The organism is Bartonella sp. AU18XJBT (assembly GCF_028618595.1).
Lineage (GTDB): Bacteria > Pseudomonadota > Alphaproteobacteria > Rhizobiales > Rhizobiaceae > Bartonella.
This window is the reverse complement of the sequence record NZ_JAQITE010000008.1, coordinates 1-57671: the sequence shown is the minus strand read 5'-3', so window position 1 is coordinate 57671 and position 57671 is coordinate 1. Positions and strand designations below refer to the sequence as shown.

The 57671-nt window shown below is 38.4% G+C and carries 46 protein-coding genes, 1 tRNA gene and 3 pseudogenes (1 of these 50 running past the window's edge); 15 read left to right on the top strand and 35 right to left on the bottom strand.

Annotation, left to right across the window (positions count from 1 at the left end):
- The 3 genes from rplS to rimM form a co-directional block, all read right to left on the bottom strand.
- A protein-coding gene (gene rplS / locus PVV60_RS04015) for a 50S ribosomal protein L19 (protein WP_273723289.1) crosses the window boundary here: on the bottom strand, positions 1 to 365 show its 5' portion. It extends 76 nt beyond the left edge of the window; 365 of the gene's 441 nt are visible here — the first part of the coding sequence; its start codon is at positions 363 to 365; its stop codon lies off the left edge, out of view.
- Positions 366 to 574: 209 nt separating this feature from the next.
- The gene (gene trmD, locus PVV60_RS04010) at positions 575 to 1273 is read right to left on the bottom strand and encodes a tRNA (guanosine(37)-N1)-methyltransferase TrmD (protein ID WP_273723287.1); all 699 of its coding nucleotides are present in this window, start codon (positions 1271 to 1273) and stop codon (positions 575 to 577) included.
- A 282-nt stretch (positions 1274 to 1555) separates the two neighbouring features.
- Positions 1556 to 2119, bottom strand: coding sequence for a ribosome maturation factor RimM (rimM, locus tag PVV60_RS04005; protein WP_273723285.1), 564 nt, complete (start codon positions 2117 to 2119; stop codon positions 1556 to 1558).
- Between the two features lie 132 nt (positions 2120 to 2251).
- Here rimM and PVV60_RS04000 point away from each other — a divergent pair, with 132 nt between their 5' ends.
- Together PVV60_RS04000 and PVV60_RS03995 are read left to right on the top strand one after the other, a co-directional pair.
- On the top strand, positions 2252 to 3073 hold the full coding sequence (locus tag PVV60_RS04000; protein WP_273723284.1) for a SapC family protein: 822 nt from the start codon (positions 2252 to 2254) through the stop codon (positions 3071 to 3073).
- 3 nt (positions 3074 to 3076) lie between these two features.
- Entirely contained in the window at positions 3077 to 4045 is a 969-nt protein-coding gene (locus tag PVV60_RS03995) for a tyrosine recombinase XerC (protein WP_273723282.1), read from the top strand.
- A gap of 18 nt (positions 4046 to 4063) precedes the next feature.
- On the opposite strand, the gene PVV60_RS03990 is transcribed toward PVV60_RS03995, so the two are convergent.
- On the bottom strand, positions 4064 to 4336 hold the full coding sequence (locus tag PVV60_RS03990) for a BolA family transcriptional regulator (RefSeq protein ID WP_273723281.1): 273 nt from the start codon (positions 4334 to 4336) through the stop codon (positions 4064 to 4066).
- 125 nt (positions 4337 to 4461) lie between these two features.
- Here PVV60_RS03990 and PVV60_RS03985 point away from each other — a divergent pair, with 125 nt between their 5' ends.
- The 3 genes from PVV60_RS03985 (at position 4462) to cobT (ending at position 8173) form a co-directional block, all read left to right on the top strand.
- Positions 4462 to 5082 (top strand): J domain-containing protein, encoded by a 621-nt coding sequence (locus PVV60_RS03985; RefSeq protein ID WP_273723279.1) that lies wholly within the window; start codon positions 4462 to 4464, stop codon positions 5080 to 5082.
- A 200-nt stretch (positions 5083 to 5282) separates the two neighbouring features.
- A complete protein-coding gene (cobS, locus tag PVV60_RS03980; protein WP_273723277.1) occupies positions 5283 to 6263 on the top strand; it encodes a cobaltochelatase subunit CobS in 981 nt (326 codons plus the stop codon).
- A gap of 14 nt (positions 6264 to 6277) precedes the next feature.
- Positions 6278 to 8173 (top strand): cobaltochelatase subunit CobT, encoded by a 1896-nt coding sequence (gene cobT, locus PVV60_RS03975; RefSeq protein WP_273723275.1) that lies wholly within the window; start codon positions 6278 to 6280, stop codon positions 8171 to 8173.
- Positions 8174 to 8253: 80 nt separating this feature from the next.
- Here cobT and PVV60_RS03970 read toward each other — a convergent pair whose 3' ends face one another.
- The 4 genes from PVV60_RS03970 to rpmB all read right to left on the bottom strand — a co-directional run bounded on the left by PVV60_RS03970 (position 8254) and on the right by rpmB (position 11648).
- Positions 8254 to 9120 (bottom strand): HaeIII family restriction endonuclease, encoded by an 867-nt coding sequence (locus PVV60_RS03970; protein ID WP_273723274.1) that lies wholly within the window; start codon positions 9118 to 9120, stop codon positions 8254 to 8256.
- An 8-nt stretch (positions 9121 to 9128) separates the two neighbouring features.
- Complete coding sequence (locus tag PVV60_RS03965; protein WP_273723273.1) at positions 9129 to 9980, bottom strand: DNA adenine methylase; 852 nt, start codon at positions 9978 to 9980, stop codon at positions 9129 to 9131.
- Positions 9981 to 10528: 548 nt separating this feature from the next.
- Complete coding sequence (locus tag PVV60_RS03960) at positions 10529 to 11212, bottom strand: VUT family protein (RefSeq protein WP_273723271.1); 684 nt, start codon at positions 11210 to 11212, stop codon at positions 10529 to 10531.
- Between the two features lie 118 nt (positions 11213 to 11330).
- Positions 11331 to 11648 (bottom strand): 50S ribosomal protein L28, encoded by a 318-nt coding sequence (gene rpmB / locus PVV60_RS03955; RefSeq protein ID WP_273723269.1) that lies wholly within the window; start codon positions 11646 to 11648, stop codon positions 11331 to 11333.
- Positions 11649 to 11945: 297 nt separating this feature from the next.
- Here rpmB and PVV60_RS03950 point away from each other — a divergent pair, with 297 nt between their 5' ends.
- The 3 genes from PVV60_RS03950 (at position 11946) to PVV60_RS03940 (ending at position 15550) form a co-directional block, all read left to right on the top strand.
- Complete coding sequence (locus PVV60_RS03950) at positions 11946 to 12728, top strand: SURF1 family protein (protein ID WP_273723268.1); 783 nt, start codon at positions 11946 to 11948, stop codon at positions 12726 to 12728.
- A gap of 700 nt (positions 12729 to 13428) precedes the next feature.
- On the top strand, positions 13429 to 15048 hold the full coding sequence (gene purH / locus PVV60_RS03945; RefSeq protein WP_273723266.1) for a bifunctional phosphoribosylaminoimidazolecarboxamide formyltransferase/IMP cyclohydrolase: 1620 nt from the start codon (positions 13429 to 13431) through the stop codon (positions 15046 to 15048).
- 349 nt (positions 15049 to 15397) lie between these two features.
- Entirely contained in the window at positions 15398 to 15550 is a 153-nt protein-coding gene (locus PVV60_RS03940) for a DUF1127 domain-containing protein (RefSeq protein WP_273723265.1), read from the top strand.
- A gap of 942 nt (positions 15551 to 16492) precedes the next feature.
- On the opposite strand, the gene PVV60_RS03935 is transcribed toward PVV60_RS03940, so the two are convergent.
- The 3 genes from PVV60_RS03935 to htpX all read right to left on the bottom strand — a co-directional run bounded on the left by PVV60_RS03935 (position 16493) and on the right by htpX (position 20743).
- Complete coding sequence (locus tag PVV60_RS03935; protein ID WP_273723263.1) at positions 16493 to 18220, bottom strand: heparinase II/III family protein; 1728 nt, start codon at positions 18218 to 18220, stop codon at positions 16493 to 16495.
- A 64-nt stretch (positions 18221 to 18284) separates the two neighbouring features.
- Complete coding sequence (locus PVV60_RS03930; RefSeq protein WP_273723262.1) at positions 18285 to 19649, bottom strand: RsmB/NOP family class I SAM-dependent RNA methyltransferase; 1365 nt, start codon at positions 19647 to 19649, stop codon at positions 18285 to 18287.
- Between the two features lie 47 nt (positions 19650 to 19696).
- The gene (htpX, locus tag PVV60_RS03925) at positions 19697 to 20743 is read right to left on the bottom strand and encodes a zinc metalloprotease HtpX (protein ID WP_273723260.1); all 1047 of its coding nucleotides are present in this window, start codon (positions 20741 to 20743) and stop codon (positions 19697 to 19699) included.
- A gap of 83 nt (positions 20744 to 20826) precedes the next feature.
- Here htpX and PVV60_RS03920 point away from each other — a divergent pair, with 83 nt between their 5' ends.
- Positions 20827 to 21042, top strand: a complete 216-nt coding sequence (locus tag PVV60_RS03920; protein WP_273723258.1) for a DUF1674 domain-containing protein — start codon at positions 20827 to 20829, stop codon at positions 21040 to 21042.
- Between the two features lie 136 nt (positions 21043 to 21178).
- Here PVV60_RS03920 and rpsP read toward each other — a convergent pair whose 3' ends face one another.
- The 4 genes and pseudogenes from rpsP to PVV60_RS03900 all read right to left on the bottom strand — a co-directional run bounded on the left by rpsP (position 21179) and on the right by PVV60_RS03900 (position 24375).
- Positions 21179 to 21550, bottom strand: a complete 372-nt coding sequence (gene rpsP, locus PVV60_RS03915) for a 30S ribosomal protein S16 (RefSeq protein ID WP_273723257.1) — start codon at positions 21548 to 21550, stop codon at positions 21179 to 21181.
- Positions 21551 to 21566: 16 nt separating this feature from the next.
- Positions 21567 to 21895: pseudogene (locus PVV60_RS03910) on the bottom strand (chorismate mutase).
- A gap of 24 nt (positions 21896 to 21919) precedes the next feature.
- On the bottom strand, positions 21920 to 23488 hold the full coding sequence (gene ffh, locus PVV60_RS03905; RefSeq protein ID WP_273723310.1) for a signal recognition particle protein: 1569 nt from the start codon (positions 23486 to 23488) through the stop codon (positions 21920 to 21922).
- 230 nt (positions 23489 to 23718) lie between these two features.
- Positions 23719 to 24375 (bottom strand): carbonic anhydrase, encoded by a 657-nt coding sequence (locus tag PVV60_RS03900; protein WP_273723255.1) that lies wholly within the window; start codon positions 24373 to 24375, stop codon positions 23719 to 23721.
- A gap of 273 nt (positions 24376 to 24648) precedes the next feature.
- Between PVV60_RS03900 and PVV60_RS03895 the strand changes: the two genes are divergently transcribed.
- On the top strand, positions 24649 to 29352 hold the full coding sequence (locus PVV60_RS03895; protein ID WP_273723254.1) for an NAD-glutamate dehydrogenase: 4704 nt from the start codon (positions 24649 to 24651) through the stop codon (positions 29350 to 29352).
- A 202-nt stretch (positions 29353 to 29554) separates the two neighbouring features.
- Here the strand turns inward: PVV60_RS03895 and PVV60_RS03890 are convergent.
- The 5 genes and pseudogenes from PVV60_RS03890 to PVV60_RS03870 all read right to left on the bottom strand — a co-directional run.
- Positions 29555 to 29774 (bottom strand): annotated as a pseudogene (locus PVV60_RS03890) (hypothetical protein); the annotation flags it as partial.
- Positions 29775 to 30745: 971 nt separating this feature from the next.
- Entirely contained in the window at positions 30746 to 31801 is a 1056-nt protein-coding gene (locus tag PVV60_RS03885; RefSeq protein WP_273723308.1) for a DUF2125 domain-containing protein, read from the bottom strand.
- A 725-nt stretch (positions 31802 to 32526) separates the two neighbouring features.
- Positions 32527 to 33273, bottom strand: coding sequence for a glutamine amidotransferase (locus tag PVV60_RS03880; protein WP_273723253.1), 747 nt, complete (start codon positions 33271 to 33273; stop codon positions 32527 to 32529).
- A gap of 75 nt (positions 33274 to 33348) precedes the next feature.
- Positions 33349 to 34902: a heme biosynthesis protein HemY gene (locus PVV60_RS03875; protein WP_273723252.1), complete on the bottom strand. Its 1554-nt coding sequence runs from the start codon at positions 34900 to 34902 to the stop codon at positions 33349 to 33351.
- Positions 34903 to 34913: 11 nt separating this feature from the next.
- Positions 34914 to 36098, bottom strand: coding sequence for a COG4223 family protein (locus tag PVV60_RS03870; RefSeq protein ID WP_273723251.1), 1185 nt, complete (start codon positions 36096 to 36098; stop codon positions 34914 to 34916).
- Between the two features lie 384 nt (positions 36099 to 36482).
- Here PVV60_RS03870 and tsaD point away from each other — a divergent pair, with 384 nt between their 5' ends.
- The 3 genes from tsaD to PVV60_RS03855 all read left to right on the top strand — a co-directional run bounded on the left by tsaD (position 36483) and on the right by PVV60_RS03855 (position 40076).
- Positions 36483 to 37577 carry a tRNA (adenosine(37)-N6)-threonylcarbamoyltransferase complex transferase subunit TsaD gene (gene tsaD, locus PVV60_RS03865; RefSeq protein WP_273723249.1) on the top strand — a complete coding sequence of 365 codons (1095 nt, stop codon included), beginning with the start codon at positions 36483 to 36485 and terminating at the stop codon, positions 37575 to 37577.
- 592 nt (positions 37578 to 38169) lie between these two features.
- Positions 38170 to 38604, top strand: coding sequence for an EVE domain-containing protein (locus PVV60_RS03860; protein WP_273723248.1), 435 nt, complete (start codon positions 38170 to 38172; stop codon positions 38602 to 38604).
- 791 nt (positions 38605 to 39395) lie between these two features.
- Positions 39396 to 40076: a response regulator transcription factor gene (locus PVV60_RS03855; protein ID WP_273723247.1), complete on the top strand. Its 681-nt coding sequence runs from the start codon at positions 39396 to 39398 to the stop codon at positions 40074 to 40076.
- A gap of 488 nt (positions 40077 to 40564) precedes the next feature.
- Here PVV60_RS03855 and PVV60_RS03850 read toward each other — a convergent pair whose 3' ends face one another.
- The 6 genes from PVV60_RS03850 to argH all read right to left on the bottom strand — a co-directional run bounded on the left by PVV60_RS03850 (position 40565) and on the right by argH (position 47446).
- The gene (locus PVV60_RS03850; RefSeq protein ID WP_273723245.1) at positions 40565 to 40696 is read right to left on the bottom strand and encodes a DUF4102 domain-containing protein; all 132 of its coding nucleotides are present in this window, start codon (positions 40694 to 40696) and stop codon (positions 40565 to 40567) included.
- A 280-nt stretch (positions 40697 to 40976) separates the two neighbouring features.
- Positions 40977 to 41717, bottom strand: a complete 741-nt coding sequence (locus PVV60_RS03845; RefSeq protein WP_273723244.1) for a class I SAM-dependent methyltransferase — start codon at positions 41715 to 41717, stop codon at positions 40977 to 40979.
- Between the two features lie 252 nt (positions 41718 to 41969).
- Positions 41970 to 44399 (bottom strand): TIGR02302 family protein, encoded by a 2430-nt coding sequence (locus PVV60_RS03840; RefSeq protein ID WP_273723243.1) that lies wholly within the window; start codon positions 44397 to 44399, stop codon positions 41970 to 41972.
- A 126-nt stretch (positions 44400 to 44525) separates the two neighbouring features.
- Positions 44526 to 45806, bottom strand: a complete 1281-nt coding sequence (gene lysA / locus PVV60_RS03835; RefSeq protein WP_273723241.1) for a diaminopimelate decarboxylase — start codon at positions 45804 to 45806, stop codon at positions 44526 to 44528.
- Between the two features lie 8 nt (positions 45807 to 45814).
- Positions 45815 to 45994, bottom strand: a complete 180-nt coding sequence (locus PVV60_RS03830; protein ID WP_273723239.1) for an LPS translocon maturation chaperone LptM — start codon at positions 45992 to 45994, stop codon at positions 45815 to 45817.
- A gap of 51 nt (positions 45995 to 46045) precedes the next feature.
- Entirely contained in the window at positions 46046 to 47446 is a 1401-nt protein-coding gene (gene argH / locus PVV60_RS03825; protein WP_273723238.1) for an argininosuccinate lyase, read from the bottom strand.
- 32 nt (positions 47447 to 47478) lie between these two features.
- Between argH and PVV60_RS03820 the strand changes: the two genes are divergently transcribed.
- Entirely contained in the window at positions 47479 to 48174 is a 696-nt protein-coding gene (locus PVV60_RS03820; protein ID WP_273723237.1) for a TlpA disulfide reductase family protein, read from the top strand.
- Positions 48175 to 48176: 2 nt separating this feature from the next.
- Here the strand turns inward: PVV60_RS03820 and PVV60_RS03815 are convergent, their stop codons facing one another.
- The 7 genes from PVV60_RS03815 to PVV60_RS03785 form a co-directional block, all read right to left on the bottom strand.
- Positions 48177 to 48653, bottom strand: a complete 477-nt coding sequence (locus PVV60_RS03815) for a YaiI/YqxD family protein (protein ID WP_273723306.1) — start codon at positions 48651 to 48653, stop codon at positions 48177 to 48179.
- Positions 48654 to 48684: 31 nt separating this feature from the next.
- Positions 48685 to 49539 carry a YihY/virulence factor BrkB family protein gene (locus tag PVV60_RS03810; protein ID WP_273723236.1) on the bottom strand — a complete coding sequence of 285 codons (855 nt, stop codon included), beginning with the start codon at positions 49537 to 49539 and terminating at the stop codon, positions 48685 to 48687.
- A 410-nt stretch (positions 49540 to 49949) separates the two neighbouring features.
- The gene (locus PVV60_RS03805) at positions 49950 to 50879 is read right to left on the bottom strand and encodes a prephenate/arogenate dehydrogenase family protein (RefSeq protein ID WP_273723234.1); all 930 of its coding nucleotides are present in this window, start codon (positions 50877 to 50879) and stop codon (positions 49950 to 49952) included.
- Positions 50880 to 52764: 1885 nt separating this feature from the next.
- Positions 52765 to 53805, bottom strand: coding sequence for a DNA polymerase III subunit delta (holA, locus tag PVV60_RS03800; RefSeq protein ID WP_273723233.1), 1041 nt, complete (start codon positions 53803 to 53805; stop codon positions 52765 to 52767).
- Between the two features lie 4 nt (positions 53806 to 53809).
- Positions 53810 to 54604: an ABC transporter ATP-binding protein gene (locus tag PVV60_RS03795; RefSeq protein ID WP_273723231.1), complete on the bottom strand. Its 795-nt coding sequence runs from the start codon at positions 54602 to 54604 to the stop codon at positions 53810 to 53812.
- Positions 54597 to 55493, bottom strand: coding sequence for an ABC transporter permease (locus PVV60_RS03790; RefSeq protein ID WP_273723229.1), 897 nt, complete (start codon positions 55491 to 55493; stop codon positions 54597 to 54599). Before PVV60_RS03790 ends, PVV60_RS03795 begins: the two co-directional genes overlap by 8 nt.
- 62 nt (positions 55494 to 55555) lie before the next feature.
- Positions 55556 to 56533 carry an ABC transporter substrate-binding protein gene (locus PVV60_RS03785; protein WP_273723227.1) on the bottom strand — a complete coding sequence of 326 codons (978 nt, stop codon included), beginning with the start codon at positions 56531 to 56533 and terminating at the stop codon, positions 55556 to 55558.
- Positions 56534 to 56718: 185 nt separating this feature from the next.
- Here PVV60_RS03785 and PVV60_RS03780 point away from each other — a divergent pair.
- Positions 56719 to 56793 (top strand) — tRNA-Gly (locus PVV60_RS03780).
- A gap of 464 nt (positions 56794 to 57257) precedes the next feature.
- Here the strand turns inward: PVV60_RS03780 and PVV60_RS03775 are convergent.
- Together PVV60_RS03775 and PVV60_RS03770 are read right to left on the bottom strand one after the other, a co-directional pair.
- Positions 57258 to 57485, bottom strand: coding sequence for a hypothetical protein (locus PVV60_RS03775; protein WP_273723226.1), 228 nt, complete (start codon positions 57483 to 57485; stop codon positions 57258 to 57260).
- Positions 57486 to 57513: 28 nt separating this feature from the next.
- Positions 57514 to 57671 (bottom strand): annotated as a pseudogene (locus PVV60_RS03770) (late control protein); the annotation flags it as partial.

Sequence of the window (57671 nt, the reverse complement as noted above, 5' to 3'; positions counted from 1 at the left end):
TTCCGATAATCTCTCTTTTCAGCGATACGCGCAGCTTTACCTCTCAAACCACGAAGATAATAGAGTTTTGCACGACGCACTTTACCACGGCGCACCAGCTCAACACCTTCAATTAACGGAGAATAAACAGGAAATACCCGTTCCACCCCTTCACCATAAGAAATCTTGCGTACTGTAAAGGTCTCATTCAACCCACCGCCTGAACGCGCAATACAAACACCTTCATAAGCCTGAACACGCGTCCGCGTACCTTCCGTCACACGCACCATGACACGGACTGTATCTCCTGGCTGAAAGGCTGGAAATTGGCGCTTTTCTTCAATTTTTGCACATTGTTCAGCTTCAAGTTGTGCGATAATATTCATTTCTTTTATCCTTCATGTTCTTTATCGAACAGTCAGAGCGCTCAACTCTTACCAAAAAAGCCTTTATTAAGAATAAGGAGCTCTTTAGGCTATGCCTTACACAGGAGCGAATACACCATTCCTTCATTTTAATTCTGGAACTACAGAAAACCTTTTATAAAAAACTCTCTAAAAAGAGAGCCATGCAATACACCACCTTATCATATGAATCAAGTTTTCTGATGATTTTTATCATAACGCGCATAAAGATCAGGGCGACGTTGACGTGTTAACAATTCGGCTTGACTTTGACGCCAATCTGCGATCGCTTTGTGATGACCTGAGAGCAACACAGGCGGAATACCCCGCCCTTCGAAAAGAGAAGGACGTGTATATTGCGGATGTTCCAGCAAGCCATTTTCAAAACTTTCACTCTTCGCAGAAGCTGCATTTCCCATCACTCCAGGCAGAAGACGTATAACAGCATCCAAGATAACCAATGCGGCTGTTTCACCCCCTGAAAGAATATAATCACCAATAGAGACTTCTTCTAATTCTCGTGCTTCTATGACTCGCTCATCAACCCCTTCAAAACGTCCACAAACTAACGTTACACCCGTATCACGCGCCAAGCTATGCGCATAAGCTTGGTCAAAAGGGCGCCCACGTGGACTCATCAACAATCTTGGCGAATCCTGTGGACAACAATCAAGAGCAGCCGCCAATACATCCGCCCGCATCACCATACCAGCCCCCCCACCAGCAGGTGTATCATCAACGCTATGATGTTTATCCAAAGCAAAATCCCTAATTTGTACCGTCTCCAGTGACCAAATTCCGCGCTCTAAAGCTTGCCCTGCTAAAGAATACCCTAAAAGACCAGGAAACATTTCAGGATAAAGGGTTAAAACGCGCGCCTGAAACTTCATTTTATTTCTCATCCTTAATTTTCTTAAACAGACTCTTAATAGTAAAAAGAGCACAAACAAAATATTTAACGCTATAGCGTTAAATTAAATCTCCTTGATATGCGCCATATTCAATATAATCCTTCTAAATACTTGCACTAAAAAAGACTCTAAAAATTCAGGACTGTCTCGAGATAAAGTGCTTAAAATATCTGCTCAAAAGTGCATTTTTAATATTTCCACACTTTCCACTTTTTCCACTTTTTATTGACGAAATTCGTCTGTTATTTTTCATCTTTATTTTTAGATTCCAGCTATTTCCTTTTTATCATTGTCTCCCCCATCACTTAAACCAGCTGCCATGGGATCAACAACAAGAAAACCAGAATCCATACAAATTTCTGGTACCGCCGCTTTACTAAAGGGAATAAGAACTTTTTTACCCGTATTCAAACGTATTTCAAGCAAATCACCAGCCCCGAAATTAAAGAAACCACACACTTCACCTAAGATTTTTTCCCCACAATCTTGAACACTCAAGCCTATTAAATCAACTTGATAAAACTCATCCTCCATCAAATCATCAATTAATTGATCACGCGTCACATAAAGGCGAATACCTTTTAAAGACTCAGCCGCATTACGATTTTCTACCCCTTTAAAATGTACAATCGCCTTATTTTTTTGTATGCGAAGAGTTACAATTTCATAAGAACGCCCCATATCATCATAAAGAGTGCTGTAAGACTTGAAACGCTGTGGCTCAGCACTTAGAATTTTAACAAAAACATCTCCTTTTATACCATGAGGCATACCAATAATGGCAAGATAGACTTTATTTTTAAGCTTTTCTTTATTATACTTCATGAAAAAGATATTATCTCTCAAAAATGAACCCTTCAATCTTATAGTTTTCTATTCAATCTTGTTGCCATATGAGACAATCTTCTAAAAGACCTTTCTTGGTAACAAAAACAAATTAATAAAGGAGAAAGTCTTATGGCAAATATTATGCTATTTTACAAAGATATCACGCCAATCAACAAAGTTTCCCATAAAAATCTAAAATTTGCTCCTCCGAGTGATATGTCTTTTGCCAAAGATACTCACTGGGTTCCTTTAGCAAGTACTGAATATTTTCAAGCAGCACTAGACTATCCTATTTTATTTATGTGCGCCGAAGATGAACAAAAAAAACGGCACTACACATCCGCGGCTCTTGTCGGTCTTTCTAATGACGAAAATGACTATATCGCTTCTGATAAAAGTTGGAAAACCAATACTTATGTCCCTGCTTTTGTCCGTCGCTATCCTTTTGTTCTAGCACAAATTAGTAATGAAAAAGAACTTTCTGTTTGCTTTGATCAACAGTCAGGTATGTTTAATGAAGTTGCAGGAACAGAACTTTTTAATTCCGACGGCTCTATTTCTCCTTTTATGGAAGAACGTATTCGTTTTCTTGAAAGTTTTAAAATCGCTATGGAGAAAACCTCTGAGTTTATTGATGCTCTTGTGGAAATGGATCTTCTAAGTCAAAAATCCATCAATGTGAAAAACGATAAAGGTCTCTCAGCGCAGTTGGAACATTTTTGGGTTGTTGATGAAGAAAAATTGAATAAATTATCAGCAAGCCAACTTGCTAAACTTCATAAAAATGGCTTTTTAGGATTAATTTTTGCGCATTTGATGTCAACGCACAATCTTTTAAAAATACTCTCTCTCAAAGGTGAAAAGCAGATTATCAATCGTGAAGAGGAACCCCAAAACAAGAATGGTCATTCTAACGATGAAAAATCTAAAAAGAAAGAAACCCTCAACTAGATAATGCCTATCAAAAACGACAAGAGAAAAGATAAAAATATTCCTCTCATTCCAGCAGACCATGCAATTTTAAACGCAAGGAAAAGTTGGTTAGAGTGTCTCATTCAAACACGTCGTATGTCGGCACAAACAGTGCAAGCCTATGAACGTGATACACGGCAATTTTTGTCTTTTCTCTGTCAACACTTAAGCCATATACCAACCTTTACAGATCTTGCTCATTTACGCATCAGTGACTTGCGTGCTTATCTTGCTTATCGGCGTACAAACAATGTAAGTGCTCGCTCTTTAAGCCGCGGAGTGGCAGGCATACGTTCTTTTTTCAAGTACCTATCACGCGAAGGTATCGTCAATGTTCCCGCGGCTCAACTTATCCGAAGCCCCAAACACTCAAAATCGCTCCCAAAACCTTTAGCGATCAAATCAGCACTTCACATAGTCAAACAAGAAAACCAGCTAGAAAATGAACCTTGGATTAGCGCTCGTAATGCGGCTGTCCTCATGCTTCTCTATGGCTGTGGAATGCGAATATCAGAAGCCTTAAGCCTCACACCAGAACAATTTTCTGATCCTGAAAAAACAAGTTTATTTATCACAGGAAAAGGTGGCAAAACACGCCTTGTTCCTCTCATCAAAATTGTTTACGAAGCTGTACAAAATTATCTCAAATGTTGCCCATATCCTTTAAGAGATAACCAACCCATGTTTCGCGGAGCGCGAGGCGGTCCTCTACAACCCGCCATTATTCAGAAAACTGTACGCAACTTACGAGCAAGCCTTGGTTTACCAGAAACTGCAACGCCTCACACACTGCGCCATTCTTTTGCCACCCATCTTTTATCACGGGGGGGAGATTTGCGCACGATTCAAGAACTTCTTGGGCACGCTAGTCTTTCCACCACACAAATCTATACCCATGTCGATACAGACCATTTGTTAAAAATTTATCAAAAGTCCCATCCCCGTTCCTAAAAACGTCTCATCAAAAAATCAGAGTGTTTCAACCTCAAGTGCCAAAGCATGGACACAAGTAGCTAACTCTTCTTGCAAAACTTTATAAATCGCTCGATGTATTTCTACGCGTGTCATATTGGAAAAAGAAGAAGATAAAATTTTCACTCGAAAATGTGTTTCTCCTTTACCATCAAAAGCATGTTCATTATGACGATGCCCCTCATGAAGATGACTTTCGTTAATCACTTCAAGCTTTTGCGGATGAAAAGCATCCTGAAGCTTTCTCTTTATTATTGTTTCTATAAACATTTTTCATTCCTCAAACAAAATGAACGTGCAAAAGTACCCCTTTTTCATAATAAAATTAAGTGTGAAAATAAATTTTTTAAAAGTCAATTCTTGTAAAATTAATCAATTTTGCATAAACCAAGGATATGACAATAACATCTAAATTATTCGATTCAATTCGCATAAGCTCAAATAAAAAACAAAAAGCTGAGCCAGAAGCGCAACAGTGCCAGTGGGAAGGTTGTGAAAAAACTGGATCCCATAAAGCACCCGCAGGTCGAAATCACGAAGGACAGTATTTATATTTTTGTATTGAACACGTACGCGCCTATAATAAAAATTTTAATTACTTCTCTGGTCTTAGCAATAAAGATATTGCAAAATTTCAAAAGGATGCTCTCACAGGACATCGTCCGACATGGCCTACAGATCTGAGCAATGGTACATCGAGAAAAACAGCCGCTAATTATGCAAAGATTCGCTCTGGAACAGCTGCCTATCAAAATCGCATGCGCGATCCCTTCACGCTTTTCACTGAGCGGCATTCAAGCAATAATTTCTCACGAAAATTAAAGCCCTTAGAAGCAAAAGCTTTTGATACACTGGGACTACAGGCAAACGCTTCAGCAGAAGACATCAAAATGAAATATAAAGAGTTGGTAAAAAAGCACCATCCTGATTCCAATGGTGGTAATCGTGCTTCAGAAGAGCGCTTTCGTGATGTTTTACATGCTTATAATTTGCTAAAAAAGTCTGGTTTGTGCTAAAAATGCGCGCTTGTATGAGCCTATTTTCATTTAGACCATCATTATTTGCGCAAGATACTATTTTTTTTGCAAAACATTATAGAATACGTAAAAATCTTCCTTCAATATCTAAGGCTCTCATTATAGAGCATTGCATAAATGCTCTAACTCTTGTATCGTTTCTAATGAATAAATAGCGTCCTCTCCCTTCCAGAAACACAATGACAAATCTTACCGTTGAAAATTTGCCCGATATTACACTTTCTGCTCGCAATCTATTTCATATTGAAACAGATCTGAAAGTCCCTGCTTTTAGCAAAAAAAGTTCCCATGTGCCTGATATTGATCCCAATTATCTTTTTGATCAGCAAACAACTTTAGCGATTCTCGCAGGTTTTACCTTTAACCGTCGTGTAATGATTTCTGGCTATCACGGTACAGGAAAATCAACGCATATTGAACAAGTTGCTGCACGCCTCAACTGGCCTTGTGTCCGCATTAATCTCGATAGTCATGTAAGTCGTATCGATCTTGTAGGAAAAGACGCTATCGTTTTAAAAGATGGCTTACAAATCACTGAATTTAAAGAAGGCATTTTGCCATGGGCTTATCAAAATAATATTGCTCTTGTTTTCGACGAATATGACGCTGGGCGTCCCGATGTTATGTTTGTCATCCAACGCGTTCTTGAAACCTCTGGAAAACTAAGCTTACTTGATCAAAGCCGTGTCATCTCTCCACATCCAGCCTTTCGTCTTTTTGCAACAGCAAACACCATTGGTCTTGGTGATACAACCGGTCTCTATCATGGTACCCAACAGATCAATCAAGCTCAAATGGACCGCTGGTCTATTGTTGCGATACTCAATTATTTGCCCCATGATAAAGAGGTTAATATCATTTGTTCAAAGGTCAAATCTTTTCAAACAGCTGAGGGAAAAAAGACAATTTCACAAATGGTTCATGTTGCTGATATGGTACGACAATCTTTTATCAATGGAGATCTTTCAACTGTCATGAGTCCACGTACCGTCATTACTTGGGCAGAAAATACAACAATTTTTCAAGATGTCGGCTTTGCCTTCCGATTAACCTTTCTCAATAAATGTGATGAACTCGAACGTGCCACTGTTGCAGAATTTTATCAACGCGCCTTTGGACAAGAACTTCCCGAATCACTCGTTCATGGTGTTTCGCCTTAAGGAATCTGTCACTCATGGCTACCAACATTGGCGACAACAAAAATCTGGCAAAGGACTCTTCCAACAACACTCTTAATGCTGAAGCTTTTAAAAAAGCACTTTCCATCTGTATGCGTGCAATTGCAGGCACAAACAACCTTGAAGTTTCCTTTAGTCATAATCGACCATCTTTAAGCGAAAGTTGTGCGCGTTTACCAGACTTACCTCAATACGCAACGAATAAAGACATCACCATTACCCGCGGATTAGGTGATTCCATGGCTCTACGCAAAGCATGGCATGATAACCGTATTCACATGCAATTTGCTCCACTAGAATCAGAAGCACGTGCTGTCTTTGATGCCCTCGAACAAACACGTGTTGAAGCAATTGGCACTTTAGCCATGGAGGGGCTTGCAAAAAATCTTGATATCATGCTCGCCGATAAATATAAAAGAGCCCATTATCATAAAATTAGCAACCAAAGTGAAGCCCCCATCCAAGAAGCGATTGCACTTTTATTGCGTGAAAAAATAACAAAGCGCACAGCTCCAAAAGAAGTAGGTCCTGTCTTAGAATTGTGGCGTCAAGAACTCGAACAAAAAGCAGCAGCAGAACTCAATGAACTCTCACATCATATTTACAACCAACAAGCTTTTGCACAGATTGTTCGCCAAATGCTTGCTACACTCAAAATGACAGTGCAACAAGCTAAAGCTTCTAACAGTGAAAACAATAAAAAATTAAAAAACGAATGTGAACCTCAAGACCAAGCAAAAGAAGAGGGTAAAAATAAAAAATACGCTCAAAGTGAAGAACAAACCAGCACTGAACAAGAAAGTGATGTGCAAGACGACGGCAAAACACAAGCGACACAATCAAACAACAATGATCAAGCTGACGGCGAACAAAAAAATGAACCTTGGCAAGAAAAGCCGAGCAGAGCCAAACGCCTTTTTTCCGATTCGGAACAAATGGAAAGACTTGGTAATTATAAAATCTTCACCCGTCAATTTGATGAAATTTTGGAAGCAACAGATTTTTGTTCTGAAAACGAGTTAGATCACTTACGCCGTTATCTTGATAAGCAAATCAATCATCTTCAAAACATCGTTGGCCGTTTAGCAAACCGTCTCCAGCGCCGCTTGATGGCGCAACAAAATCGCAACTGGAACTTTGACCTTGAAGAAGGATATCTTGATACAGCACGGCTTCCACGTCTAATTATTGACCCCATGCAACCCCTTTCTTTTAAAATGGAAAGCAACACCCAATTTCGAGACACGGTTGTTTCACTTCTCATTGATAATTCTGGCTCAATGCGCGGACGCCCCATTAGCGTTGCCGCAAGTTGTGCTGATATTTTGGCACAAACTCTTGAACGTTGTGGTGTCAAAGTTGAAATTTTAGGTTTTACCACTAAAACTTGGAAAGGAGGAAAATCGCGCGAACAATGGCTTACCCAAAACAAACTCCATAATCCTGGACGCCTCAATGATTTATGCCATATCATCTATAAAAGTGCTGATACCCCATGGCGTCGTGCACGACGCAATTTAGGCTTGATGATGCAAGAAGGATTATTAAAAGAAAATATCGACGGAGAAGCTTTAATTTGGGCTCATCAACGTCTTTTATCGCGGCGTGAACAACGTCGCATCCTCATGGTCATTTCTGATGGTGCTCCTGTTGATGATTCGACACTATCGGTCAACTCCAGCAATTATCTAGAAAAACACTTACGCGCAGTGATTCAAAAAATCCAAACACACTCCCCCATCGAACTCATTGCCATTGGAATTGGTCATGACGTCACACGTTATTATCAACGTGCTGTAACAATTATGAATGCTGAAGAACTCGCCAACGCCATAACAAAACAATTAGAAATACTTTTTAGTGATAAAAAGCCTCATATTCATAAGAAATAAATCTGCCTTGAAACAGCCAACAGCTCCATTTTAAAAAATTATCTCTATCATTAAACCATCGGAATTTGATGACTAACAACCTAAGAAGATAATCCCACAAATTGAATATCGAACTTTAAAGAAGATTCTACTTTACTGGATGCATTATGAATTCTAAAAGAAATGCTCCAACCATCTTCAAAAATTATAACGAGTTTGTTTTTACTTTCTGGTTTTAGTGCAACTGATAAAATTTTGCTTGGAATTTTCCATTTACGACCATATCCCAGAGTGCCATTCAAATTAAAAGACTGAATAATTACCCGTTTTTGTTTAGATCTTGTATCTATCATAATTTTATAAAAATCATAAGAACCTATAACATACTGAAACAATAGCTTCACAAATTTATCTTGATAATCTAAACAAAGCCTTTGAAGTTCTTTAGAAAAAGCTTCTAGTATTGGAAGATAAACTCTGCTGTCTTTATCCTCTATATCTCTAAAAAACATCTTCTTATCTCTAAGCTCTGCTAAATAATCAAAAATAGGTCTAACTTCATTAAAATAAACGCTGCTACACGGATAGCCTGTCCATTCTTTACCAAAATCTATTTTACTGGAAAGGCGAGGATGTTTGATAGCGCTATGATTATGTTTTGCAGAAATACCAATAGGATTTTCAGGAACTTTTAAAATAATATCACGGACATCTCCTTTGATCCCAACAGAATCTTCCTGAAGAACAATAGTTTTCGTGTTTCTAATATTTTTATCATGTAACTGTAAGAAAACAGCTGCTTCAATAGAAGCAAGATTTAAAAGCCTTTTTTCAGTATCATTAAATAAATTATAAAAAGACTCCGCTATTTGAAAGGACGAATTAAACTCTATAGAAGCCTTTGTTGCTTTTTTAAACCCCATAGCCAAAGCATATTCAAAGGCTTTTCCATTTTCTACCTGATTCATGCAATTTCCTAAAGATCCTTACTCAAAATTACGAGTTCATTTGATTTTTTATTGTTTCCCATACCGTAAGTCCATTCAGGATTAAGTATTGTATGTCCTTTATAAAGTTCTCTAACCTCCACACAATCATTATAAGATAAAACCCATCTGTGATGCTTTCTCAAAAGTTCAGCAAGAGCTTGATGATCAAAGGAATTATGTTTATCGCCTTTTTGACCGTAAAGTTTTTGATTAATAAGATATGGAGGATCACAATAAAGAAAATCGTTAAAGTGTTTAGGAATACTTTCTGTAAAATCTCTGTGTTCCACTGTAAAATTTTCAATCTTAAAATCTTTAAGCCGTTCAATAGAACGATAATTGAATCGGGGGTGTCCTGGAGACATACCGCCAGAAAGTGTTGTTCCGGAAAAAGAAGAGCGATTAAGAACAAAAAAAACGGCAGCAATCTCTAATTGATTTTTAATATTCCCAAAAGTTTTTTGGAGATTATAAAACATTACGGGAGTCATATCTTCATATTCTCTCACTTTTTCTGCAAGAGCTGAAGCATCTTTCAAAAGCATCTGCCAAAAAATAACAAGCGGCTTAAAAGCATCATAAGCATAAACCCTTGTTCCTCTTTTTGCTAAGGTTAATTCAATTGAACCACCTCCTACAAAAGGAGAACATAAAGTTTTCTGTTTCCTTATATAGTTATTAATAATCATAGGAACAGCGCGACTTTTCCCTCCCGGATAACGAAGAGGTGATTTGACAATGGGTAACTCCCTAGTCTCTCTCTGTTTTTTCAAGGAAGTTAAGACCAAATTATCAAATAAAGCCTTTGTATGATCTCTTTTATTTATCATTTTGTTCATATTGTCAGCTCCAAGTATCGCATTTTCTAACCTACAATTATCTAAAATAAATACTCGAAGCGTTTGCCAAATTCTACAGAGATCGCATTATAACAAATGATAAATTCATTAACATATCTGCACAAACATTTGTTCCTAAAATAATTATAAATACCAGTATTAAAACCGTCAAAAAGGACTTGATACCATTGGTATTTATTTTTCTATTTATATACTACCCAAATGTATATCGAAATGTTTTTTACTTTATAAGAACCAAGTTTCTTATAGCTCCAATAATCCTAAGGAAGAAATCACAATTCTTAACAAGACATTTTGGGTCCTTTATAAGAGCTTTATTATCTGTTTTTAATACTGATAAGATGCCTTTATCTCATACTGAATCAGTCAAAACCGCTTCCCTACACATTATAAGTATAGATGATGTATGGATAAACACCACTTGAGAAAAGAATCAAAATACTTCTTATAAATCCGCTCAAATTCTGCCCTTAGAAGACATAACACACAACCTTCTTTTCTTTAGCAAAACAAAAGAACAAAGATCATTATTTGTTACAAACAAAAGAAGAATCATCCTTTGAATGACTTTGATAAAGAGGAAGTTTTACAATATTAAGAATTGTTCCATAAGGAATCAACATAAACAGGCTCATAATAATTTTTACCGAAAAATCACCAAAAGCAAGCGAGAGCCAAACTGGCATGCCTACCCCTCCCAAAACAGTACTCTCCACCAGTGAACTATCAGCATAGCCTGTTATCTTATCAAGAAAAGCAAAAGAGCTAGAAAAAGCAAGAGCAAAAAACAGCACTGTATCCAAAGCCGAACCAACCAACGCTGCTGCTAAAGGTGCTTTCCACCATGTTTTACGTCGTAAAGGAGTAAAAACAACAATATCAAGGAGTTGCCCAAATAAAAATGCAAAACTAGAAGCAAGTGCAAGCCGTGGTGTTGCCAATATCCAAGAAACAAAGACCCCTGCAAAAAAACCAGCATAAACCACACGCCGCGCAGCAGATGGACCATAAAAACGATTGGTCAAATCATTGATCAGAAAAGCAAATGGATAGGTAAAAGCCCCATAAGTCAACAGCTCATTTAAATCAAACCAATAGACAGGATATTGAACAAAAATATTAGAAGCAGTGACAGCAAGGCACATTGCTAAAATAGAAAAAACAATATACCTCTTCTTTTGCTGTTCTCGTAAAGGACTGCTTGGGGGCATTTTTTCAACCTAGAATACGGAACCAATAAAATAAAACGATCAACCTGAAAAAACTTAACTTTCAGAACAGAAAACCGGAATGAAAGCGTCAATAAACCAAAAAGAATGGCGCTAACAATTACGCTGCTTGTTCAGCCTTTTGCCCATCTCCTTGCTCAGCTTTTTTCTTAATGATTTGTCGTTTTAGCAAACGCGCACGTTGCGACAACTCTTTATCGTCTGCTTTGACCAAAAAAGCATCAAGACCACCACGATGCTCAACAGAACGCAACGCACTTGCTGAAATGCGCAAGCGGTAACTTTGCTGTAACACTTCTGAAATCAATGTCACATTGCAAAGATTTGGTAAAAAACGACGCCGAGTCTTATTATTTGCATGGCTAACATTATTACCATACAGAACCGTCTTCCCTGTCAATTCACATGCACGAGACATAAACTTCACCCTTAAACTCTAAGAAACTTTCAAATTCCCATACCCAAAAGACACAATGAACGCAAAACACGCACAATGCAACCTTGAACGGGCATCATTGGGAAGTTTCTTTCTAATAGGGGGTCGACAACAAAAGGTCAAGTCTTTTATAAAACCTTTTTCATCTCTTACGGGCTTATTCTTCATCTTTTTCTCAATTAAGGCGTGCAAATTCTGCCAAAAAGCGTACAAAACGTTTTTTTTAAATACATACTATGTTAGAATAAAAGCCTATTGTCCCGAAAGGAAGCATAAATCATGAGCAAAAAAGAGCCCCCCATGACAAAGCTTCAGGGAAATTCTTGCTGTTTTTCTTCTTTTTTGTTTGGAACTTTATGTATTTGTTTTTTTCTTCTCTTCAGCGCATTAGGTATATGGCAAGTACAACGGTTAAGCTGGAAAACAAATCTTATCACCAGTGCCAATCAGCGCATTCATTTGCCCCCCATAAAAGCCCCCCAAAAAAATCAATGGTCAGATGTTACTTTTGAAAAATATGAATATCAACCTGTTGTTATCACAGGAAAATTTTTAACAGATAAAAATATTTTAGTCACTGCTGCCGCTCAAAATACTACAGGCTATTGGGTTTTGACTCCTTTACAGACTGCTGATAATACACTGATTTTTATCAACCGTGGCTTTATCCCCATGGATGAACGTAACAATTTTCAAAACTCAGAGCAATCGTATACAAATGCCTCATCTCAGCGAAATTCGACCACGGACACAGAACAAACAACGATTATAGGTTTATTGCGCATGAGTGAAAAAAATGGATTTTTCCCGCGTAAAAATAATCCTGACAAAAATTTGTGGTATACGCGCGATCTCCCCGCTATGGCACAAAAACTTGATTTGTCCACTGTTGCCCCTTATTTCATTGATGCCAGAAAAACATCTCCACAAACAAACCTTCCCGTCACTGGTCTTACGATTATCCATTTTCGAAATAATCATCTCGTTTATGCAATCACGTGGTTTATTTTAGCGGCTGGTGTGTTAGGAGCTTTTCTTTTTCTGCTACGGCAAAAAAATTAAAAAAGACCTCTTCCATCTCAAGTAACAAAAATTTTTAGAATCTTGAAAACTGATAAAGAAAATAAACGCTACTAACCTGCGCCTTTGTTAAGCAAAGATCATAAGCATACAATAGATCTTTATACCATCCACAAAAGATTTACGAGATACTCTTTAAAAAACCATCATAAAACGAGGGTTAATTCATTAAAAATGTAATGCCCAAAAATGTGAAGCAATGCATTATCTTCACTCTTAAAAAAATTGTCATAAACGCTTTTGAAAAACATAAAGCCAAATTTAAAAATGATAGAAAGGATAAGCACTCATTTTTGCCTTTATAATTTGATATTCTTGCCTCATTAGATTGTTTCCCACTTCAGAGATTACTCCAATTGATATACGCAATACTTTCGTCTTCATCTAGTATAAAAGCTAATGTAGCAGAGAACATACGGAGGCGTTTTTTGTTTCAAAACTGCTATGAAGATAAGATGTTGAGTTATAAGCAACAAAAAACATTTAATGTCTCGATGAGACTTTTATACCTATCACCACACCTTAAATAAGAGGTTTTTACAGGATAATAGAAAAAGGTGAGGCATCCCATATTCTAAAAAGACAGTTTATCCTTTCAGTGTATTTTGCTAAAGGCTTATGCTATAAATATATAAGCTTCTTTTGCTAGAATTTTAACTCTTTCATTTTTAAGGCTTCTGTTATGGGTGTTGTTGCCAAAAATTTTCCCATACCTGATCTTCATCGGGTTCGTCGTGTTCTCTTTTCTGTGTCTGATAAAACGGGTGTGGTTGCTTTTGCACAAGCCCTTCACACTACTTACAATGTTGAATTGATCTCAACAGGAGGAACAGCCAAAACCCTCATAGCAGCTGGTTTACCCGTAAAAGATGTTGCTGAAGTTACCGGATTTCCTGAAATAATGGATGGGCGTGTGAAAACACTCCATCCTTTGATTCATGGTGCTTTATTAGGGGTAAGAGAAGATCCTAGCCATAGAGAAGCTATGGAAAAGAACAGCATTCATGGAATTGATCTTTTGGTGGTGAATCTTTATCCGTTTGAAGAGACGATCCTATCAGGAGCCGATGGGCAAACAATTCTTGAAAATATTGATATCGGTGGACCGGCGATGATTCGCGCCGCGGCAAAAAATTATGCTTATACTGGTGTTGTAACAGCGATAAAAGATTATGATTCGATTCTAGCTGAATTAAAACAGCATAATGGATGTTTAAGCTTATCTATGCGTCATCAGCTAGCAATGCGCGCTTATGCACACACCGCTGCTTATGATACGGCAATAGCATCGTGGTTTGCACGGGATTTAAAAATTGAAATTCCATCGTGGCAGAGTTTTTCTGGTCATCTTGAAAGTGTTATGCGCTATGGGGAAAATCCACATCAACAGGCAGCATTTTATCGCAATAATGAAAAACGTTTTGGTATTGCAACAGCAAAACTTTTACAAGGCAAAGCGCTTTCTTATAACAATCTGAATGATACAGATGCAGCCTTTGAGCTTGTGGCAGAATTTGATCCGCAAAAAACCGCTGCTGTCGCTCTTATTAAACATGCCAATCCTTGTGGTGTTGCGGAAGGAGAAAATTTGAAAGAAGCTTATTTGAAAGCTCTTATGTGTGATAATGTATCGGCATTTGGTGGAATTGTTGCTTTAAATCAAACCCTTGATGAGGAATGTGCTGAAGAGATTGTTAAAATTTTCACAGAAGTGATTATTGCTCCTGATGCCACAATGGCGGCACGTGAAATTATTGCCAAGAAAAAAAATCTTCGTTTGCTCATTACAGGTGGAGTTCCTGATCCACGCTGTGGAGGACTTCTTGCGAAAACACTTGCAGGAGGCATTTTAGTGCAATCGCGTGATAACGTGGTGGTTGATGATCTTAAATTGCAAGTAGTGACAAAGCGGGCACCAACTCAAGATGAAATGCGTGATCTTCAGTTTGCTTTTCGTGTAGCAAAACACGTTAAATCAAATGCTATTGTGTACGCGAAAAATAGCGCAACAGTTGGAATTGGAGCCGGACAAATGAGCCGCATCGATTCAGCAAAAATTGCTGCAAGTAAAGCAGCAGAAAGTGCGCAAAGAGCAGGCTTAACAGAAACTCTCACAAAAGGATCGGTTGTTGCATCAGATGCATTTTTTCCTTTTGCAGATGGTTTATTAGCAGTAGCTGAAGCAGGAGCAACAGCAGTTATTCAACCAGGAGGCTCCATGCGTGATGAAGAAGTTATCACGGCTGCTGATGCGCAGGGTTTAGCGATGGTTTTCACAGGAACACGACACTTCCGACATTAATAATTTTTCTGTTTCCCTCTTCATATGAAACACATGTTTCAAGGAATTTTTCATAATCATCGTATGACTATTGATAACTGTTGAAATGGAAGCAGTTATTCAATCCAAAGAATCTACACGTGAAGAAATTTATCACCGAAGAAAATGCACATAATTTAGCCATCGTTTAGGGAAAGAATATTGTTTTTGTTGATATTTTTAATGGTTACCCTTCCACATGAGGAAAATGTTAAAGGGATGCTATCTTGCATGTAAATGCATACCTGTTATGATATTATAACACAACTCTTTTTAGTAATATGCTCTATTCTTAAACTAAAGAGTGTAATGAAAAGTTTGAGTAGAGGATATGAATATTCTACGTTTTTATAGTAATTGGCGCCGTTATCGTCGGACCGTTAATGCATTAAGTCGTCTTTCAGCATATGAACTCAGCGATCTTGGAATTTGTCGAGGTGATATTGATTCGATTGCACGACGTTATTCGCGTAAATCTGTATGAAAATTTTTTGAGATATTTGAGAGAATGCTTTGCTATGAGAAAACGTGTATTTTGTGGTTTGTTATTACGCCTTCATTTTTAGTATAATAACGAAGAGCAGAAGTGTTGTTTTTCTCAGCCATTGTTGTGTATTGCTTCTCGAATTCTCAGTGTTTCTATGATGTAAAACGTTTGATTTATAATAACAATTTGGTGTTATTCATATTGAATTAGAATCCCGAATACCGTAGAACTCTCTCACTTAAAATTTATGTATGTTGTATCAACCAAAACATTCGCTTGCACGTTACAAGCGGGGAATCTTGTGTGGATAAAAACTATTAAGAAAAGGCTAAAAATGCTTCTTATGAACCATCTCTAGCGCTAAAAGCTGTTACAAACATTGGACACTGATAAATAGTGCGATGATGCCCAACTGCTCCTCCATAAGCGTAAAAATAGGAGTGCCTCGTGGATTTACCTTTATACCCATCACAGGCATCGCCGCGAAATAGGCTTGGAAGCGTTAAGGGATTTTTCTTTAAAATAAGTTTATGAATATGCAATACAACAGCGCTCTTTTTTTCGTGAGAAGCGTGCCCCTATTAATACAACTCTCTCAGAGATAAATATTGATCCCAACAGCACTCTTAAGAACTTATCGAAGATAAGCAACAGCTTAATTTTCTCTCCATATCTTTAAAGGATGAAGATCTTTAACTAGTACGCATCTGTCAACAATGGTTTGTCAAAAAACCTTTTTTCTGGAGCCAATCCCTCTTAGCATCACCTCATGAGATTCTATGAGAAAAACTTGCCTAAAAACATCCAACCTATACTCTAACACAATGCTTCATGTATAAAATTTATATGATCTTCAAATTTTGAGAATATTGCCACAATAAACGATGATGCTTTGCGACACGCAAGATAAAACGCAATATACTATGGGTTAGAACAATGTTATGATTTTTTATCAAACGCTTCACGGATAAAACGCCAACGAACTTTTTCCTGAAATGCAGGGCGAAAATATAAAACAATCTGTTGTGTCCGTTGTGGACCTGTTGATTCTGCAAAATCAATAGAATCTTCAAGACAAATATCTGCGTCAGGCGATATAAAATACCATACTTGTTCGCTCTTCGCGTTCTCGTTTTTTACGGCTAAACACACACGTTCGCCATCATAATTAACTTCAACTTGTGGATGAAGATGAAACCGAACAGCAACATTATTCTGTTCATTTTGCACACTCTTGTGTCTCTTTCCCCCTTTATTTGGCATAAAAAAGCGATCAAAACCCTCGATCATATCTCCATTTGTCGCCAAAATAAGACCACGCTCATGAATAAGATTAAAGGGTCGCACATAACCATTATGACTCGCAATAAAACCCGTCTTCTCTGAATCCTCTATACGGCGCACTTGAACTTCCCTGGGTCCATCAAACAAAAATGGCGCGCCATTTTTCCTTTTCTGATAAAAAGCACCTACTGAACAATCATTAAGCGTAGCTGTTGAATGCGCTGCAGTAACACGTCCTAAATGTCGATAATCTTCCCGCCCATCCGGATTAACACCGGTATTGATAATAAAACGGTGCCCTTGTGAAGACATTTCAAAAGACAAACACCCTGAACAAGCCTGCTGTGCTACAAAGCGGGGTGGAAACTTTCCTGTATCTGCAAGCACTGTTGTTTGATTGGCTTTTAAGCGCTGAAATCCTGAATAACGAGCATAACTAAAAGGATGCCCTCCTGTTTCATCAAGCTCCAAAAGTGATGATAACCGTTCCGACACAAGAGGACCAACCCCATTAAAATGGGCCAACGTTTGATCCTCATGGATAAAGAATCGTAAAGCTGGCAACATACGCTCAACAGAATCAATCAAAATACGGGGTGCTGTTTCATTGCTACGCATAAAAAGATGCCGTAACGACAATAAATCTGATAACAAATTCAGCAAAATAACAGGACTACGGGAAATATGCCCACCATCAACTAGAATTTGACGTGAAAGCTCCTCTATAAGTGTGGTTTGTGTCTTTTTTTTCACTGCCTCAGAAACAGGCAAAGCAAGAGATGCGAACGTTAAAGCTGCTGCTGCTTGTAAACGTTGATCATTGTGCTCCATACTGCAAATTGTTACGCGCAAATAACGAAATTGCAAACCAAGTGCACGTAAAAAGCGTTTTTCAAACCGCTCACTTGCCCCTTCTAACAACATTTTCGAATGACAAATCCATGAAATCAAGCGCCGCGCCACAACAGGACCACTCCAAGCAAGCCCTTTTACCTTCTTGCCAGCATGGTCAAACCAATCTTCTAAAAGAGAGCGTGCGTGCGCAGAAGCTAAATCACTTCCTGCTGCCTCCATATGGCGCAACCAATGAAAATCATGTAGAGCTGCTTCCCATTCTAGCGTTGGTGGAACCAATGAAAACGGCGAAACAGCACCAGAATGAACAATGTGACCAGCAAAAGCAAAACGACCATGATAAAATTCATGCGCCATCATAGGATCTGCTACATGCAAATCCATGGGATGCGCTAAAATTTTATGAGGACGAAACCCTGAAAACCGCCAACGAAACAATGGTCCAACCCATAAACGCCGCATAACATTCTGTATCGTATCGATACAGGCCGCCACTTTTACCTGAGGAGCTTTTACCGCAACCGCCAAAATTTCATCTCCATTTATGCTGAATCAAATACAATTTCGACCATTTTCGTAAATGAAGCGTTAATTAAGCAATTTTTCGTAAGCGCGCAGCAAAAAAACCATCCATTCCTAAAAATGCGGTGTTCTCAGCATCAAAATTTTTATGACAAAAATCCGCAGGCGTTGTACGTAACATCCCCCCACAAAGCAAATGTGCCAGCGCTCCTATTTCCTCTGGATAAATAGGTTCTAAAACGATGTCATTGCGTGTCGATAAAATTTTCTCAATCAGATCTTCACCTTCTTCTCTTGCCAATGAACAATTGGAAAAAACAATCCGTCCCCCCACCTTCACCAAAGAAATTGCCCCGCCAAGCAAATCATGTTGTAACGCCGCTAACTTGACGATATCATCCCTCGATTTCGTCCATAAAATATCTGGATGACGACGGATCGTTCCAGTAGAAGAACAAGGAGCGTCAAGAAGAACCGCATCAAAAAGCTGTGTGGAATGGAAATTTCTCACATCGCCCTGCCAAATGTTAACTGAAAAATGAAGCCGTTCCATATTTTCTTTTAAACGCTTTACGCGATTAGCAGAAAGCTCAATTGCTGTTACCTCTGCCCCTTGCAAAGCCAATTGTGCTGTTTTCCCCCCAGGGCTCGCACAAAGGTCAGCAACTCGTTTACCCCGAAGTTCTCCTAGTAAACAAGCAGGCAACGCTGCAGCAAAATCTTGAACCCACCAAGTTCCTTCACTATAGCCTGGCAAATCAGAAACAGAACACTCTAGACGATTCAATCGAACAGAACCATTGGGCAACACCACACCGCCAAGCCTTTTAGCCCATCCAACACTGTCAGATTTCACTGTCAAATCGAAAGGGGGTTCCACACTTTGAATTGCTATAATCTGATGCGCCTTTTCTGTTCCATAAGCTGACATTAAAAGCTGTCCAAACCACGCTGGCACACCTTCAATGGTAGGAACTTGTTGGCGTAAGGGCATCGCCTCACGTGCAATATTGCGCAAAAGAGCATTCACCACCCCTGAAAAACGACGCATTCGAGGGTCAAGTTTTGCCACACGCACAGCTAAATCAATGGCCGCATGATCAGGAATATCAAGATAAAGAATTTGTGCAACACTGATATGCAAAAGATGTTGGAGTGAAAGTGCTTGTGAAGGCAAAGGACGCGCCAAAAAGCGTGAGAGAGCTACCGTAATCTGCCCTCGATGACGCAATGAAGCTGTTAAAATAGCCCGACATAACAAACGATCTCGTTGTGAAAGCCTTAAATATTGTGGCTGTCCGTGTTCATTATCCGTCAAACCAGACAGAGGCGTGCGCTTATCAACTACCGCCCCCAAAAGACGCACGCACACCTGTCGAACAGCTAATCCTGGAACATTTTTTTCAGACACATGCCCCGCTTTTTTGTGTTTCAAAACACCACCTTTATATCACTGTTTCCTTTAAAACTCCCTCAATAACTCTATGAACGAGATTTTTTTGAATTTTCATAACGAAGCCAAGAAGGACGTTTTGTAACACGCTGAAAAGAATTGTTTTCTTGCTCACCTAATGCATGAGCCTGACCACTATGAAAATCTCCATAGTTCATCCCGCTGCTTTTTTCATGCATAGTATCTTCTTTATTCCATCCCACACTTTTGGTAAGAGCCCCTTTCATCTCTTCTGCTTGCTGATAAAGAGCAGCAATACGATTTGCAGTTGCTGGATGTGTAGAAAAAAGACTATCCGCCCCCTCACCGCTCAAAGGATTAATAATAAACAGATGCGCAGTTGCTGGATTATGCTCTGCTTCTTCATTATATACTCCACGTCCCCCATCAGCAATCTTACGCAATGCCGAAGCCAACCATAAAGGATTACCACATATTTCAGCCCCTCTCCGATCCGCAGCATATTCACGCGTACGACTAATCGCCATTTGCACCAACATCGCTGCAAAAGGTGCCACGAGCAATGCAATAAATCCTCCAATTGCCCCAGCGCCATGAGAATCTTCTGAAGAGTTACGCTGTCCTCCCATAAAGAAAGCAAAATTACCAAGCATTGAAATTGCCCCTGCAATCGTTGCTGTTAGAGTCATTGTTAACGTATCACGATGCTCAATATGTGCGAGCTCATGTGCCATAACGCCGGCAATTTCCTCTGAACTTAACCGCTCTAACAACCCAGTACTTGCGGCAACAGCAGCATTTTGCGGATTACGTCCCGTCGCAAAAGCATTTGGCTGCGCATTATCAATAACATAAACCTTTGGTTGAGGAAGAGAAGCCCTTTGTGCTAAATCGCTTACAATCTTATAATAAACTGGTGCTGAATGCTGATCAACTTCACGCGCCCCATACATGCGTAAAACAATTTTATCCGAATTCCAATAAGAAAAAAAGTTTAAACCACTTGCCATCAAAAAAGCAATGACCATGCCACCGCCCCCTCCAACAAGATAACCAACTCCCATAAAGAGAGCAGTTAAAAAAGCCAAAAGCATGGCTGTACGCATTATATTCATTACTCAAAAAACTCCATGATAAAAGTCAATCAATATTATATGATGGTGTTTTCTTTCTGCTTCTTCAATGGAATAGGTGTAAAATGAATAAAAAAGATGAAAAAACAAGCAAAAAAAATGCAACTGTCGTTAAACAGCAATCTCTTTCTCCCGCAGCACAACGCGCCCTTAAAGAAGCTGAAGAAAGGCGAAAAAGCACAGCAAAAAAAGAACAACCTTTAGAAAACGGCGGACGCGGCGGCAAAGACCCTTCCCGCTATGGAGACTGGGAAATTAAAGGCCGCGCTATTGACTTTTAAAACCATTGATTTTTAAAAAACCAACGCTGTTTAAACAAAAAGCTTTTTAAAGAAAATCCGTTTTTGATAGACAAAAACGGATAATATTTATTTTTCTAAAGCTTTTAAAAACACGTTGATTCAACAATCATACTTCTTATGCTGAAGCAGAATCTGCTTCAACCGCCGCTGCTTCTTCTGCCGCTTGCTTTGCTGCTGCTATACGTTCTTGTGCTTTTTTACCCGGTTCACCTTTATGTGGATTATTACGGGTTGGACGCTTTTTCAAGCCAGCTGCATCTAAAAACCGTAAAACGCGATCTGTTGGTTGAGCCCCTTGCCCAAGCCAATATTGGATACGTTCTTCATTAAGTTTCACCCTCGGTCCATCTTTAGGCAACATTGGATCCCACGCACCAACACGTTCAAGAAACCGCCCATCGCGCGGACTACGAACATCTGCAACGACGATATGATAGTAAGGACGTTTTTTTGAACCTCCACGGGACAAACGAATTTTCAATGCCATATTTTATCTCCTATTGTCAGCTCTGGCTTTCGTTTAAATTGACTTTTTTGTTTTTTGCTCTTCAGCAATAACTTCATGATGATGCACAACTTCTTTAATAATAAATTTTAAAAATCTTTCAGCAAAATCAGGATCAAGATCACTATCTATAGCCAATTGCCGCAAACGCGCTACCTGATATTGCTCACGCAGAGGATCTACTTTAGGCAAATCATAACGCGCTTTTAAACGCCCAACAGCTTTCGTACAACGAAAACGCTCTGCTAAGATATGAATCAAAGTTGCATCAAAATTATCAATAGATGCTCGTAAATGTGCCAATTCGTTTAACACTGTTTCCTGCATTATATTCCTTTCCCTCTTTACATCTTATCTTTTCTTAGGATGCTGAGGAAATTTTCCCCCATCGGCAATGCCATTGGAAAGACCAGGAAACGTAGGTCCACGCTTGGGAAGACCGGGCAAGAGGTTCCCTCCATTACCATTTTCAATTTGCTTTTGAAGCGTTGAGAATTGCTTTGGATCCAATCCCGACAAATCAGGCATAGCTGGAGAATCGCCCCCCAAGTTTCCCATACCACCAAAACCCATTTTGGAACCAAGGCCTCCTAACATTTTGCCCATCAAACCACTTTTTCCTTTACCACCCATGGCTTTCATCATATCGGCCATTTGGCGATACATCTTTAAAAGTTTATTAATATCAGCTGCCGTTGTACCAGATCCCTTAGCAATTCGTTGTTTGCGGCTATGTTTTAAAAGCTCTGGATTCGCTCGCTCTTGTGATGTCATAGATGAAATAATGGCCAATTGACGATCAAACAAACGATCATCAAACCCCGCAGCTGCAATCTGCTCTTTGACCTTCCCCATTCCTGGCAACATGCCCATAATACCGCCCATTCCACCCAATTTTTTCATTTTCTGCAACTGTTCTGCAAGATCATTCAGATCAAATTTTCCGGCTTGCATTTTTTTTGCAAAAGCCGCAGCTTTCTCATGATCCATTGTTTCAGCAGCTTTTTCAACTAAAGAAACAATATCCCCCATTCCGAGAATACGATCAGCAATACGGCTGGGATGAAATTCTTCTAAGGCATCTATTTTTTCACCAGTTCCAATTGCTTTAATTGGTTTACCTGTAACCGCACGCATAGAAAGAGCAGCACCACCACGCCCATCACTATCCATCCGTGTTAAAATAATCCCTGTAATCCCTACACGCTCATCAAAAGAACGAGCAAGATGAACGGCATCTTGCCCCGTCAAACTATCAGCTACCAACATAATCTCATGAGGAAGAGAACATGCTTTAATTTCAGCCAATTCAAGCATCAAAGCTTCATCAATATGATTACGTCCTGCTGTATCAAGAAGAAGCACGTCATAACCACCCAATTTAGCAGCCTGCACGGCACGCGATGCAATATCAACAGGCAGCTGTCCCGCAATAATAGGCAAGCTTGCAAGTTTCGCCTGTTCTCCCAATTGGCGCAATTGCTCCTGTGCAGCGGGACGGCGTGTATCTAAAGACGCCATGAGAACTTTTTTATTATGCTTATCAGTGAAACGTTTCGCAAGCTTTGCTGTTGTAGTTGTTTTTCCGGAACCTTGCAAACCAATCATCATGATAACAACTGGAGCTGGCGCATTTAAATCACTCAGAACGCTTTCATTTCCAAGAATACGAACCAATTCATCATGAACAATTTTAACCACCATCTGGCCTGGTTTAATTGATTTAACGATTTCGGCCCCAACAGCTTTTTCCCGAACCCTATCGGTAAAAGAGCGTACAACATCAAGAGCAACGTCAGCTTCCAATAAAGCGCGACGAATTTCACGCAGCGCCTCTGTAACATCCTGATCCGATAAAGCGCCACGTCCCGTCAAATGAGACAGAATAGAACCAAGTCGCTCTTGCAAGGATTCAAACATCATTTACCTCATTGTTGCATAACAAACAAACCAAAATAGCATCCGAGAACGCATCGCGCCGTCGGATGTTGACCTCTGAGATCTCTTTATACCCTTAAACTGGGGTCTCAGTCGGTGGCTCCAAGTTAATTTTGTCACTGAAAGCTTGCTCCTTCAAACAATAAAACCCTAGCTTTGTCAAGTTTTATCATAAAATGTCTTTTTATACGAAGAAATAAAAACAACAAATACTATACTTTAAAACTTTCAACTTCAACACGCATAAAACAACCTGTTTCCTGTTCCATACTCCATAATTTTCCGCTAGAGATATCAAACCAAACGCCATGCAATGTCAAAAAACCTTGATCTTTGCGAAGCTTTATCCACGGAAACGTCTCTAAATTTTTCAACGAATGGCGAATAGAAAGCTGCTCTAATGCCGTCTGTTTTTCTGGCCAAGACAGCGACTTATTGTTCAAAACGATTTCTGCTGCTGGTGCTAAGAGACTTATCCATTGACCAATAAAATCATTTGATGATAAAGATTTACATGTCTCCTTAAGAGCAGTATGAACGCCTCCACAATGGGCATGACCAAAAACGACAATATGTTTCACCTCAAGCAATTGCACAGCATATTCAAGAGCTGCTGATGTTGCATGATATTGGTCATCAGGAGAAAAAGGAGGAACCACATTTGCCACGTTGCGCAGGGTAAAAATTTCCCCTGGCTTAGCATCAAAAATCATTTCTGGTATTGCACGCGAATCACAACAAGCAATAACCAAAACTTCGGGTTTCTGCCCTTCAATCGCTAATTGCTGATAATGTGCTATTTTATATGAAAAATGATTGTTTATAAAGTTTTGGTAACCACTTAAAAGTCTTTCTGGTAAACGCGCCATTCTCTCTTTACTTCTGCTTCTTTTTTACTTTCATTTTGTATATTTAAAAAAACGAACTATTAATATACAAAAATACTAAAAATGCCCTTTCCTTGACGCAAAATATTTCTTTAAAGTACAAACTATTACTAAAAAATAGCAAAAACAAACTCATTCTTTCCAAATAAAGAGCTATTTTCTTCAAAAAGAAAGTGTTACAGTGCACGAAGATATAATGGTCTGCTTTTAAAAACAGAAGAAAAGGCCCCTAAGAGCAAAAAAGGGAGAGTGAATGTGTTGCAACAAAAAAAAACAGAAACAAAAAACACCCAAGATAAAATAGAACAAATCCTTTTTGCTCAAACCGATGAAGAAGATATTGTTTATTACGAAAGTGAAGAACTTCAAAAAGCCGCAGCCGTCGCAGTAAAAGCTTTTAATCTCCATCAGACGGGAAAAAATACTATCCACTTTGAACAAAATCTGACCCGTAATAACAAGTCTATAACCGCTATTACGCTTGTCAATGATAACAAACCCTTCCTTCTCGATTCTATTTTAAATGTCTTCAATCAACACAAAAACCATATCTATTTGATTGCTCACCCTATTCTTGATTGTACTTCCGGAAAACGCATCAGTCTGATGCAAATTCACATCGAGTCATTAAACAAACAGCAAATACAAAAACTTGAAAATGAACTCACCTTAGTTCTTGAACAAGTTAATGCTGCTGTACAAGACTGGAAACCTATGCTTGAAGAAGTTGAAAAGCAGATTCATGCCTACCAAATAAGTCTTCCCCCACACTACAAACAAGAAGGCGAAAAAGCTATTGAATTTCTTCACTGGCTAATGGACGATAATTTTATTTTCCTTGGTATGCGCACTTACAACTTCATCAAAGACCAAAAACCCCTAAAATCCTTTACAGCGAGTAATATTGAACTTGGTATACTCACGGATGCTTCTATTCATATTGTTGACGATGAAAGTATGAAAGAACCTCCTCAAGAAGTTTTATCCTTCATGGAAAGCGATAATCTGTTTATCGTGACAAAAGCTAACAGCCGCTCCAAAATTCACCGTTTTGTTTGGCTCGATTATATTGGTCTTAAAATCTTTGATAAAGAAAAACAACTCTGTGGAGAATTACGCATTGTAGGGCTTTTTACCTCCTCAGCTTATACACGTTCTATTTTGCAAATTCCTTTCTTAAAAGAAAAAGCCCGAACTATTATTCAACGTCTTGGACACAATCATGCCGATTATTCAGGAAAAGCACTCATCAGTGCTTTAGAAACCTATCCAAGAGATGAAATGTTTCGCTCTGATGTTGATACATTAACAGAAAACACTAGACTTATTCTACAATTAGATGAGCGCCCACGTTTACGGGTTCTTGCCCACACTGATTCTTTTGGGCGCTTTGTTTCTATCCTTGTCTACGTACCGCGTGACCAATATAGCAGCAACCTGCGTGAAAAAGTTGGCGAACATTTTGTTGAGCTTTATAAAGGCGACTTTTTTGAATCTTATCCGCTATTTTTGGAAAGCACCCTTATACGTGTCTACTATATCATCCATCGCAAAGGAAACGAAACTGTTCCCCTTCACGAACGCTCCACACTTGAACAACATGTACGTTCGATTGCACGAAGTTGGGAAGACAGCGTTCAAGCTATCGCTCTTGCCCAGAAAACAACAGAGCAACAAACACGTCTAGCCAGCGAATTTCCCAACAGCTATCGTGATTTATTTTCAGCTGAAGACGCTATTAACGATGCCGGACATATTTTAAATCTTCATGATGAGAAGCCCCTTTTCGTAAACTTTTATCACACACAAAACAAAGAAAAACGTACCATTTCTCTTCGGCTTTTTCACCGCCATGAAGCCCTTGCTCTTTCCAAACGTGTACCACTCCTTGAAAATATGGGGTTTCGCGTTATTGCTGAACAAACCCTTGAACTACCAGATGGCTATGGGCACTCTGTGTATCTTCATGATATGCAACTGGAAAGCACTTTCCAGCTCTGTATCGATTTTGAAAAAAACGGGCAAAAACACGCCGAAACCTTTGAGGCTATTTGGGCACAAAATGCTGATAATGACGCTTTTAATGCGCTCACCCAAACAGCTGAACTTGATTGGTATGAAATTGTTATTTTGCGCCATTATGGGCGCTATCTCCAGCAAGCTGGTATTCCTTATTCGCAAGATCGCGTTGCCCAAACTTTAAATGCTTATCCTGACATTACCCAAGATCTTTATGCTTTATTTCATTTAAAATTTCACCAAAGCCATACAGAAAAAGAACGGGAAAAAAGCCAACAGGTCATTCAAAAGCGTATTGGAGAAAAATTACGGAAAGTATCTGGTTTAGATGATGATCTCATCTTACGCCGTTATTGCAACCTTATCGACGCGAGTTTACGAACGAATGCCTTTACGCCTCTTGACGATGGAAGTCCACGGCGTATTTTAGCCACCAAATTAAATCCGCGCCAAATTGAAGGTTTGCCTGAACCACGCCCTTACCGAGAAATTTTTGTTTATGGACCGGAAGTTGAAGGGGTGCATTTGCGTTTTGGACCTATCGCTCGTGGCGGAATCCGTTGGTCTGACCGTGCATTAGATTATCGCACCGAAGTCCTCAGCTTAGTCAAAGCCCAACAAGTTAAAAATGCAGTTATCGTTCCTGCAGGTGCAAAAGGTGGTTTCTATCCCCATCGGCTTCCCCAAACAAACGACCGTGCTCTCATCGTAGAAGCAGCACGACAAGCTTATACAGACTTTATCACAGCTTTGCTCTCCATCACAGACAATCTAATTAACGGCAAAATAAGTTCTCCCCACAATGTCATCTGTCATGATGACCCTGACCCCTATTTTGTTGTCGCAGCAGACAAAGGAACAGCAACTTTTTCTGATACCGCCAACGCCATCAGCCAAGCAAATCACTTTTGGCTCGATGATGCTTTTGCTTCTGGAGGCTCAGCAGGTTACGACCACAAAGACATTGGTATTACAGCTAAAGGTGCGTGGGAAGCTGTCAAAAGACATTTTAGAGAAACATTTGATCAGGATATTCAAACAACGCCCTTCACCTGTGTCGGTGTTGGAGACATGTCTGGCGATGTCTTTGGTAATGGGATGCTGCTTTCCAAACAAACAAAATTGATTGCCGCTTTTGATCACCGCGATATCTTTATTGATCCAGATCCAAGCATAGACGAAAGCTATGCAGAGCGTATGCGCCTTTTTAAACTTCCTCGCTCCAGCTGGCAAGATTACGATCAAAGCAAATTATCAAAGGGCGGTGGTATCTTCTCACGAAAAGAAAAAACCATTACTCTCTCACTTGAAGCAGCACAAGCCATTGGTTTTGAAAAACAAACAGGAACACCCTTTGAAATTATCTCTGCTCTTCTCAAAGCCCCTGTTGATCTTTTATGGTTCGGCGGCATTGGTACTTATATCCGCGCTGCAACAGAAAATGATACCCAAGTAGGTGATCGTGCAAATGATACAATACGCATTACCGGAGAGCAAGTGCGTGCAAAAATTATTGGCGAAGGAGCTAATCTTGGTGCTACACAACGTGGACGGATTGAATATGTCTTAAATGGTGGTCGATGCAATACGGATGCCATTGACAATTCTGCTGGTGTGAATTGTTCTGATATTGAGGTCAATCTCAAAATTGTTCTTGCATCAGCCCTTCGGGCTAAAACACTCACCCGCGAAGAACGCAATAAGCTCTTGAAAAAAATGACACCTCAAGTCGAGCAACTCGTCTTGCGCAACAATTATCTACAACCCCTTGCTCTTTCTTTGGCGGAAAACCAAAGCACTACTGATTTGCCCTATCAAATACGCTTTATGCACGATTTGGAACAAAAAAAGCTTCTAGATCGTAGAGTTGAAATACTCCCTGATGAGCAAATTTTACGACAAAGAGCAACCCAAGGCAAAGGTCTTCTCCGTCCAGAACTCGCCGTTATTTTTGCATATGCTAAATTAACCTTAAAAGAAGAAATTGCTAATAGCCCCATTGTTGATGATCACTATTTCAATACAACCTTGCTGAACTATTTTCCAACTCAAATTCAAGAAAGTTTTAAGAAGGAAGTCATTAACCATCAATTGCGTCGTAATATTATCGCAACACTAATTGCCAACGATATTGTAAATCGTGGAGGCCCCACTTTTGTTAATAGACTACGCGATGCAACAGAACAAAAAGCTGAAAATATTATTCGCGTTTTCATTGCCATTCGCGATGGTTTTGAAATTCCTCAATTGTCTGAGCAAATTGATAAGCTTGATAATAAAATACCCGGTCTTGTCCAAAACAAATTCTACGCAGCAATAACCCCAATGCTCTTTGAAACAACCAATTGGGGATTACACAACATAGATCTCTCACGTCCATTAGAAGAAATTGTAAAAACAATAAAGCAAGCCCGTAGCGTTATTGAAAAAGAGCTTATGCATTCTCACGACAACGACATTAAGCAAAAAATTGAAGAAAAAGCATTACACTACAGCGAAGAGGGAGCACCAAAAGCATTAGCGAAACAATTAGCTCTCTTGGAAGCCGCTTCAACAATCTGTGATATTTCTTTAATTGCAAAAAAAAGCAACAGTGATCTTATTAAAACCGCAGAGATCTATTTTTCACTTGCGCAAATCATTCGTATAAACCGCATTAACGAAGCAAGTCGTATAATTCCTGTAGTAGATTATTATGATAGTATGGCTTTAAGCCAAGCCAAAGAAAATGTTGCTGAAAGCTTACGGCAAATCGTTATGAAAATCCTCAAAAATTATGGAAAGAAAAAAGATCCTTTTGACACTTGGAAAAAAACAGAAGAAGATCATATTCACAACATTACAAACCGCATTAGTGCCCTTATTGAAAATGATCTCAATATTTCTCGTTTTACTTTTGCAGCAGGATTGATTTCTCAACTTCAAAATACTGGATTTTAAACCTAAAGCAAATACAAAAGGACCCACTCAATCTCCCGTTCTATCCCACCACAGTAAACAAGCCAAGATGGAGCGGAAGTTTGCATTTTAGACATAGCACCCAAAATAAGAGACTTGCTATTTATAGCTATAGAATTGTTTGCAACAATTTCAAAACGACAACAGGATTGATTTCTTACCTTAAAAACATAAACTTTCAGACTTAAAAGCAGTATAAAATAGCTAAGCTTTTTCCCTGTTCTATCCATCCATGACTAATCAGTAAGAGAAGAACGGAAGCGCTATCCCGCATTTTTAGACAGAGTACTTAAAATAAAAAATAACGCTTGAAGATTATTGGCCTGCGTAGGAAATAAACGCTGAAAAGTGTTAAGAAGCTTCATAGGCTGAATATGGAAAAGTTCAAATTTTGCTGTCAAATATTCTTTAATACAAAAATATAATATATTGATTTACAATCATAATTTTATCATTTTTATGTTGAAGGAGAAGCCGATATTCTAAGTTTGCCTCATTTCCAATCCGTTTATATTCAATCAATTAAACGCATTACCCCTTGCATGTTGCAAATGGGAAAGCTGTATAAATAAAAAACATTAAATAAAGAACTAAAAATGCCCCTCATAAACCACCTCAAATGCCAAAAGCCGTAGAAACACTGGAGGTAGGAAAATATAAATATGACGTGTCTCCCCTTAAGCTTCTTACTCCATAAGCGAAAAGAGGGTAGTGCTTAATGGTTTTATCATTATACCATTCATAGGCAACATCGTGAAATAGAAAGTACTGAGAAATATTTTTTTAATAAATGTGTAAATATGCAATACACATATATTCTGTTTTACATGAAAGATATCTGGCTTCATTAAAAAACATCAGAAACAAAAGGATATGCTTAATCCATTATTTAAAAGATATGACTGTAACTGCTTTTGAAATGCGTAAAATCAAATAAAAAATGACAGTAAAGATGGGCGTTTATTTTCTCCCTTTACAACTCCATATTCTCATCCAACTAGGCTGTTTACCTATTTTAAAAATTACCCTAAAAAGATATATGCAAGATGCTCATTCCATACATAAAGAAAAAAGGCTCCTAACACAGCACCACACCACCTGTATAAAAAGGCAATTCAGCATGCTTTACAATGCCACTTTTTGCACACAAACATTGTTTCTATATGTAGTTTGACATAAGACTTTATAGTTAAGTGAAAAGAGGTTAGACTAGTTAGGAATAGGTAGTAATTTTTTATTTTTATAGCTATTTTTTTACCATTAAATACGTGCTTTGTTAAAATAGATTTTGACACTTTAAAATTGCAAAAAAGTGTAAAAATCAGAAAAAATCGAAATTTGGTAGTAAAAATGAAAAAAGGCTTTGGTACAACACCTAAAGCGGAGAAAGACGACCAAGTTTTAAAAAACCTAATTTTACCCACCCATTGTTAATGAGCAAGGGAAGAACAGGAGCGCCATCGGCATTTTTAGGCAGTGTACCCAAAATAAAAAATAATGCTTGAAGATTATTGGCCTGCTCGGGAAATAAGCGCTGCAGAGTGTCAAGAAGCTTCATAGGCTGAATAAGAACAAGTTCAAATTTTGCTGTCAAATATCCTTCTTCATCAAAAGAAAAAGGCCCATTCATACGTAACCCACCACCTGTATGAAAAGTCAATTCACTTTGCTTTAAAAGTCCACTTTTTCCATGCAGTCGCTGTTGCCAATTTTTTCCTTCATCTTCAGACAGAAAAGAGATGTCATTTAAAATCACTTTCAAATTGCCATCAATTTTTGGGACATCAACAAAAGAAGATATAAAAATTCGAGAAACATCAAAACCGTCAAAAGTTATATTTCCCGATAAATCATTCTTTTCATGTTTAAGATCAAGTCGAAAAAATTCTGCCGTTATTTTTTGGGTAGCTTCTTTTGGCTCTAATGGCTGAATAGTCACGTTATGCGTATTTTGCAAAGATGCCTGATCTTCTATATTTTCTTGTGTCGTTTTTTTATCTGTTGTTTGCGCTCCTAATGCTTCTTGAGGCTTTTGATCTTCAAGGGAAGAGGAAAGAGGTGAAATTTCAAGCCCCTCAGCTATAAACTTCAATGTTTTACCTGTTTTCCAATAAGGTTCCGTTTCAATCACCAAATTGCGCCAACGCGATACTATGGGAGTTTTTCCAGAAAAAACAATTAATGCAGGAGAATGAACATTAAACTCTATCAAATGAGGTGCATAAATTGGTGCACCAGCTGTCAAACGCCCTGTCGATAAAGAAATCCCATGTAAAGGCCAAGAAAATTGAAACTTGTCACAAACAACACCGACACGTAAAGGATAACCATTCTTGTGCACATTCTCACATACCGCCGTTATATTATGGGAAGATACTTTTGTGAATATATCAGAAACATAGTTTTCTATTTTACGTGAAAAAAAAACCAGAGTGTGCTATAAATAAATATCAGAGCAAGACAAAAGAGCCCACAAATTAAATAGCTCAAAGAAAAACTTTTTTGTGATGACGGTATTTGAAAGAATTTAGACAACATCGAAACTTTCTTTATCTCTTAACTTCCTCCCCACCCTAAAAAGGACAAAGATTCTTAACCACGGTCAGTTGATAAACAATCCAACTTCTTAATCGATCGGATTTTATCTGCTAACCACTTCAAGGAGTCCCTATACATCATTCTAAAGTACAGCATCTCATACGCCCACTCAGCAAGATCTTTTTAAGAAAACCCATTACATCCTTTAACAAAAAACACCTCATGTGTAAAGTTTTATATAGATTTTCTGCCTTAAACCACACTGTTTCACAGCATAACAAAAATGATAATGAATAATGTTTCTTAACGATAAAGCCATTGAGCACCCCCATCATTACGCTTATGGGAGAGCACAAGCCAGCACCATCATTATATTTGGCTAGCCCCCCTATGTTGCGACAGCCCTTGGCACTTAAGACAGCTCATAAGAGGCATTTTTAGTCTTTTCTTATACAGTTTTTGCCCACACGCCAGCCCTACTTGTGACATACAAGCAAGAGGTTTTTATTGATTCAACATACACAGGTTTGGAATGAGAAAAACTTACTATATTCTGGATCCTCATTTAATATGCAAAACAGTAAATTACTTATATTAATCAATGTGTTATCAAAAAAATCACACAAGTACGGTCGGTGTACAAAAAATCTGGTATAATGCGCTTTCAAACCATTGGCTCAAAGCTCGATCATAGATTAAACGTCCTTTCAAATGTGCACAAGCAGGTTGAGCACCTTTTTCAGTCAATTTATGTGCCGAACGCATGACCAAACGCCGCATCATAGCGCGTGTAAATTCAGCATGAAACTGCAAGCCCCATGCATTGTTTCCATAACGAAAAGCTTGTGTAGGATATGTATTCCCTGTTGCCAAAAGCATTGCCTCTTTCGGTAAATCATAAATACCTTCATCATGGAAATGATAAACCATTTCTGGCCAACTCATCAATTCCTTCCCTTGAGGGGTTGCTTCTAGTGGATACCAGCCGACTTCAACAGTCCCATCACTTCTTGTACCAACGCGTCCCCCTAGATTTCGCGCTAACATTTGTGCTCCAAGACAAATACCCAAAAAAGGCTTATTTTCCTTTAGTGATAACGAAATCCAATCAATTTCCTCACCAATATAGGTTTCGCTGTCATTCACACTCATCGGTCCCCCTAAAATAACAACACCGGCATAATGCTCTAATGTATCAGGGAGTTTTTGTCCAAAAATAGGACGATAAATATCAAGAACAAAACCATTTTGTTGTAAAAATTTTCCCAAACGACCAGTATAGGTAGACCGCCGATGAATAACGACAGCAATCCTTGGTTTGTTATTTTTTTGTTTTTTATCAAGACACCTCTGATTTAAAAACATTTTTCAACCAATCACCTTTGCAACCAAGCAAAACTTTATTTTTAAAGCATAAGAGAATAATTTTATTGGACAAGACTAACGATATTTTTTCCTCGATGAAGATGTTTCTTCTTCTGTTTTAACCCCTGGATCATCAACATTTAAGTGAGTTTGACTGAACATTTTTACATCTTGTTCTTTTATATCTTGTTTCTCCAGCTGCGCATTATGCAAAAGAGAATCGTCTATAGGTGTTAATTTTTCAAGCTTCTTATCTTCAACACCATCACTTTTTTCCATAACATACTCTTTGTCTTGCTTTTTCGGCAAAATATTGTCCACCTCTAATGTGAGAGAAGGCATACAGGGAGGCGCCTTCCATTCAAAACCACCCAAACGTCCACTGATTGGAGAAACCGCTGACCAAGAAGAAAAAATGGTCCCATCACACATCCATACTGGATCACGTTCAGCACGAAGTGCTAAAGAAAGCCATTGACGCACAGCACCTTGATTGTTTCCCTGTGCCTCTTCAATATCTGCCAACAATAAATAAACACTTTCCCGTGGATGATATTCTAATGCTTTTTTTGCCTGCTCTCTCGCTAATGCTGTTTCACCAGCATCTAAAGCTGCTTTAGCAATAAGGAAAGCCGATTCAAATGCATCTTGATTATAAGAAGCAAGTGTCTTAGCCCTTTTCAATCGCCCAATGGCTCCTTCTTCTCTTTCAAGATAAAGCGTCGCCAAATCAGGATGAGGATCCTTTTGCCAAGCCGCTATAATCATTTTATCCGCTTTACGCGTTTCATTTAACTTATAAAGAATATCAGCAGCAATAACTATTATTGGAACAAAATCAGGCGCCAATTTATGGGCTTTCAAAATGGCTTCACGTGCTTGTACAAGATGTGTATCAAACAAAGAAAGTGCCTGCCCACTTAATAGTAAAACCTGTATATGCTGCCGCTCTGGAGTCGCGCGAACAGAACGCGGGAGAGCTTTCTGCGCTCTTTCAAAAATAGTAAGTGCCTTATCCCATTTACCCTCAGTACTTAACCGATCAAGCACCGCTTGATGCGCCCATAAAAGTGCTGGCGATAAAGTCAGCGCCTCTTCGGCATATTGTTGCGCCGCCTCATAAGCTTTACTCTTCATCGCTTCACGAAACAAACCATAAAGTCCAACCAGTTTTGTTGGATCTTCCTTTCTCATCTCCTCATAAAGACCAATGGCGCGAACAGAGTTGTTTTGTAAAGACAAGGTTTGTGCTTGTAAGAATTTTACCAATGGCTCTTGTTTTTCTGCAAGATATTTAGCAACCCGTGCTTCCATTTTTTGCGCAACCATACTATCACCAGCAAAAGTTGCAAGAATCCCCTTTGAAAGAGCTTCATAACCACGCTTTTGATGGCGTTTATAAAAATAATTGGAAATAGCACTCGGTATGGAAAAAAAGAAAGACAATAACCACCATAAAAGCATTAGTGTTACAAAAAACAAAATAAGCACACTTAACACTGTAAGCAATGAAGCAGAAAATCTGAAATGCAAAAATGTGAGAACAAAAATACCATTGTGATTAGCAACCCACGCGAAAGCTAAACCGAGGATACAAACAACAAAAGTATAAATAAAAACACGTATCATCTTGGGCCTATTTACATCTTTGTTGCTTTAAAAGATCCTTGTTGCACAGACAATAACAATTGCTGCAACAACTGTTGAATAGCAATATGTCTTTCAAGCTGCTTAACAAAATCCATTGAAATATCTTTTGCACTTTGTGGCAATGATTGCCATTCGCTCAAAGCCTTTTCGTAATCACCAGCTTGAATAGCAACTTCCATGCGTGCCGCAATAGCCCTAAGCGTCATCCCTTCAACATTTCCAATCGGTCGCGAAACAATGAGCCCTTTTATCCACGCTAAAATTCGGTCAAAAAAACCAGCATCTGACGCAACAATATTTTGCGTACCAACAATTGCATCGGCAACATGAGCAAAATCAACTGAAAGTTGTGCTGAACTTGGAAGACCTACAGTAGCTGTTTTTTGCAACACATCAAGTCCATCAATCGAAGGCGATAATTGCTGTAACAGCTTTAATTCATTATTATAAGACCCACCACGCTCTACAGCATTTTTTAATGAACTAATTGCTGTAAAGAGCGCGGTATCTATTTCTCTTTTCTCACTATTTTTAACAGCAGTTTCTTCCTGTAGTACTTCTAACTGTTGTTTTAACGCAGCAAGATCATTTGCATTGCTCTGCCCAACAGACAAAGCCGTCTCTATCTCTTTCGATTTTCTAACAAAAGTTTGTACAGTTTCTTCAAGAGCTTTTACTTTTTCCTCTAAAATCGCAAAAGCTTTTTTGCTTTCTTCTTTCGATAGTTCATCGTTGTTCGTTGTTTTAAACTGTTGTGATGAAAAAGAAGAAAACTCTGTTTTTAATCCATCGATTTCTTGAAGGAGCCGCCTCAATTGTTCCTTTGTGTCTTCACCTTGACTTTTTGCGGCTTCAGCAATCTGCAAAGCTTTTTCCCCTCCAGCAGAATTTTCCACAAAAGGAGAAGGAAAAAGACCAGCCCATTGAAGCCCCATAAAAATTCCCAAAGCAATGAATCCCCCCAAAATTCCAGAAAGGGACAAGAAAAGCCAAGTTGCACTAGAGGTACTTTTATCCTGACCTTGCATATTCTGTTTTTCTCGCGCATGAGATTCTACAGAATTGTGGACTTTTTCCTCTGAATCATGGGGAACAGCTTCATGCTCAATAACTGGTTTCTTACGGCGCGTACCAGCATAATGTGGTTTAATTTTTGGTTTTGAAGAATCGACCATCTCTGTCACTTTTCGTGCACACTTTTTTTAATGATAAAATAATAAAATGAAGAAAGTTTTAAAAATGCAGCTTTTCTCAAATATCTTCGTTTACTTTACATTCTTTTTATAAAGAGTATAACTTTATAAAAATTTTCCAAATCTCATTTTTCTCAATAATATTTATAATTATAGACTTTAATAGACAAGTTTTAAAAAACACATTTGCATTTTATACTCAAAAATACAGCTTTATTTTTTAATCAACAATATCATGAAATTCAAAGAAAATGCCAAAACACATATTTTTCATAGAAAAATCAATTCTAAGAGAAATACTTTGCATCTTTTTCTGTTCATGGTACGCACGCAGGAAAGAAGCTTCAATATAAGGTTTTGTTTAAAATGCGTCTGCTGGGAATAGAAACAAGTTGTGATGAAACGGCAGCGGCTGTCATTGAATATAACAATGAATCAAACAGCCGAATTCTTTCCAATGTTGTTTGGAGCCAAATTGATCACCATGCACCTTACGGCGGTGTTGTTCCTGAAATTGCTGCTCGTGCCCATGTTGAAGTTCTTGATCATTTAATTCTGCAAGCACTAACAGAAGCAAACACAAAATTAAAAGATATTGATGGCATTGCAGCCACCAGTGGACCTGGTTTGATAGGAGGATTGTTGGTAGGCGTTATGAGCGCAAAAGCACTCTCTCTTGCCACTGGCAAACCATTTATTGCGGTAAATCACTTAGAGGGACATGCTTTAACAGCTGTATTAACGCACAACGTCAGCTTTCCTTATTTATTACTTTTGGTTTCAGGGGGGCATACACAAACAATCATTGTTCATGGAGTAGGCAACTACCAACGTTTAGGAACCACTATTGATGATGCATTAGGAGAAGCCTTTGATAAAACTGCAAAACTTTTAGGTCTTCCTTATCCTGGTGGACCAGCACTTGAAAAAGCAGCTTTATTTGGTGATAAAAATCGCATCCCCCTTCCACGCCCTTTAAAGGGTGAAAAACGGTTAGATTTTTCTTTTTCCGGACTCAAAACTGCTGTCCGACAAGCCGCAACAGCCATAGCTCCTCTTACAGAAAATGATATTGCTGACATTGCCGCAAGTTTTCAAGCAGCCGTGACCGATACGATACATGATCGTATTTACCTAGCCCTACAACACTTTACCCACCAATATCCTCTCTCTCATGATCAAGGAAAGCGTTCTCCTGCTTTGGTTGTCGCGGGCGGTGTTGCAGCAAACCAAGCCATTCGCTCTACATTGCAAGAACTTGCCCATCAACATGGTTTTGAATTTATAGCCCCTCCTCTTTCCTTGTGTACCGATAATGCTGCAATGATTGCTTTTGCCGGTGCACAAAAACTCGTACGAGGAGAAACAAGCTCTCTCGACATTGCACCCCGCTCACGCTGGCCATTAGATGAAAAAGCCACGCCCTTGATCGGAATGGGACGCCGTGGAACAAAAGCATAATAAAATTGACGCCCCCCACACACACATCTTAAAAAACAAAGATTTTTACTCAATCCGGTCTACAGATAGTCCGAACTCTCTATCGAGCGGATTCCAGCTGCTTCCCACTCACACAATTCACTTAACCCAAAGCTCGACACGCAAACCTAAATATTCACCACACATTCTAAAAAACTTTATGTTTCAAAAAACTGTCTTATATCATTACACTTTAAACGACGATATTTTACAGCTTAATAAGATCTACTCTCTCCCACAAAGCATAGATATGAATGTCATTCTTTGATTATCTATTCGTTTCATTGTCATTGTAATCTTAAAGCTTTTTAGAACCAATTTTCTTAATTTTCTCCAACAAACTCTTATAGTGACCGCATTTCAAACCATAGCTGCAAAGATAAGCAAAGAGCAAAATACCTTTATACAACATGAAATATCAATGAATCGCGTTTCTCTGCTACACGTTAATTTTGAAACAAGAAAAAACAGATAATGCCCGTTCTTTACTCCATTTTAAAAATCAACGTTGATGGTGTTACAAAGATGCTTATAAAATGCATAATGTATAACAGTCTATGAAAAAGGAGAACTCATGGCTTATTGGCTTTTTAAATCTGAACCCCACAAATGGTCATGGGAGATGCAAAAGAAAAAAGGAGTTAATGGCGAAAAATGGGATGGTGTACGCAATTATCAAGCCCGTAATAATATGCGCGCCATGAAATATGGCGATAAAGGTTTTTTTTATCACTCAAATAAAGGTTTAGAAATTGTAGGCATTGTAGAAATATGTGCTGAAGCACACCCTGATTCTACAAGCTCTGATCCACGCTGGGAATGTGTGGATATCCGTGCACTTTGTGACATGCCAACACCTGTTTCATTAAAACAAATTAAAGCCAATCCCAAACTAGCAAACATGGTGCTAGTTAAAGCCAGCCGCTTATCAGTACAACCCGTGACAGAAGATGAATGGAAAGAAGTCTGTTTGATGGGCAACCTTAAAAGTGAAATGCTTTTATCTTAAAACAATAATTTTTATTCATTAATTCATATAAAAAGATGCTCCATAGCATTGCACAAAAAATCTCTTTATGATGCATCTTTTCGGCATTGCTAAAGGCAAAGCTTACTCAACGATTATAATAAGCAACACCACAAACATCACACATAGACCCCCCTCGCACACAAATGCAACGAAAAAACAAAACTGAACGTGGATAAAAAAACAATAAAATGACCGTGAAATTCTCCGAAACAGTGCATATGTGTTAGGTGTTGCACAGTTTTCTTCGGGCTTAAAAAACGCATCATATTGAGCATTCACCGTTTTGCATATTGGATGAAAGTCTCTTATACCGCAGGCTTCTCTCATTCCCAACTTGTTTATATTGAATTAATCACAAGCTATTTGCTTGCACATTACAAGCGGAGAAGGTTCCGTATAGATAAAAACGTGAAAGAAAGGACTAAACATTCCTTTTATGAATCGTCTCAAGTGCCAAGGACTGTCCGCAATACCCACGAGCTGGCAAAGTATATGATAGTGTCGGCTTGTTTCTCCATAAGCGTAAAGATGATGACACCTAATGGCTAAAACACGTTCTAAAGCATAAAAAACACTTCCAACCAATACGTAAAATACTCTGCAGACGGAAATACCTTCTTTTCGGCAAGCAACCATAGAAATGACAAAAGTTTATTTTTTAGAGACCCTCTTTTTTAATTTTCCTCTTTTGATTTTTCTTGCATGAAATCTCATTTTTCACGAAACTACTCTTTACCAATCAGTGCATCAACATGCCTATAAGGAAAAACATGAACCACTATACTCTTTTAATTGTTGAAGACGATGATCTACGCCCCATTTTAGTAGAACAATTGCAAATGCATCAAGAGTTTGAAATTCTCCAAGCCAAAACAGCAAAAGCAGGAATGAAAATAATCCAAGAAGAAAATATTGATCTCGCTATTTTGGGACTTAAACTTCCTGATCTTGATGGTTGCGAAGCCGTGAAACAATTACGCACCCAAGGATTTCGTGCCCCCATTATCATGATAACAAATCATGATACAGACTGCGATAATATTTTAGATCTTGAAACAGGCGCCAATGATTATGTGACAAAACCCTTTCGCTTTGCGGTGTTATTAGCGAGAATTCGAGCACAGTTGCGCCAATATGAACAAAATGAAGATGCAACCTTTCATATTGGCCCCTATACTTTTAAACTAAGACAAAAACTTCTTCTTGACCAATGCAACAATAAAATCTGTCTCACAGAAAAAGAAGCAGCGATTCTTAAATGTCTCTATTATGCCAATGATAAAATTGTTAGCCGTGAAACATTGTTAGAACAAGTTTGGGGTTATAATGAAAATATTGTCACCCATACTTTAGAAACCCACATCTATCGTTTGCGACAAAAAATCGAAAAAGATCCTTCCAATGCACAAATTCTCATGACAGATCAAAGTGGTTATCGTTTAAATCTTTAATTCGAGATTTACTGTTTAAAAAACAATTTTAATATCCTAAATGAAAACAAAAACGAGATGAAAAAACTTCACATATAATTCGAATGCTATTACATAGAACTTACTCTTGTGACAAAATATATAACATTATGAATAAAAAACGATACATCCCAACATGAGAACCAGAAACAAAAATGCTTTCAAACCTCACGATATATTTTGTAACTTCTGCTTCACATGCTTTTGTTCTCTCTAAAATTTTTAATATGTTCCGCATATAAATAACTGTGATATCTTTTAGCGACATTCTTGATCATAACTATCATCTTTAGATGCGTGATATTTATGATTATTTTTTTCAGAAATACCGCTCCACGCACTACTTTATCTCACATTCACGAACCTAAATTGAGAGATGTTTTTTATCTTTATAGTTTTTCTCCATCCTTTATGATTTTATCTCCTCTTAAGAGGTTGTATAATTAATGATATAACACTAAATGTTTATCCTAACGATAAAGCCACTGAGCACCACCGTCTTTACGCTTATAAAAGAACAAGCTGGCACTATCACACACTTCTGTTAGATCTCGATGTTGCTGAGAGAGCCCTTGACACTTGAGATGGTTCATAAGAAGCATTTTGATCCTTCTTTGTACAGTTTTTAACCACCATGAACCATATTATGCAAGATCCCTTGGACTCTGCTATTTTATGCTTACGAAGACACCAGCATTTTTTTCTCTTAAAATGTTTCCACTATTCATGAAATATGGTTCGGTATATAGATATTTGAGATTTTTTATTCACATGCCAATTTCACATATAATGTACAAAAGAATATTTTTTGATTGTAAATACAAAAAATTGAAATAAGAAAATCCTTCTATATTTGCGGTTCTTATGCCAATGGCAAAATGATTAATTATCTTTATAAATTAAAATATTCCGCACTTGTGGTGATAAAGCCGGAATAAAAATACGTCGCGACTGACGACGCTGTACGAGCAAACCTTGATAAACACGTTTTTGTGCCTGACACATTAAGAGTCCACCAAAATAAGGCAAAAGATAGCGTGCAAATGGCTCATAAAAAAATGAAAACAACCGCGAAACATAACCTGTAGAAGGCATATAATGTACAATTTCTTGTATTGGCCCAGAAACAAAATTCGTTTTCTCGAACAAACGAGTAATTTGTTGCCGACTATAGGGTTCGCCATAACCAAAGGGCGTAGTAATATTTCGCGCCCAAAAGCCAGAGCGATTAGGTACAATAACGATTAAGCGGCCATTGGGTGCTAAAACACGCCATATTTCATTCAACGTTTCAAATGAATTTTCTGTATATTCTAATGCATGTACCAATAAAATACAGTCAACTGACGCATCCGGAAGCGGCAAATCTTCTTCAAAAACAAGCGCTGCAGCAACTTGCTCCGCACAAGGCCAAGACGAAGCACCCTGAGAAGCTGGCATAAAAGCAAAACATTGTTGGGCACGTTCACGCAATGTAGAAAGATAAGGAAGCGCATAACCCAACCCCATAATCCGTTTATCCGTAAGATCAGGCCACCATAAATTCAATTGCTCACACAACGTCTTTTGCACACGCAACCCAAGTGCAGAAGCATAAAAATCTTTCAGCGTAACGATATCCAACTCAACATACCATGTAGAAACAAATTTTAAACATTACAGATTTTCATATACCCAAATTATATGGATTTCTGCTCTTTTTCCGCAATAGCGAACATTTCAATATTTCATATTTTAAACTTAAATGATCAAAAAATCAGTACAGAAGGATGATTATTGCGGTACAAGCGCTTTAATCATTTTCTTGGAGATGAACCCCATAGAAGTTCTTCATACACTGTTTCTGACATCAATTAAGAAAAAAGCCAACATTGGTTAATTAAAATGAAGCAATCTTTCAAGATAGTTTTTTTCTTCTTCTGGAAGATGCTCTTTACCAAGACGTTTGCGAATTTCATCCAAAATCTGCCGCGTACGCATTTGATCACTTTCTTTTGGTAGAGCCTCACCTTCTTGTTCTTCATCTTTTTTTGAAGAAACTGGACGTCCTAATGGATCTTTAGGACCAAAACCAGCATTTTGATCATCTCCCGTTTCTTTGAGTGCTTCGCGCATTTTTTTCAAAACATTTTGTGCACCTTGCCTCAAAGATTCCAAAGCATCAGACTGATTTTGTATAGATACCTGATGATTTCCATTATCAAGAGCATTTTCCGCAGAATTCATTTTTTCTTCTGCCCTTTTCAATGCGCCCCCTGTTTCAAATCCATGTTCTGATAATTCTTTTTCCAATGTTGATAATTCAGACTGCAGTTCAGCTTGACGTTTTTTTAAAGATCTGCTTTGCGTTTCCGGCACATTTTCTCCGCGTTTTTGTTCCATCTCTAACTGATGTGTTTCATTGAGAATTTCTTGCTGACGACGCATTAAATCTCCAAGCTGGTCCATCTTTTCTTTCATTTGTGCAGATTGGCTTTTTTCTCTCTCATTTTGATTGCCTTTTCGTACATGCAAATGATCAAGCGTCTGTTCAACTTCCGCCAAGAGTTGTTCAGCTGCTAAAGAAGAGCCCGTTTTAGCCATTTCCTCAATTAAATTTAGCTTTTCTTGTAATGTAGATTCAGAAAGATTAGGACTTTTTGAGCTTTTAGAATTTTTAGAAACTTGACTATCTGGTGTTTTTTCAGCCAAAGCACGAATATACTCATCCATAGCTTGACGTAAATCTGCCATAAGCCGTTCAATTTCTGCCGCTGAAGCACCGTAACGCAGTGCATCACGTAAAGCAGCTTGTGCTTGTTTTAAATTTTTTTGCACGGATTCAAGCTGATTATCTTCAATACCCAAAGCAATTTGCCATAGATAATCCACCACACCACGCAAATCCTCTTCTGTTTGTGCTAAAGAAAGTCTTGTCCACGCACTTTGTAGAACAAGAAAATGCATTGCATTTTGTAACCCCTTTTCTGGACGTACAAGCAAAGCAGAAAGCATATCCAATACACGCTCTCTCGCAGAAGCATCAAGCGCTAATAAACGACGCAATTCACTCACCGCACGCGCAACAGGATTTGAAAAAACGTGTTGCGGTAATGTCATGACAAAAGTTTTGCTACGTCCTTTCTGCCCCGCACCATCTTCTGCCACCAAAGTAATTTTGACTTGCGAACCCTCCCACGGATGCGCTGATATATCTTGCACCATCCGCATTTTCCCCTTTCCACCACGCGGAAGAAGAAGCTCTATTTCCGGAGCATTATAAAGAGAAGAAGCACTTTTATTCTGAGGAAGAAAAGGCTCTATTTCAACAAAAGCCTTTGTCACACCATAATCATCATCCACCACATATCGTAATTCTAACGACCCCGTTAAAATCCTCCCTGGTTTTTCCAGCCAATGAATTGTCGGAAGCGTGTCCTTAACCATCTGCAAATGCCACTGCTGTTTTTTACGACGTGATGATACAAATAAATTCATTGAATGCTTCAAATGTGTTTCAAAATGAACAATTGGATCATTCAAAGCTGTTTGTTCCGTTTTCTCTGAAAACGAAACTTTCTGCCCATCTTCTACAGTTTTTGCTTTGACTGTAATGCCAGCTCCATTGACAACACGCACAACAACATTACTCCCTTCAGGAATTTCTAGTTGTGTTTTCTCATCTTTTGTCAAATAAATCGGTGCCACACCGGTATAAGCAGGTGGTGTTACCCAAGCATCAATCCGCATGAGTTTTTCATCAACGACAGGACGAAAATCAAAGGCATCAGCCAAACGCCCCCCTTGTGAACCAAAAGAAAAACTAAAAGAGCACACAAAAAGAAGAGCACACAAAGCCCTCAAAGCAAAAGGATCGTAATCCGCACTATTAAGAGAGATAAATCCAGTTTTTAAATGGTATAATTGCTTTGCCATTCGGCGTTGATGTTCACGCCAAATAACAGCACTAAAATCTTCATCATTTTCAGAACATAAACGATCTGTTTGAATATTCAAAGGCTGGTGTCTAAGATCATTGACGCGTTCAAGACGGCAATTTACTTCCCGCATTGTGGGAAACCGAAAACGAATAAGAAAAAATAAACTCGCCCCAGCACAAACAAGTATAATCCCAAGTAAGAGCAAATGTGACCAATAGCCCAAAATGCCAAAAAGTCCCAACCAGCTAAACGAACAAAAGAGACTAAGAACGAGGAAAAATGGCAACAACCGCACCCACATCCGTTCAAATGAAAGGATCCCCCACATCAAAATGCGCACACACAAAAGCTTCATTGCAAAGCCTTTAATGTTTTTATTTTTCATAAACAAGCATTTATCCCCTTTTATCGTGGTGCATTAAGATCATAAACCCCATACAAAACAATTTCTAGAAAATAAATTGTTTCATCAAAGTTTAGTAAAAGTAAGACCAAAAATATTTAATAATGCTCAATCTAATTTGGGTTCAATCCAATCTGGAACATGATCACAGCCTATCAATTGTGCATAATCAAGGCGTGGACGAATGACTGCATAACGTGTATCCTGAACCAGAACCTCCGGCACCAAAAGTCGACTATTATAAGTGCTTGCCATCACTGCGCCATAAGCCCCCGCTCCTGTTAACATCAAAACATCACCCGCTTTCAACACTGGTAAAGAACGTTCCAAGCCTAAATAATCACCAGTTTCACAAATAGGACCAACAATATCAGCATTAATCAGAGGGGCATCTACTGGTGTTTTTTTCACTGGCATTATATTTTGCCACGCATCATAAAGCGTTGGACGCATGAAATCATTCATCGCCGCATCAACAATAACAAAATTTCGTCCTTGCCCCTTTTTTAAATACACAACCGATGTCACCAACACACCGGCTTCACCAACAATACTACGCCCAGGTTCTAAGATAATATTAATCCCTAAAGGAGCAATATATTTCTTTACCAGTTCTGCATACTCAAAAGGAGAAGGTACTGGATGCTGCTCATAACCATAAGGGATACCAAGCCCGCCCCCAATATCGATATGGGTTATCGCATAACCATTATTCCATAATTGACGCACAAAATCTGCAACAATAACAAATGCATCTTCAAACGGTTTTAAATCACAAATTTGACTACCAATATGGAGATCAACACCACACACATGAAGACCGGGCAATTGGGCTGCTTTTTTATATGCATCACCCGCCAAAGACAAAGGAATACCAAATTTATTCTCAGACTTGCCTGTTGTAATTTTCTTATGAGTCTTAGCATCCACATCAGGATTAATGCGTAAAGAAATCCGAGCTGTTTTTGAAAGCGCATCAGCTCGCGCCGATAATTGTTCAAGTTCTTGCTCTGATTCAACGTTAAAACAATAAATATCTTGTGCAAGAGCAAAATCTATTTCTTTCACTGTTTTACCAACACCAGAATAAACAATATTCTGCGCAGGAATACCAACAGCAAGTGCACGCCGTAATTCCCCTTCTGAGACCACATCAGCTCCCGCTCCATTGTTAGCTAAAAGTTGTAAAACCGCTTGATTGGAATTCGCTTTAACCGCATAAGCAATTAAACTCGGCATATCATGAAATGCATTCTGATAATCTTTAAAATGTGCAACGATTGAGCTAGCTGAATAACAATAAAAAGGTGTTCCAACTTTCCGCGCAAGTTCCAAAAGCGAAAGACCTTCAGCGTGGAGCACCCCCTGATGATAAGAAAAAAAACGCATAAAAATCCCTATTGTATCAACCTATCAAGAATAAAAGGTTTATCTGTTTTGCCTTGAGGAACAAAAGTTCCTTGTGAAGAATTCACTCCTGGTGAAGGAGGTAACTCTAATGACCCTTTACGCCCACACCCAACGATACCCAAGCCCGCCAAAAGGACAATCATCAACCCCTTTAATATAATTTTCATCTGTCCTCTTTCCTCATCTCGATCTCTTTTTTACCTTTAAAATACAATCACTCAAACGCTCACGAGACGCTTTTTCCAATACGCAATTTGCCGAAGAACCTCTGAAGGCGCTGTTCCCCCAAAGCTTTTACGACTTTCAACAGATTTTTCAACGGTCAAAACATTAAAAAGTGTCGCATTGATATCAGGACAAATTGCTTGAAGTTCATCTAATGATAAATCCTGAAGGCGACACTGTTTTTTTTCTGCCAATGCCACAGCACACCCCGTGATATGGTGTGCTTCGCGGAAAGGAATCGCTGATTCGCGTACAAGCCAATCAGCAAAATCTGTAGCTGTTGCATACCCTAAATCCGCTGCTTGTTTCATGGCTTTTTTATTCACTTTCAAATCAGCAATCATCCCTGTCATTGCTGCTAGTGATAATTCCAAACTCAAAGCCCCATCAAACACATATTCTTTATCTTCTTGCATATCCTTTGAATAAGCAAGCGGTAATCCTTTCATCACCGTTAACAGCCCCATTAATGCACCATTCAACCGGCCTACTTTAGCCCGAACAAGTTCGGCCGCATCAGGATTTCTCTTTTGTGGCATAATAGACGAACCCGTTGAAAAGGCATCTGATAAATGAATAAAACAAAATTGTTCACTTGACCAAAGAATTATTTCTTCTGCCAATCGCGAAAGATGCGTTGCACAAAGAGCACCAGCGCTTAAAAATTCCAATGCAAAATCACGATCCGAAACACTATCAATTGAATTGCGTGTAGGTTCTCGAAAGCCTAGCGCTTTTGCTGTCATAAAACGATCAATCGGAAAGCCTGTCCCCGCTAAAGCAGCTGCCCCTAAAGGCGATTCATTCATTCGCTCAACCGCATCGCGCATCCGCGATAAATCGCGACCAAACATTTCAACATAAGCCATCATATAATGACCAAATGTTACGGGTTGAGCCAATTGTAAATGCGTAAAGCCTGGCATAAAGGTATCAACATGTTGTTCTGCGCGCATAAGCAATTGCTCTATTAATCCTTTTAGAGCTTGTTCTATCTTTTGCGTTGCTTCACGTACCCACAAGCGGAAATCAACAGCAACTTGATCATTGCGTGAACGCGCCGTATGCAAACGTCCTGCGACAGGACCAATCAATTCACTCAACCGCGCTTCAATATTCATATGAATATCTTCAAGCTTTCGTGAAAAAACAAATTTACCGTCTTCAATTTCTTGGCGAATAAGTTTCAAACCATGAGCAATTTTTTCATAATCTGATTGTGAAATGATTTTCGTTTGCGCTAACATAGCCGCATGAGAAAGGGAACCTTCAATATCTTGTCGATAAAGTTTTTGATCAAAATCAATTGAGGCATTAATTTCTTCCATAATTGCAGAAGGACCTGCCGCAAACCGACCACCCCACATTTGGTTCTTTAACTTCTCATCTGTCATATTCTGAAAACACCCATCCAAAGGATAAAATTATGATTTTTCAAATTTTCATCAGCAAAAAAAACAATAAAAAAAGGCAATTCTCTCTTGCATTCTTTATCATTGCATTGAGTTTATACGCAACCATAAACTACGATACCAAAAGAGAGTCTTTTCTTTTCAATTTCATTTCAGCAGCAAAAGCACAAAAAATAAACACTGATAAAACACGAGCAGAAAAAATGATGGCGATACGAAAAGCAGCAAAAGGCTTTTTTAGCCACATACGATTTGCTGATACGCCCTCAGATATGAATAAACTCTCTTTCAAGGATATTCAAGGAAAAGAGCACACTCTCAGCGAATTTACTGGAAAACCAATGCTGGTCAATCTATGGGCTATTTGGTGTGCACCTTGCCGCACAGAAATGCACGAACTTGCGCAATTAAAACGTGAATTAAGTGGAGAAAACTTTGATGTCATAGCTATTAATATTGATAAAACTGCTTCTCCTGAAAAAATTCAACAATTTTTACAGAATATTCATTCAGATAATTTGCTTTACTATCGCGATGAAACAATGGATATTTTCAACAATGTTAGAAAACAAGGGCTCGCTTTAGGACTCCCCGTTACATTGCTCATCGATAAAGAGGGATATCTCATTGCTTCCTTCAATGGTGCTGCTCCATGGGCCAATGACGATGCCAAAGCACTTATGAAAGCAGTCATTAAAGAAGCCCTATAACTTTAATAGCCGCGTCTTTTTAAACGTTGTATAACGAGATCCAGTGCTGACAAAAAAGCAGAACGGTCTTTACGGCAAAAAGGACGGGGACCACCTGTTATACTGCCCTGTCCACGCAAATCTTCCATCAAATTACGCATCGCCAAAGCCTGACCCATTGAATTTACATCAAAAATACGCCCCGTTGGCGAAAGACAAAACGCCCCAGCTTGCACAACCCGTGCTGCTAAAGGAATATCGCTGGTAATAACGATACTTGCCTCATGCACATGTTCTACGATCCAATCATCAGCACCATTGAATTCATCCGAAACGACCACTCTTTCAATGAGTGCTTCATCTGGAATAGACAAAAAACGATTTGCTACAACAAATGTCTTAAGCTGATAACGATTCATCACACGATAAACTTCATCTTTTACAGGACAAGCATCCGCATCAATCAACAAAGTGATAGCAGGCTTTATTGGGATATTCATACCTTGGCTTTCACGCAATAGTTAAGTTCTTTCATTCATCTGAATGTCGTAAATGCTTGCGATAAAACATTATCGCCGCGTTTACTTCTCCTCCCAAAATAAAAATTGCACTCAATATATAAAGAAAAATAATAGCAACCATAATAGATGCTAACCCTGCATAGGTAGAAATATAATCAAACATTGTTAAATATTGAGCAAAAGCAATTGAAGCCATAAACCATACGAACATTGTCAGTATAATTCCTGGTAAAATATCTATAAATTTCCGCCGCTCTGCTGGTAGCCATTTATGAACAATTAAAAGACTTACAAAGAGAACAACCGCTGCGATTATGTAACGCCATAGACGAATGACACCGATATATTCTGTAATGAAAAAAGAATGATTTTGCATAATCTTGATCAGCAGAGGTGTTAAAATCAACAAAACGCTGATCACAATAAGACCAACAGCTCCAAGAATCACAAAAAACAAACTTTGAAAACGACAAAACAACAAGCTACGCCGATCAACAACACGATAAGCTCTATTTAAAGCTGTACGTAACGCCTCTATGCCATTAGAGGCAAAATAAGCTGCTCCAATGACAGAAACTGTCAACACTCCTCCCCGCTGTATGGTTAAAACATTGATAATTTCCTGAGATAAAGGTTCTGCGATGACATCTGGTAATAACTGCACAAGTGCTTTGATTTTTTGCGGTGTATATGTAAAAGCACCAAGAAAACTGGCAAGAGAAGTTCCAAAAATAAAAAAAGGGAAAAACGCTAAAAGCCCAGATAGCGCGACATGGCTCGCAAAAGCACTCCCATTATCACGCCAATAATGGCTTACTGCATCAACAAGGATACGATAGCTGTACCAAAAGATATTTCTTAACAAATCTCAATACTTTCTGGTAAATCTCTTCCTCAATCTATTTCAAGCCTTATAAAAATCATCAAAACTCTTCAAACAAACATTTTCTAATGTTGTAGTATAAAGGGCAATAATCAATACGGTCAAGCCTGACTTTATACCAAAACCAAAATAATAATCCACTCTATGAAGTTCTAGAACGACTTCATTTTTTTGTCTCTTCTACAGATCAGTAACCTCTTCTGTACATCATATACCCTATAGAGATCTAAGCACGATAATCTTGCACACATAAAACCTTTTGAAGTCATGGTTATTTGTATCGAAGCAATCGCCACTCTTTTTTATTGCAATCTATGACTGAATAGAGAAAAAACTTCTTATCGATTTCTAGAAAAAACCAATGAAATTCAACACACACCCCTTGCTTTTACTCACCCTTTTTTAGAAACACTCTGACGTCCAAAATCAGGAGCATCAATTTCCTGTCCAGCATCAATAATATTGCGGCGTACAGCACGCGTACGTGTAAAAAAATTAAACAATGTCTCACCATCTCCTAAACGAATTGCCTGCTCTAAAGAAGAAAGTCCCTCACTAAAACGACTCAACATTTCTAAAATAGCATCCTTATTATGCAAACAAATATCACGCCACATAACAGGATCAGAAGATGCCAAACGGGTAAAATCACGAAAACCTGAAGCGGAATAAGCAATGACTTCTGAATTTGTCACCTTTTCTAAATCACTCGCTGTCCCAACAGTATTATAAGCAATTAAATGCGGCAAATGCGAAACAATAGCCAAAATAAGATCATGATGTTTAGGATCCATCTTTTCGACACGCGCACCACAAGCTTCCCAAAACGCTGTTAATTGTGCGACAGCAGCAGCATCACTCTCAGCAAAAGGCGTTAAAATACACCAACGATTCATAAACAAATCAGCAAAACCAGCATCCGGTCCTGAATATTCCGTTCCAGCAATTGGATGCCCTGGAATAAAATGAACCGTTTTTGGTAATAAAGGTGCCATTTCCGCAATAACCAACGATTTCGTAGAACCAACATCACTCAAAATCGCCCCAGGTTTTAAATGATCACGAATGGTTTTTGCTACTTCTGCACTAGCGCCAACAGGAACAGAAAGAATAACTAAATCTGCTCCTTCAACAGCTTTTGCATTATCTGTCGTATAAAAATCCCCAAGCTCCAATTCACGCGCTCTTTCCAATGTTTCTTGACGACGCGTTGCAATAGAAATCTGAGCCGCAAGATTTTTCTTTTTAATAACTCTTGCTAAAGAAGACCCAATCAGACCGATTCCAATGAGTGCTATTTTTTCAAACTGAATATGGGGCATCTTTCACCTTCAAAGATTCTTTGCAAATGGCAATAAAGACAATTGTAAAATCATAATTTTCCTGTCTATTTGTTCAAGAGTTATGCGTAAAACATTAAAAAACGACAACGAGGAATAGAAAATAACGCAGTTTACCAATCATCACCTGTACAAGCTGACAACAGATCATTTTACCTAGAAAATACATAAAAAATAAATGACGAGAAATCTAACATCACGCTCTAAAACTCCCACTTAATTACTGATCAAAGCGCATCACTGAAACAAAATTAAATTCACTTCAACTAAGATAACAACGACTCTACATAAAATCTCATCAGTTTACTTTATCTTACTAATTTACTCACAAAAAACACATCAAAAGCGTAAGCAGACACCAACTCTTTCCCTATTATCCCGATACGTTCATTAATTTGTACATTAGACCTATATAAGAATGTATTACGCCTCCACCTACAACATCAACACAAGTTTTGCGAATATGGAAAACACCGTAAAACAACGCATACAAAAAAATACCATTAAAAACATTTTCCCCTCCCGATTTCTGATACCATAAATCAAACAAATATGAGAAAAACACTGAACATCCTTTCAATGGAGTCACAATCCTCACGTAAAATAGAATGCCCTAAACAGAATAGATTTGAATTACAAATTCATGTGTTTGTTTTAAAAAGACATCTCGCTCCCCAGCCTATCTCACGACAGTGTTCTTAAATGTTATAACTATAAATCTATTAAGCACGACCCTCTTTACACTTAATATTTTCCTACCCCCAATGTTGCAAAAAACCTTGGAATTTTAGAGCATTCATCAAAGGCATTTTTAGCGCTTTCTTGTACAGTTTTTATCCACACGCCCCCACGTATGACGTGCAAAAGACACTGTTTTGATTGATTCAATATGAAAAATAATGAGTTATTAATAATAAACAATGGCTTGCTCTATTTATGAGACACATTCATTGCTAAGATAATCATCTCTGTATCAAACATAAAAGTCTCCCCACAGGTACTGTCGTTTTCATCATAATCTATTTTGATTTTCTCCTCATCTCACGAAGATTCTTAATTCGTACCAATCTACAAACAATTCATTTTCTTGTCTAAAAGATTCCGCTGGCTCACTATTTTAAACGATTCAATTAATCTATAATATATTGATTTATAAAAATAATTATTGTTTTTCAATTTGAATCATAACTTCGAATACTGTAAAATTCTTCCATCACAACCCCTCTTATCAATTAAAATCCCTTATCTGTACGTCACAAGAAGACATGTAAGAAAAAAATGATGAAAAATGCTCTCTAATGCTAAAAACTGTAGCAACATTAGAAGCTAGCAAAGTATATAATGAGTGTCGACTTGCACTTTTATTAAGCGTAAAGATAGAGTTGCTCTATGGATTTTATATTCTTCACAAGGAACTTTACTTCTACACCATTCGCAAACGCCGTCATATAGATATGACTCACATTGAAAAATATTTCTAAGAAAGCGTATGAATTTACCATACAAGTGTCTTCTGTTGTTTGAGATGCTCTATTTTGTATGAGGGGTGTTACCCCTATTAAGGCGCTATGAACTAGCCTAATATTCACCACATACTCACACAAAAACACCGAATGCGTAAAATTTTACCTGAGCTCTATATCACGAACCAACAGTGTTTTTCGACACAACAAAATAATAAAACCCTGTAAAAACTGCCTTTCGAAGAAAAATAATTTTTCTAAAGAAAAGTTTCTATAAAACTTTCAAGCTCTTCAAACACACCCTCAAAACTACAACTAACCCTACTTGTTAACACAAAAGTTTTAATTGCTGAAAATACCTCTGTGGCGTACTAAAAATAAAAAATCATCATATTTTTAAACTGTTAAGCTGCCATCTGGCGTCGTGCAATAATTGTAAGCCCTAACAAAACTTGACGAATGATAGCTTCACCCAAAAGTGGATTTTTACGACTGTCTAAAACAGCACCCTGAATTCTTTCCATTGCATAAGAAATTTGTTCTAACTTCCAATATTTTAAAGCTTGTTCAACGATCTTTTTCCGTTGAAAAAAAATGGGAGGCCGCGCTTGAGAAACCACCGTAAAAAGCGATTTTCCTTCAACCTCTACCTGATAACGCAATAGCTGTAATTGCTGAAAATGCCTTTGAGCTGTATTCAAAATAAAAAAAAGCGCCCCATGCACTGCTGCATGTCGGTTAAAATGCGCTTCAAAGCCTGATATATCACCCAATAAAAGAGCATCAATGACTTCATCTTGAGAAAGAGCACTGACATCGCTTACAACAGCTTTTACATCTTCAAGAGTAATATGAACATTTGCAGCGTAAAGACAAAGCTTTTCTAATTCACCTCGTGATACAAGGCGATCCGCCCCTAAACTTTCATGCAACCATCTACGTGCATCCAAAGAAAGAGTCTTCTTAAACTGCCCTAAAACCTCATCAATCAAACCGTCAAGAGAACGCATGTCATCTGCAAAACAGGGCAAAGCCATTGCTTTTGATGCCGTTTCAACAGCATTGCGCAACCCTGTTCCTTTTTTTAAATCCCCAGCCTCAATGAGAATAAAACAAGCCTCTGGTGGCTTCTCAATTAAAAGTTTCAAGGCAGAAAGAAAACCTTTTTGGTTAGCAGCATTAGAGATCCATATCAAACGATCTCCCCCAAAAAGCGATAACGTACGCGCTTCATTTTCCAAACGTGCGGGATCTTTATCAATTTCAGCAGCATCCAAACGAATTGTCGAAAATGGATCTTCTATTGCTACCTGTGTAAGTTTTGCAAAACATTGCGCACGCTCACAAATAAGACCACGATCTGTCCCATAAATGAGAACAATAGGAAAAGCACGTGAAAAACCCATTAAAAACTGATCAACTTCATGTGCTTTTTTCTGAACCACACTATTAATCCATTAACAGTTCATCATCATCAAGAACTTCCCCGCGAACTTTCTGAAACATACCAATTAAATCATTGACATCCAAACCCTTACGCTCTTCATGACAGACATCCAAAATCACTTTTCCACCATGCAACATCAAGGTGCGATCGCCATAATCAAGAGCCTGACGCATAGAATGAGTCACCATGATAGTCGTTAATTTTTTCTCTTCAACGATTTTTTCAGTCAACCGCATCACAAAATCAGCCATTCCAGGATCAAGCGCTGAGGTATGTTCATCAAGCAATAAAACATCCGCATGAGCTAATGTTGCCATCACAAGGCAAACAGCTTGGCGTTGCCCACCTGATAAACTGTCCATAGGATTATGAATATATGCTTCAAGACCAATGCCTAATTGAGCAATTTTCTCTCGAAAAAATTGCCGTTTCTCATGGTTTAAAGCCGAACGCAAACCACGACGACTTCCTCGAAGAGCAGCAAGAGCCAAATTTTCTTCAATTGTTAAAGAGCCACAACTTCCCTCTAAAGAATCTTGAAAAACACAAGCAACCTTTCCAGCGCGTTCACTAACTAATTGCCTAGAAACATTTTGCCCATTGATAACCACTTTCCCTGTTGAGGGAAGCGTTGCACCCGCTAAAACACTGAGCAAGGTTGATTTACCAGCGCCATTTGAACCGATAACCGTAACAAAACTACCCTGATCAATTTTAAGGTTAATATCAATCAAAGCCTGTTTTTCCAAAGGTGTTTGCGGTTTAAATGTAACCCCAACATGAGAAAACTCAATCACGTTTACGCCTCCTCCAATAGCGTGGCACAATAAGGGTTAAAATAACCAACAGTGAAGTAATCAACTGAAGATCTGTCGACGTATCAATACCAATTCCATTTGCTTCAAATGCAGATTGTACCGCCACACGATAAAGTACAGATCCCACAATACAGCTGATTATAATCCAAAAAATATTGCGCGTACGAAAGAGAGTTTCACCGATAATCACAGCTGCTAACCCAAAAACAATTGTTCCAATTCCACCGGTAATATCCGTTGCGATCGCAGTTTGAATATAAAGAGAACCACCAAGTGCAACACAGGCATTTGAAAGCCCCATACCAAAATAAATTAACGCCGACGTATGGACCCCTTGCGCCGTCGCCATGCGTGGATTAGCTCCCATTGCACGCATAGCAAGACCAATTTCACTTTCCAAAAAGCGCCAAATCAAAAACACCATAACCAGCAATACAGTACCAATGAAAAGAGGACGCACAAAAATATCAGACAAACCAAACAGATTATAAAAGGGCGTTAACGCCGTATCAGCAAGCGCTAAATTAACATTAGATCCTCCCATAATTCCCATAATACGAAGATTAACCGTATAGAGTGCTGACATTGTTAAAATGGAAGCCAAAAGATTCAAAATACCAAAACGCAAATTCAACATAGCTGTTAATAAACCAGCTACCATGCCTGCACAAAAAGCACATGCCATAGCTGCCCATGCATTAAAACCTAAAAGAATCAAGACACCACAGACACAAGACCCAAGAAGAAATGAGCCATCAACTGTTAAATCAGGAAAGTCCAAAACACGAAAAGAGAGATAAACCCCTATAGCCACAAACGCATAAATAAGACCTAATTCCACAGCGCCAGAAAACGCAAATATATTCATGTAACGACAATCCCCATGAAAACTTAACGTATTTTATTGTATCAATATCCTATCAATGAAAGTTATCGTATCACTTTTGTCGCACGATCAATAACTGCCTGCGGAATAACAATCCCCGCTTTTTCTGCTGCTTTCATATCAATTCGAATGTCATTATTAGCCGCCTGCACAACATCAATATCACCAGGCTTTTCACCCTTTAGAATACGCACAACCAACTTCCCAGCATCAGCCCCTACATCATAGAAATTCACACCTTGCGTCATAAAGGGACCGCGCCCAATAGAATTAGCATCAACAGTAAATACAGGAACATTTGCTTCCTGTGAGACCTTTACTGCACCCTCTAAAACAGAAAGAACCGTATTATCAGCGGGAATAAAAATGATATCTACTTTACCGATTAAAGCCCGTGTTGCTGCCTGAACATCTGAAGGTTTTGGTGCTGAAGAAGGAATGATTTCAATTCCAACTTTTTTTGCCGCATCTTTTAACACCTTAAGTGTTGAAACAGAATTTGCTTCAGAAGCATTATAGAGATAACCAATTTTTTTCAAATCTGGTTTTACTTCTTGTAAAAGCTTAATACTTTCTGCAACATCTATACGATCAGAACTCCCCGTCATATTACCGCCAGGTTTGGTAAGCGAAGAAACGATTTTAGCTCCGATAGGATCAGAAATCGCCGCAAAGACGATAGGTATTGTTTTTGTTGCCGCAAGCATTGTTTGTGCTGAAGGCGTGGTAATCGCTACAATAACATCAGGTTTATCACCAACAAATTTACGTGCAATTTGCGTTGCTGTTGAAATATTGCCCTGTGCTGATAAAAAAGTAAGTTGAAAATTTTCACCTTGCTTATAACCATTTTCTGCAAGAACATCTTCCACACCTTTACGAACAGCATCCGCAGCAGGATGAATCATTATTTGTGTGAGTGCAACTTTAATGTGTTTAACTTGGTCATCCGCTTTTGCAACACTATTCATCATAAAAACAGCTGCAATGATAATCCCTAATATATTTATTCTCTTCAACATTATACTCCACCCCTCTCTATGCAAAATTAAAAAAGGAATAATCTATTACTGAAGAATCTTATAAAATCAATCTTTATTTCATTTTATTAAAACATGGACAGAATAAATCAAACTAAAGTGATATTTTTTTGTTGCAATTCGTAGCAGCCTACGCCATACAAGCAAGATATATATCGAATCGGTCAGCGGGTGTAGCTCAGGGGTAGAGCACAACCTTGCCAAGGTTGGGGTCGTGGGTTCGAATCCCATCGCCCGCTCCATTGAGTTTTGTATTTATTGTAGCTTGCCAGTGGGTTTTGTATATTTTGCCACTAGGTTTTGTAGCAGTTTATTTTTTTTACATGATTTTAAGGTGTTCTCAAAGGGGCTTCAAAGGTCTTTCAAAGATCATTTAAAACCTCTTTAATGAATTTCTTTTTTTTCTCCTAAAAATTATGATTTTTAATGATCAGTTCTTTTGCCAGAATCGTATTACAATCGCATTATTTGAGAAGCAGCATGCATAAAAAGGTATCTCTTCTCTTTTAACATAAAGTGAGTGATAGCTTTTCAGTTTTCTGAGGCATTATTAAAACAAAAGAAGCTTTGAGGAATTGGGTAAACATTACCCTATTGCTGAACTCATGCAATTGGATCAACTTGATCCTATTGCACCTTTAAGGAATAGGGACAAGTTGTCCCCATTGCTCTCTCCCACCCAAAGTGCAAACACTGCACGTCGATCTCAGAAAGCATTACAACCGATCAAAGGAACAGGTTGCACTTTTGATCTTCCATTTCCTTCACATAAAATTTCATTGTGATCTGAAGTTGCTCTGCTTGTTTCAAAAATAGGATCAACTTGACCCATTTTTTCTTCAGTCTGCAATTGTGCAATGTTTGCACCATTGCTCCTTTTAGCAATTGGATCAACTTGCACCAATTGCTCTAAATATTCATCAACACCGATCAAAGGATCAAGTTGACCCTTTGATTTTCTGTCACTCAGAGGTTTCCTTTTCTCCTGTTTTGTTTCCCTTGTCTGGTGCTTCAAGTGTAATTTCTGTGGTATATCCGCTTTGCTTTTCATAGCAGTGGGTGACGGTAGAAGCTTTCCATGGTCCATTGATTTGTCCACGGAACCCTTGAAGCAGCAACG

Coding starts and splice junctions, on each gene's coding strand:
- purH (WP_273723266.1), top strand. CDS start 13,429: ATGGGTGTTGTTGCCAAAAATTTTCCCATACCTGATCTTCATCGGGTT.
- cobS (WP_273723277.1), top strand. CDS start 5,283: ATGACAAATCTTACCGTTGAAAATTTGCCCGATATTACACTTTCTGCT.
- PVV60_RS03950 (WP_273723268.1), top strand. CDS start 11,946: ATGAGCAAAAAAGAGCCCCCCATGACAAAGCTTCAGGGAAATTCTTGC.
- PVV60_RS03840 (WP_273723243.1), bottom strand. CDS start 44,399: ATGAAAAATAAAAACATTAAAGGCTTTGCAATGAAGCTTTTGTGTGTG.
- PVV60_RS03900 (WP_273723255.1), bottom strand. CDS start 24,375: ATGGCGCGTTTACCAGAAAGACTTTTAAGTGGTTACCAAAACTTTATA.
- PVV60_RS03960 (WP_273723271.1), bottom strand. CDS start 11,212: ATGCCCCCAAGCAGTCCTTTACGAGAACAGCAAAAGAAGAGGTATATT.
- PVV60_RS03830 (WP_273723239.1), bottom strand. CDS start 45,994: ATGAAAATTATATTAAAGGGGTTGATGATTGTCCTTTTGGCGGGCTTG.
- PVV60_RS03870 (WP_273723251.1), bottom strand. CDS start 36,098: ATGGTCGATTCTTCAAAACCAAAAATTAAACCACATTATGCTGGTACG.
- argH (WP_273723238.1), bottom strand. CDS start 47,446: ATGACAGATGAGAAGTTAAAGAACCAAATGTGGGGTGGTCGGTTTGCG.
- trmD (WP_273723287.1), bottom strand. CDS start 1,273: ATGAAGTTTCAGGCGCGCGTTTTAACCCTTTATCCTGAAATGTTTCCT.
- PVV60_RS03850 (WP_273723245.1), bottom strand. CDS start 40,696: ATGCTTCTTATGAACCATCTCAAGTGTCAAGGGCTCTCTCAGCAACAT.
- PVV60_RS03875 (WP_273723252.1), bottom strand. CDS start 34,902: ATGATACGTGTTTTTATTTATACTTTTGTTGTTTGTATCCTCGGTTTA.
- PVV60_RS03985 (WP_273723279.1), top strand. CDS start 4,462: ATGACAATAACATCTAAATTATTCGATTCAATTCGCATAAGCTCAAAT.
- PVV60_RS03880 (WP_273723253.1), bottom strand. CDS start 33,273: ATGTTTTTAAATCAGAGGTGTCTTGATAAAAAACAAAAAAATAACAAA.
- PVV60_RS04000 (WP_273723284.1), top strand. CDS start 2,252: ATGGCAAATATTATGCTATTTTACAAAGATATCACGCCAATCAACAAA.
- PVV60_RS03855 (WP_273723247.1), top strand. CDS start 39,396: ATGAACCACTATACTCTTTTAATTGTTGAAGACGATGATCTACGCCCC.
- rimM (WP_273723285.1), bottom strand. CDS start 2,119: ATGAAGTATAATAAAGAAAAGCTTAAAAATAAAGTCTATCTTGCCATT.
- PVV60_RS03970 (WP_273723274.1), bottom strand. CDS start 9,120: ATGAATCAGGTAGAAAATGGAAAAGCCTTTGAATATGCTTTGGCTATG.
- ffh (WP_273723310.1), bottom strand. CDS start 23,488: ATGTTTGAATCCTTGCAAGAGCGACTTGGTTCTATTCTGTCTCATTTG.
- PVV60_RS03940 (WP_273723265.1), top strand. CDS start 15,398: ATGAATATTCTACGTTTTTATAGTAATTGGCGCCGTTATCGTCGGACC.
- PVV60_RS03995 (WP_273723282.1), top strand. CDS start 3,077: ATGCCTATCAAAAACGACAAGAGAAAAGATAAAAATATTCCTCTCATT.
- rpmB (WP_273723269.1), bottom strand. CDS start 11,648: ATGTCTCGTGCATGTGAATTGACAGGGAAGACGGTTCTGTATGGTAAT.
- rpsP (WP_273723257.1), bottom strand. CDS start 21,550: ATGGCATTGAAAATTCGTTTGTCCCGTGGAGGTTCAAAAAAACGTCCT.
- PVV60_RS03990 (WP_273723281.1), bottom strand. CDS start 4,336: ATGTTTATAGAAACAATAATAAAGAGAAAGCTTCAGGATGCTTTTCAT.
- PVV60_RS03860 (WP_273723248.1), top strand. CDS start 38,170: ATGGCTTATTGGCTTTTTAAATCTGAACCCCACAAATGGTCATGGGAG.
- PVV60_RS03820 (WP_273723237.1), top strand. CDS start 47,479: ATGATTTTTCAAATTTTCATCAGCAAAAAAAACAATAAAAAAAGGCAA.
- htpX (WP_273723260.1), bottom strand. CDS start 20,743: ATGAATATAATGCGTACAGCCATGCTTTTGGCTTTTTTAACTGCTCTC.
- lysA (WP_273723241.1), bottom strand. CDS start 45,806: ATGCGTTTTTTTTCTTATCATCAGGGGGTGCTCCACGCTGAAGGTCTT.
- PVV60_RS03815 (WP_273723306.1), bottom strand. CDS start 48,653: ATGAATATCCCAATAAAGCCTGCTATCACTTTGTTGATTGATGCGGAT.
- PVV60_RS03785 (WP_273723227.1), bottom strand. CDS start 56,533: ATGTTGAAGAGAATAAATATATTAGGGATTATCATTGCAGCTGTTTTT.
- PVV60_RS03965 (WP_273723273.1), bottom strand. CDS start 9,980: ATGAACAAAATGATAAATAAAAGAGATCATACAAAGGCTTTATTTGAT.
- cobT (WP_273723275.1), top strand. CDS start 6,278: ATGGCTACCAACATTGGCGACAACAAAAATCTGGCAAAGGACTCTTCC.
- PVV60_RS03920 (WP_273723258.1), top strand. CDS start 20,827: ATGAATAAAAAAGATGAAAAAACAAGCAAAAAAAATGCAACTGTCGTT.
- tsaD (WP_273723249.1), top strand. CDS start 36,483: ATGCGTCTGCTGGGAATAGAAACAAGTTGTGATGAAACGGCAGCGGCT.
- PVV60_RS03805 (WP_273723234.1), bottom strand. CDS start 50,879: ATGCCCCATATTCAGTTTGAAAAAATAGCACTCATTGGAATCGGTCTG.
- PVV60_RS03790 (WP_273723229.1), bottom strand. CDS start 55,493: ATGAATATATTTGCGTTTTCTGGCGCTGTGGAATTAGGTCTTATTTAT.